At 64.5% G+C, this 56,763-nt stretch carries 54 protein-coding genes (1 of these 54 only partly in view); 13 read left to right on the top strand and 41 right to left on the bottom strand.

Annotated elements, in window-relative coordinates; translation table 11 throughout:
* The 6 genes from F8S13_24200 to F8S13_24175 all read right to left on the bottom strand — a co-directional run.
* Nucleotides 1-25 carry the 5' end (the start) of a hypothetical protein gene (locus tag F8S13_24200; GenBank protein ID KAB8140337.1) on the bottom strand. The gene continues 491 nt to the left of window position 1, outside the view, so the window shows 25 of its 516 coding nt (coding positions 1-25); the start codon lies at nt 23-25; its stop codon lies off the left edge, out of view.
* A gap of 81 nt (nt 26-106) precedes the next feature.
* Nucleotides 107-634, bottom strand: a complete 528-nt coding sequence (locus F8S13_24195; protein ID KAB8140336.1) for a hypothetical protein — start codon at nt 632-634, stop codon at nt 107-109.
* A 136-nt stretch (nt 635-770) separates the two neighbouring features.
* Entirely contained in the window at nt 771-1,523 is a 753-nt protein-coding gene (locus F8S13_24190) for a hypothetical protein (protein KAB8140335.1), read from the bottom strand.
* A gap of 264 nt (nt 1,524-1,787) precedes the next feature.
* A complete protein-coding gene (locus F8S13_24185; protein ID KAB8140334.1) occupies nt 1,788-2,186 on the bottom strand; it encodes a DUF1428 domain-containing protein in 399 nt (132 codons plus the stop codon).
* A gap of 46 nt (nt 2,187-2,232) precedes the next feature.
* Entirely contained in the window at nt 2,233-3,072 is an 840-nt protein-coding gene (locus F8S13_24180; protein ID KAB8140333.1) for an SDR family NAD(P)-dependent oxidoreductase, read from the bottom strand.
* Between the two features lie 78 nt (nt 3,073-3,150).
* A complete protein-coding gene (locus F8S13_24175; protein ID KAB8140332.1) occupies nt 3,151-3,558 on the bottom strand; it encodes a nuclear transport factor 2 family protein in 408 nt (135 codons plus the stop codon).
* Between the two features lie 17 nt (nt 3,559-3,575).
* On the opposite strand from F8S13_24175, the gene F8S13_24170 reads away from it, so the two are divergent.
* Nucleotides 3,576-5,201, top strand: a complete 1,626-nt coding sequence (locus tag F8S13_24170; protein ID KAB8140331.1) for a hypothetical protein — start codon at nt 3,576-3,578, stop codon at nt 5,199-5,201.
* A 105-nt stretch (nt 5,202-5,306) separates the two neighbouring features.
* On the opposite strand, the gene F8S13_24165 is transcribed toward F8S13_24170, so the two are convergent.
* The 3 genes from F8S13_24165 to F8S13_24155 all read right to left on the bottom strand — a co-directional run bounded on the left by F8S13_24165 (nt 5,307) and on the right by F8S13_24155 (nt 7,643).
* Nucleotides 5,307-5,867 (bottom strand): deaminase, encoded by a 561-nt coding sequence (locus F8S13_24165; GenBank protein KAB8140330.1) that lies wholly within the window; start codon nt 5,865-5,867, stop codon nt 5,307-5,309.
* 93 nt (nt 5,868-5,960) lie between these two features.
* A complete protein-coding gene (locus F8S13_24160; protein KAB8140329.1) occupies nt 5,961-6,359 on the bottom strand; it encodes a hypothetical protein in 399 nt (132 codons plus the stop codon).
* A 183-nt stretch (nt 6,360-6,542) separates the two neighbouring features.
* Complete coding sequence (locus tag F8S13_24155; GenBank protein KAB8140328.1) at nt 6,543-7,643, bottom strand: MarR family transcriptional regulator; 1,101 nt, start codon at nt 7,641-7,643, stop codon at nt 6,543-6,545.
* 140 nt (nt 7,644-7,783) lie between these two features.
* On the opposite strand from F8S13_24155, the gene F8S13_24150 reads away from it, so the two are divergent.
* Nucleotides 7,784-9,025 (top strand): beta-lactamase family protein, encoded by a 1,242-nt coding sequence (locus tag F8S13_24150; GenBank protein KAB8140327.1) that lies wholly within the window; start codon nt 7,784-7,786, stop codon nt 9,023-9,025.
* 17 nt (nt 9,026-9,042) lie between these two features.
* Here the strand turns inward: F8S13_24150 and F8S13_24145 are convergent, their stop codons facing one another.
* A complete protein-coding gene (locus F8S13_24145; GenBank protein ID KAB8140326.1) occupies nt 9,043-9,666 on the bottom strand; it encodes a chloramphenicol phosphotransferase in 624 nt (207 codons plus the stop codon).
* 375 nt (nt 9,667-10,041) lie between these two features.
* On the opposite strand from F8S13_24145, the gene F8S13_24140 reads away from it, so the two are divergent.
* The gene (locus tag F8S13_24140; protein KAB8140325.1) at nt 10,042-11,151 is read left to right on the top strand and encodes an IS200/IS605 family element transposase accessory protein TnpB; all 1,110 of its coding nucleotides are present in this window, start codon (nt 10,042-10,044) and stop codon (nt 11,149-11,151) included.
* On the opposite strand, the gene F8S13_24135 is transcribed toward F8S13_24140, so the two are convergent.
* The 23 genes from F8S13_24135 to F8S13_24025 form a co-directional block, all read right to left on the bottom strand.
* Nucleotides 11,135-11,782: a hypothetical protein gene (locus tag F8S13_24135; protein ID KAB8140324.1), complete on the bottom strand. Its 648-nt coding sequence runs from the start codon at nt 11,780-11,782 to the stop codon at nt 11,135-11,137. The genes F8S13_24140 and F8S13_24135 overlap by 17 nt on opposite strands.
* Before the next feature lie 84 nt (nt 11,783-11,866).
* Entirely contained in the window at nt 11,867-12,379 is a 513-nt protein-coding gene (locus F8S13_24130) for a GNAT family N-acetyltransferase (GenBank protein KAB8140323.1), read from the bottom strand.
* A 15-nt stretch (nt 12,380-12,394) separates the two neighbouring features.
* Nucleotides 12,395-12,973, bottom strand: a complete 579-nt coding sequence (locus F8S13_24125) for a hypothetical protein (protein ID KAB8140322.1) — start codon at nt 12,971-12,973, stop codon at nt 12,395-12,397.
* A 76-nt stretch (nt 12,974-13,049) separates the two neighbouring features.
* Nucleotides 13,050-14,306: a glycosyltransferase family 1 protein gene (locus F8S13_24120; GenBank protein KAB8140321.1), complete on the bottom strand. Its 1,257-nt coding sequence runs from the start codon at nt 14,304-14,306 to the stop codon at nt 13,050-13,052.
* Nucleotides 14,307-14,544: 238 nt separating this feature from the next.
* A complete protein-coding gene (locus F8S13_24115; GenBank protein ID KAB8140320.1) occupies nt 14,545-15,123 on the bottom strand; it encodes a DUF1993 domain-containing protein in 579 nt (192 codons plus the stop codon).
* A 120-nt stretch (nt 15,124-15,243) separates the two neighbouring features.
* Nucleotides 15,244-15,756 (bottom strand): GNAT family N-acetyltransferase, encoded by a 513-nt coding sequence (locus F8S13_24110; protein KAB8140319.1) that lies wholly within the window; start codon nt 15,754-15,756, stop codon nt 15,244-15,246.
* A gap of 89 nt (nt 15,757-15,845) precedes the next feature.
* Nucleotides 15,846-16,253, bottom strand: a complete 408-nt coding sequence (locus tag F8S13_24105) for a GNAT family N-acetyltransferase (GenBank protein ID KAB8140318.1) — start codon at nt 16,251-16,253, stop codon at nt 15,846-15,848.
* Between the two features lie 158 nt (nt 16,254-16,411).
* Nucleotides 16,412-16,909 carry an AAA family ATPase gene (locus F8S13_24100; GenBank protein ID KAB8140317.1) on the bottom strand — a complete coding sequence of 166 codons (498 nt, stop codon included), beginning with the start codon at nt 16,907-16,909 and terminating at the stop codon, nt 16,412-16,414.
* Between the two features lie 111 nt (nt 16,910-17,020).
* Nucleotides 17,021-17,896: a fructosamine kinase family protein gene (locus F8S13_24095; protein KAB8140316.1), complete on the bottom strand. Its 876-nt coding sequence runs from the start codon at nt 17,894-17,896 to the stop codon at nt 17,021-17,023.
* A 273-nt stretch (nt 17,897-18,169) separates the two neighbouring features.
* Nucleotides 18,170-18,796 (bottom strand): Appr-1-p processing protein, encoded by a 627-nt coding sequence (locus F8S13_24090; protein KAB8140315.1) that lies wholly within the window; start codon nt 18,794-18,796, stop codon nt 18,170-18,172.
* Between the two features lie 153 nt (nt 18,797-18,949).
* Nucleotides 18,950-19,336 (bottom strand): hypothetical protein, encoded by a 387-nt coding sequence (locus F8S13_24085; GenBank protein ID KAB8140314.1) that lies wholly within the window; start codon nt 19,334-19,336, stop codon nt 18,950-18,952.
* A 422-nt stretch (nt 19,337-19,758) separates the two neighbouring features.
* Nucleotides 19,759-19,998: a hypothetical protein gene (locus F8S13_24080; protein ID KAB8140313.1), complete on the bottom strand. Its 240-nt coding sequence runs from the start codon at nt 19,996-19,998 to the stop codon at nt 19,759-19,761.
* The gene (locus F8S13_24075; protein KAB8140312.1) at nt 19,998-20,426 is read right to left on the bottom strand and encodes an SRPBCC domain-containing protein; all 429 of its coding nucleotides are present in this window, start codon (nt 20,424-20,426) and stop codon (nt 19,998-20,000) included. The genes F8S13_24080 and F8S13_24075 overlap by 1 nt, the downstream gene beginning before the upstream one ends.
* 831 nt (nt 20,427-21,257) lie before the next feature.
* On the bottom strand, nt 21,258-21,872 hold the full coding sequence (locus F8S13_24070) for a hypothetical protein (GenBank protein ID KAB8140311.1): 615 nt from the start codon (nt 21,870-21,872) through the stop codon (nt 21,258-21,260).
* 12 nt (nt 21,873-21,884) lie between these two features.
* The gene (locus tag F8S13_24065) at nt 21,885-22,490 is read right to left on the bottom strand and encodes a hypothetical protein (protein ID KAB8140310.1); all 606 of its coding nucleotides are present in this window, start codon (nt 22,488-22,490) and stop codon (nt 21,885-21,887) included.
* Between the two features lie 359 nt (nt 22,491-22,849).
* Nucleotides 22,850-23,569, bottom strand: coding sequence for a cysteine hydrolase (locus F8S13_24060; protein ID KAB8140309.1), 720 nt, complete (start codon nt 23,567-23,569; stop codon nt 22,850-22,852).
* A gap of 113 nt (nt 23,570-23,682) precedes the next feature.
* Nucleotides 23,683-24,351: a DUF3427 domain-containing protein gene (locus tag F8S13_24055; protein KAB8140308.1), complete on the bottom strand. Its 669-nt coding sequence runs from the start codon at nt 24,349-24,351 to the stop codon at nt 23,683-23,685.
* 180 nt (nt 24,352-24,531) lie between these two features.
* The gene (locus F8S13_24050; protein ID KAB8140307.1) at nt 24,532-24,858 is read right to left on the bottom strand and encodes a hypothetical protein; all 327 of its coding nucleotides are present in this window, start codon (nt 24,856-24,858) and stop codon (nt 24,532-24,534) included.
* An 81-nt stretch (nt 24,859-24,939) separates the two neighbouring features.
* Nucleotides 24,940-26,286 carry an AAA family ATPase gene (locus F8S13_24045; protein KAB8140306.1) on the bottom strand — a complete coding sequence of 449 codons (1,347 nt, stop codon included), beginning with the start codon at nt 26,284-26,286 and terminating at the stop codon, nt 24,940-24,942.
* A 344-nt stretch (nt 26,287-26,630) separates the two neighbouring features.
* Nucleotides 26,631-27,419: a lipoate--protein ligase family protein gene (locus F8S13_24040; protein KAB8140305.1), complete on the bottom strand. Its 789-nt coding sequence runs from the start codon at nt 27,417-27,419 to the stop codon at nt 26,631-26,633.
* Entirely contained in the window at nt 27,416-27,700 is a 285-nt protein-coding gene (locus tag F8S13_24035) for a biotin--protein ligase (GenBank protein KAB8140304.1), read from the bottom strand. The genes F8S13_24040 and F8S13_24035 overlap by 4 nt, the downstream gene beginning before the upstream one ends.
* Before the next feature lie 2 nt (nt 27,701-27,702).
* Complete coding sequence (locus F8S13_24030; protein ID KAB8140303.1) at nt 27,703-29,178, bottom strand: DUF2029 domain-containing protein; 1,476 nt, start codon at nt 29,176-29,178, stop codon at nt 27,703-27,705.
* 1 nt (nt 29,179) lies between these two features.
* Nucleotides 29,180-30,739: a hypothetical protein gene (locus F8S13_24025; GenBank protein KAB8140302.1), complete on the bottom strand. Its 1,560-nt coding sequence runs from the start codon at nt 30,737-30,739 to the stop codon at nt 29,180-29,182.
* An 883-nt stretch (nt 30,740-31,622) separates the two neighbouring features.
* On the opposite strand from F8S13_24025, the gene F8S13_24020 reads away from it, so the two are divergent.
* Complete coding sequence (locus F8S13_24020; protein ID KAB8140301.1) at nt 31,623-33,452, top strand: DUF1080 domain-containing protein; 1,830 nt, start codon at nt 31,623-31,625, stop codon at nt 33,450-33,452.
* A gap of 75 nt (nt 33,453-33,527) precedes the next feature.
* Here F8S13_24020 and F8S13_24015 read toward each other — a convergent pair whose 3' ends face one another.
* From F8S13_24015 to F8S13_23990, 6 genes are all read right to left on the bottom strand, one after another.
* Nucleotides 33,528-34,415 (bottom strand): VOC family protein, encoded by an 888-nt coding sequence (locus tag F8S13_24015; protein ID KAB8140300.1) that lies wholly within the window; start codon nt 34,413-34,415, stop codon nt 33,528-33,530.
* A gap of 216 nt (nt 34,416-34,631) precedes the next feature.
* Complete coding sequence (locus F8S13_24010; GenBank protein KAB8140299.1) at nt 34,632-35,084, bottom strand: response regulator; 453 nt, start codon at nt 35,082-35,084, stop codon at nt 34,632-34,634.
* Between the two features lie 107 nt (nt 35,085-35,191).
* Nucleotides 35,192-36,109 (bottom strand): undecaprenyl-diphosphate phosphatase, encoded by a 918-nt coding sequence (locus F8S13_24005; GenBank protein ID KAB8140298.1) that lies wholly within the window; start codon nt 36,107-36,109, stop codon nt 35,192-35,194.
* Nucleotides 36,110-36,281: 172 nt separating this feature from the next.
* Nucleotides 36,282-36,890 (bottom strand): disulfide bond formation protein B, encoded by a 609-nt coding sequence (locus tag F8S13_24000; GenBank protein KAB8140297.1) that lies wholly within the window; start codon nt 36,888-36,890, stop codon nt 36,282-36,284.
* 264 nt (nt 36,891-37,154) lie between these two features.
* Entirely contained in the window at nt 37,155-37,793 is a 639-nt protein-coding gene (locus tag F8S13_23995) for a response regulator transcription factor (protein KAB8140296.1), read from the bottom strand.
* A 38-nt stretch (nt 37,794-37,831) separates the two neighbouring features.
* Nucleotides 37,832-39,643 (bottom strand): GAF domain-containing sensor histidine kinase, encoded by a 1,812-nt coding sequence (locus tag F8S13_23990; protein ID KAB8140295.1) that lies wholly within the window; start codon nt 39,641-39,643, stop codon nt 37,832-37,834.
* Between the two features lie 255 nt (nt 39,644-39,898).
* Between F8S13_23990 and F8S13_23985 the strand changes: the two genes are divergently transcribed.
* From F8S13_23985 to F8S13_23970, 4 genes are read left to right on the top strand one after another with little or no spacing between them, the layout of a single operon-like run.
* Nucleotides 39,899-42,433 (top strand): hypothetical protein, encoded by a 2,535-nt coding sequence (locus F8S13_23985; GenBank protein ID KAB8140294.1) that lies wholly within the window; start codon nt 39,899-39,901, stop codon nt 42,431-42,433.
* A gap of 15 nt (nt 42,434-42,448) precedes the next feature.
* Nucleotides 42,449-43,381 (top strand): PrsW family intramembrane metalloprotease, encoded by a 933-nt coding sequence (locus F8S13_23980; protein KAB8140293.1) that lies wholly within the window; start codon nt 42,449-42,451, stop codon nt 43,379-43,381.
* 18 nt (nt 43,382-43,399) lie between these two features.
* The gene (locus F8S13_23975) at nt 43,400-43,996 is read left to right on the top strand and encodes a hypothetical protein (GenBank protein KAB8140292.1); all 597 of its coding nucleotides are present in this window, start codon (nt 43,400-43,402) and stop codon (nt 43,994-43,996) included.
* Between the two features lie 26 nt (nt 43,997-44,022).
* Nucleotides 44,023-44,475, top strand: coding sequence for a hypothetical protein (locus F8S13_23970; GenBank protein ID KAB8140291.1), 453 nt, complete (start codon nt 44,023-44,025; stop codon nt 44,473-44,475).
* Here F8S13_23970 and F8S13_23965 read toward each other — a convergent pair.
* Nucleotides 44,472-44,945 carry a hypothetical protein gene (locus F8S13_23965; protein ID KAB8140290.1) on the bottom strand — a complete coding sequence of 158 codons (474 nt, stop codon included), beginning with the start codon at nt 44,943-44,945 and terminating at the stop codon, nt 44,472-44,474. The genes F8S13_23970 and F8S13_23965 overlap by 4 nt on opposite strands.
* A gap of 222 nt (nt 44,946-45,167) precedes the next feature.
* Between F8S13_23965 and F8S13_23960 the strand changes: the two genes are divergently transcribed.
* The 4 genes from F8S13_23960 to F8S13_23945 all read left to right on the top strand — a co-directional run bounded on the left by F8S13_23960 (nt 45,168) and on the right by F8S13_23945 (nt 54,675).
* Complete coding sequence (locus F8S13_23960; GenBank protein ID KAB8140289.1) at nt 45,168-45,875, top strand: hypothetical protein; 708 nt, start codon at nt 45,168-45,170, stop codon at nt 45,873-45,875.
* 246 nt (nt 45,876-46,121) lie between these two features.
* A complete protein-coding gene (locus tag F8S13_23955) occupies nt 46,122-46,856 on the top strand; it encodes a sulfite exporter TauE/SafE family protein (GenBank protein KAB8140288.1) in 735 nt (244 codons plus the stop codon).
* 250 nt (nt 46,857-47,106) lie between these two features.
* On the top strand, nt 47,107-52,986 hold the full coding sequence (locus tag F8S13_23950; GenBank protein KAB8140287.1) for a hypothetical protein: 5,880 nt from the start codon (nt 47,107-47,109) through the stop codon (nt 52,984-52,986).
* Between the two features lie 141 nt (nt 52,987-53,127).
* Nucleotides 53,128-54,675 carry a hypothetical protein gene (locus F8S13_23945; protein ID KAB8140286.1) on the top strand — a complete coding sequence of 516 codons (1,548 nt, stop codon included), beginning with the start codon at nt 53,128-53,130 and terminating at the stop codon, nt 54,673-54,675.
* Here the strand turns inward: F8S13_23945 and F8S13_23940 are convergent.
* Nucleotides 54,672-55,661: an HNH endonuclease gene (locus tag F8S13_23940; GenBank protein KAB8140285.1), complete on the bottom strand. Its 990-nt coding sequence runs from the start codon at nt 55,659-55,661 to the stop codon at nt 54,672-54,674. The two genes, F8S13_23945 and F8S13_23940, sit on opposite strands and share 4 nt — an antisense overlap.
* Before the next feature lie 572 nt (nt 55,662-56,233).
* On the opposite strand from F8S13_23940, the gene F8S13_23935 reads away from it, so the two are divergent.
* Nucleotides 56,234-56,545, top strand: coding sequence for a hypothetical protein (locus F8S13_23935; GenBank protein ID KAB8140284.1), 312 nt, complete (start codon nt 56,234-56,236; stop codon nt 56,543-56,545).
* Nucleotides 56,546-56,763 lie beyond the last annotated feature (218 nt).

Genomic DNA, 56,763 nt, shown 5'->3' with positions numbered 1-56,763 from the left:
TAGCGCTGTAGTGAGGAGATGTCATGGGCATATTCCTGATGGCGGCCTTGAGAACATGGAGCGCCTTTGTCATAGCGCGCGGGGTCAGAGGCCCGCACATCTGCACCTACGCCCCGCGCCGCCATGCCAGCACAAAGCGGCGCTGCTCCTCGGTCTCGGGCGAGGCGAACCCCGCGTCGGGGGAGCCGCGCCGCAGGTACGCCAGCGCACGCAGCGCAGGCTCGCCCGCCATCGCGTGGCGGGCCAGGTAGCAGCCCACCACCGTTCCGGTGCGCCCGATCCAGGCGAGGCAGTGGACATAGACGCCCCGGCCCGCCGCGAGGCTGGCATCGATCACATCCAGGATGGCAACCATGTGCTCGGCGGTCGGGGTGTGGCGGTCGGGGATGGGGTGGCGGCAGTGCGCCAGCGGGTAGGGGAACCGGGCGGCCTCCTGGCGCAGGATGCCCGCGTAGCTGGTGTGCTCGCCAGCCTCGGTGAGGTCGATGAAGGTGGCGATGCCGCCCTGGAGCAGCGCGCGGATAGCCTCCTCGGCGTACTGCGGGCTGGGGGAGCCGGGGTGCTTGCCAGCGCAGAGGCGCCCCGGCCCGACCCAGTAGCTATGCGGGATGGGTGGGGGTAATTGGTTAGGCATGGTGTTGTTTGTGTTTCACAAAAGCCGATCATGGGCATGAGAGCGAGTCGGACTGGACCACCTGCTGCTGATCGGGCGCAAGCGGGGAGAACGTTACCCAAAAGGTCTGATTTCCCCCTTAGTATATGCTATTGTTCTATCTGCTCTCTACTATTTCTGCTACTCTTTGAGCAAGCATTTGTTTGAATTCGGTGCTTACTCCAAATGAGGACTGGATATTGATAGTCCATCCAATAATGGTTATATCTTGAAACCCTGTCCCTACAAAAATCTGTGTTTTTGCCGATCGATGGCGGAGCATTTCTGGTAACTCGCGTAGTTTGATCTTTTGAGTTTGAGAAAAAGCGTTAATAACACTCTTGCCATTTAGAAGTAGCACGCGTATTTTCTCAGATTGAAGTTGCTGCCGTAGAAATGCTGCATCTGATTGAATAAGCTGTTCACGAATAATCTGGGTAGGGATTTTTGCCCATACCGGGTCAGTTGCCCACTGTACAAGATCAAGATGACATGCGCTACCATCTTTGTAGGAAGTGTTTAGCGCATTCAAGATGATTTCAAGCTGACCGAACCATGTCCAATATGGATTATGGGTGAAATACATATTACAACGTTCAAAGATTTTTGATATATGATCATCAGATGCATCTATAAGTGAAGTTATATCAAGCGAGGATAGTGTCTCTAGGCGCTGCCTATTATTACTTAAGAGGTTTCCTTGACGATCTTGAAACTCGCTCCTACTTGGATTAAGTCCCAAAGTAGCAATAGTTGCTTTGCGTACGTCTCCGAATGCAACAACTGGCGTTGATGAGGAGACAACATGATGATGTAATGGTGTCGCTTGTCGTATTCGGTTTTTGATATATGCGGGGATATTTTGATCCATTGTTTATCGTTCCCTTTGTGTAAAGTACGTTTAGTACGTTTATCTAACTTGTCCCTATAGAAAGGCGGTGCTAAATGACTGATTATTGGATTTACAGATGTGGGCTAGTCCTCCTCCGCAATCCATAGCATGCCGATCTGCGCTTGGTCGATCCAGAGCAAGCCAGCGCCGAAGGTGTGCCCGGAGACATCCTGAAACGGTGGCCACTGGCGCGGCGCAAGGCCAGCATCGGGTGCGGGGCGCAGCTCCGCATGCACGGTAGCGCTACGCCCCGCCCAGCATGGGCGTAAACCCGCCAGCGATCAGCCGTCTTCCGTCGAAGGCTGGCGGCTGATCGGCAAACTGCATGCGCGGGTCGCTGGTCATCTTCGCCATGCCGCTGTCTCTTGTAGCCTTGTCTGGCCACTCTACAAACGAGATCACCACGGTCTCGCCCTCGCGTGCGCCTGCGGCCTGGGCGAAGGTCGCGTACTGGGCCGATTCCAGCCTGGCGTCACTGCCATGGTACGACGCGGCCTCGGGGCCGGTGCGATCGAGCCAGCACTCGGTGACGCGCACCGCGCCGCACTCGCGCAGCACCTGCTCGGAGATGCGCGCCAGCTGCTCGTAGGCGGCTCTGTTCTCGATCGGGACGGGTACAAGGTAGCAGTCGATGTAGGCCATGTGGTTTCTCCTTTGTGCTGTGGCGCGACCGATCGCGGCGGCTGTATCAGCTCTCGGCCACGGTGAGCGGGCGGGGCTGCTTGCCATCGATGTCGGTGAAGCCATACTCTAGGGCCAGCTGGGCGGCTACCAGCACCTGCCCGGTCTTCTCGATGGCCCTGGCGTCTGCTGCAAGCGCCGCCACCGCGCGCCCCAGGAACTGCGGCGACTCCGAGTTGCTCAGGTCGAAGAACGCCGCCGCCTTCATCACCCCCTCCGTCCGCACCAGGCCGGGGTACAGGCTCACGACCGCCACATGGTGCTCGCGCAGCTCGTGGGCCATGCAGGCTGCCATACGGTCATCCGCCGCCTTGGCCACGCCGTAGATCACCCCCCGGTCATCGCGCTGGGCGGCGAAGAAGGACACGTTGACAATCAGCCCTGAGCCTTGGGCGATCATCAGCGGCGCCGCCAGCGCGGAGGCCACATAGTGGGCGCGCACGCCTGCCTGGAACGACTTGTCCCAGCGCGAGAGCGGCACGGTCCAGAAGCCCTTTTCGTTCCAGAACTCGGTACCATCGTTGAACTGCTCGTAGCCGCCCCAGACATTGTTGACCAGGATGTCCAGTCGGCCCTGCTCATTCTGGATGCGCTGGACAACCTGCTCGACCTCCTCGTCGCGCGTATGGTCGCACGGGGCCGCGATGCCCACCCCGCCCAGCCTCGTGACCTCCTCGGCGGTCTGCTGGATCGTCCCCGGCAGATCGACGGCTGCGCGGCCCTCCTCGGTGGTGCGCCCGGTCACATAGACGGTTGCGCCAGCCTCGCCTAGCCCCTGTGCGATTCCCTTGCCAACCCCTCGGCTGGCCCCGGTCACGAGCGCAACCTTGCCTGTCAAAGCTCCCATAGCCTGTGACCCCCATTGCTATTAGCTGCTGCAGTGTGATACCCCAACGACCTTGTGTGTCTGCTTGGTGCAACGCCGCTACATAAAAGGGTCGAAGCAGTCGTAGTTGTGCTGGCGCGCGATCTTGCCGTCGCGGAACTGCAGGAACACGCCGAAGTTTGCGCGCATCTCGCCGCCCGCCGGGATGGTGCCGACCGGCACCTTCACCGCCGCGATCCAGGTCACCTCCAGGGCCACCCAATCCCCGCTCGCCACCGCGTTGCGCACCTCGTAGCGCTGCGAGGCGACCACCTGCCGCCCGCGCTCGCCTGCCTCGCGCAGCTGTTCTAGCCCGCGCTCGGCTCCCCTCGGCACAAGCTGATTGGGGTACTCGCGCTGCACCACATCCGGGGTGTAGAAGCCCGCCAGCGTGTCGAAGTCGGCTCCCTGCTCGATCGCCCGCAGGTAGCGTTTTGCTGTCTCGATGTTGTCGTCAGCCGTCGCCATCGTTCCCTCCTCGCTGAATGAAGATCTGCGCCAGCCGCCTATGGGCGAGCACCCCAGTCGCGCTGGATGCGCGGCGGCACCCGCTGCAGGCGTGTGTTGGGCATAACGTCGTTCAAGGTCGTGGGTTCCACCTATGCTTGTACCATCCGTGGCCGAAAACGTCAAATCTTCGGCTCGCTGTCACAAACGCCGCGCGTGTGGTGTTTTCCTGTCGAGCGAGCGACTCCACGCGCTCCAGCTCGGGGGCTACCCTGGGCCGACCCAATGCCGACAAAGAAGGATCGACCATGCGCTTGTTTGAATGGCTCTTCTGCCTGTCATTTATTCCGATAATCGCGCTCCCATATCTGCCGCAGCCCTGGCGGCAGCGCGGCCTGTTCCCCGCGGCGCTGGCGCCTGCCCTGGCGCTGGCGATCCATCTTGCCGCAGAAGGCTGGCGGGCGCAGCTGATCCCGCTGTATCTGCTTGCGGCGCTGGTGGCGGCGGGCGGCATGTGGGCTACGCCGCGCCGCAGGCAAGCGCCAGCCCGCAGGCGTGGTCGGCTGGCCAGCGCCGCCATCGCGCTAGCGCTGGTGCTCGGCAGCACGCTCGCGGGCTGGGCGCTGCCAGTGTTTACGCTTCCCGCGCCCACCGGCCCCTACCCGGTCGGCCTGGTGAACCGTGCGCTGGTCGACCCCGCCCGCGGGCGGCGGCTGATGGTCTCGGTCTGGTACCCGGCGGCCTCGGGCGGCGCGCCCGCCCCGCTCACGCACGACCCCGATCAGGTGGCGACCGGGCTTGCCAACCTCACCGGCCTGCCCGCGCTGGTGTTCCAGCACCTGCGCTATGTTCAGCTGGCCGCCAGCGAAGATGTGGCCGCGCAGGCGGACGGCGTGCCGTTCCCCGTGCTGGTGTTCTCGCACGGGATGGTGGGCCTGCGCCTGCAGAACAGCTCGACTTTTCAGGATCTAGCCAGCTGGGGGTATGTGGTGGTGGCGATCGACCACACCGACGCCGCCGCTGTGACCGTCTTCCCGGATGGCGAGACGCGCTACTACAGCATGGAGCGCTTCGGCATCCCTGCTGGCGTAGAGCCCGACGCGGCGCTGGTCACCGAGCGGGTGTTTCCGGTGTGGGTCGCCGACCAGCGCTTTGTCTATGACACGCTTGAGGCCTGGGCGCGCGAGGATCCGCTGCTGGCGGGTCGGCTTGATCTGGCCCGCATCGGCTCGTTTGGGCACTCCTTCGGCGGCGCGACCGCGCTGGAGGTATGCCGCGTCGACAGCCGCTGCCGGGCCGCCGTAGACATGGACGGCGGGCTGTATGGCGGCAGCGCGGCCATGCCCGCCGTGCGCCCGCTGCTGCTGATGAGCTCCGCCGACAGCAACCGCTACCCCAGCGCGATAGCGGACTGGACGCGGCTGATCGCAAATGCCCGAGCCGATGCCTACTGGCTGGAGCTGCCCAACAGCGGACATCTCTCGTTTACCTTTAGCCCGCTGCTCTCGCCGCTGCTCGCGCCGCAGGGCCTCGACCCGCGCGGCGGGCTGCGCACTGTGGACAAATACCTGCGCGGCTTCTTCGACCGCTACCTGCGCGACACGCCGGCCCAGCCGCTCGGCCCAGCATCGCCCGATGCGGATGTGCGCTGGCGCACCCAGTAGCCTGCGCGCTTGCCCCCAACGGTGGTGCGCAGCTACTGCCGCCCTTGTGGTGGGCGGGCACCATCGTTGGGCGGTCTATCGCCGAGCTGTTGCATGGGCTTGCCGCTACCGGCTCGGCACATACTGCATCGCCACCGCCCCCGAGCTGAACGGGATCTGGCCCACAAGCCTTAGATCGACATGCTGGGACAGCCCCGCGAACAAGGTCGGCCCGTGGCCCGCAACCTTGGGGTGCACGATAAACTCGTACTCGTCGATCAGCCCCAGCTCGGCCAGGGCCAGCGGCAGCCGCACACCGCCCACGTACAGGCCGCGCCCTGGCTCCTGCTTGAGCTGCCGGACCGCCTGCCCCAGATCCCCGCGCAGCAGCTCCGCGTTCCAGTCGACCTGATCTAGGGTGCTCGACACCACATACTTCTTGGTCGCATCGATCGTCTGGGCGAACGGCAGCATCCACTCGTCCATCCAATCAGGCCTTGCTCCGGTCTGCGCTGGCTCGCGCCAGGCTATTTCCATCATCTCGTAGGTCACCCGGCCAAACAGCAGGGCGTCGGCCCGCGCGATAGTCTCGGCCGCGTGGCGGTGCAGCTCTTCGTCCGGCGATATCGACTGGTGGTCGCAGCAGCCATCCAGCGTGATGTTGATTGAGTAGCGCAGTGGTCGCATGAGGTCGGCCTCCTTCGGTTCGGCGGTCCTGCCCATGGGATTCATGCCGTCTCAGCGCATGATATCTTGTGCAGATCCTATCGTTGCTCTTGGCTATTTTATAGCATCTGATGGCGCGATGATGGTTATGTGGCCTTGCTCACCCACCACAAGCCAGTGCAGCTGTATTTGTGATCGAACCCATGGGCTCACCAGCTTATATTGATTGAGAAAGGTTGGGATATTTGGGAACGCTAGCCCGTATTTCAGCTCGCTGCCGTGCATTCGCTGTACAAGCTGTCCAAGGCCTGTGCGAAAGTCGAGGCCCACTTCTTTCGTCTTTCCCTTTGCTTCAATCAGCCACTCTTCGTTTGTATCAGGATGCCTACAAGCAAAATCAGCGTGACCGCGAGGAATGGCGATAAAGCCTTGTCGAAGAAAAAACTGCTCAACAGCGGCTTGTACAAACCCCTCATGGGGAAAGGTTGAGCCAAGCTGAAAGCCTGTGGGCATGATACCTCCTCTCGCTCAAATCCCCGGCGCAGGTGCGAGCGAAGCTGTATTGCGCTTGCCGACCGTTATTTTGCTGATGCCATCCGCCAGCGGCCGTTCTCCTGGTGCTTTTGCTACGGCGCGCTCCAGAAAGGGCTAGAGGTCACGCCGCTTGTAGGCCGATAACCCTGGCGCACCCACCTCTCAGCTCGCCGTGACGGTAACCATGCTGCCGCTGCCGGACATCTCAATCTCGTAGCGCTGGGCCGCGCCTTCGTAGCCGGGGCTTTGCTGCTGCGCCTCGCTGCCGCCCATGTTGCTGGCCGTCTGGCCGTCGACGCTGACGCCAGCCGCCCAGCCTTTCACCAGGACGCGGGCGGCGACGCCCGCTGGCCGCCGGATGTTGAACTGAGAGCCGCTGCCGCCCAGGCGGATGGGGACCGGGCCAGCGGGCGCAGGCAGCGCAATCTGGAACATGCCCCCCGCCCCAGTGGCCTCCAGCTCGCGTAGGTCCAGCCCGCCGAGCTCGGCGGTTATCTGCCCGCCGCCGCCCGTGAGCGCGATCTCCCAAGGGATGCTGGCGTTGAGCGTGATCGCTGCGCTGCGCAGCTCCTTGCGTGATTCCCACAGACGCCGTGGGTAGCGGATCGTCACCACGCCATCTTTGGCCTTGGTCTCTGGCGCTGGCCCCTCGAAGCGGGCCTGGTAGAGCGTGTCGGCAAGATCCCCGGCCCGCAGGCTCAGCTGGATGCCCTCTAGCTGCAGCACAAGCCGGGCGCGCTTCAGCCCGGCCAGCGGCGCGGAGAAGCTTTCGCTATCGCCCGTCGGCCCCTCGCGCAGGCGCGCGATCTCCTGCTTGGCCAGCGTGTTGCTGCGCTGAAGAAAGCTGAGCAGAAATTCCTTCTGCTCGTCGTCGTACTGCGCCGCCAGCTCCTCCCAGGCGTTGCCCAGCGCGGCAAAGAGCGGGTTGATCGGCTGCTTGCCATCCGCGCCTTGGGCGAGCCTCACGATCACGCGGCGGCCATCGTTGGGGTCGCGCTCTCGGCGCACCAGGCCCGCCGCCTCCAGGCGATTGAGAATGGCCGTGAAGGTTCCGGTTGTGAGCCCCATGCGATGCGCCAGCTGGCCAGCGGTTGCCGCGCCGCCGCTCTCTAGCAGATCGACGAGCTGCATGTCGGTATCAGTCATCTCGATCTGCGCCGCCGCCGCCCGGAAGAAGGCCGCGCCTAGCCCATAGCACTGTCGCAGCTCGTGCACAAGCTTCCCGCCGATTTCCGCCTGTTTGTCCCGCGACCCTCTTGACATTCGCGCTTGCTCCGTATAGAATATAAATATCTTGAAAATCAAGATAATTTAGAAAAGTAAGATCGAATATCTAGTTAATAGCTTTGCTCTTTTGCTGGATATTCAAGCCGAATGTATTGTAGCATAGAAAGGCCGAGATCGTGACAAAAACAAGCGGAACACAGGTACAGGGCTATGTCGAGGACGGCTGGGGCAAGGTCGCCGATGTCTTCCGTGCGAACTTCGACGGCAACCCCGGCGAGGTCGGCGCGGCGTGCTGCGTCTACGTTGGCGGTCGCCCGGTTGTCGACCTGTGGGGCGGCCTCGCCGACCGCGAGGCAAACCGACCGTGGGCACAGAACAGCATCAGCGCCGTCGCATCCACCACCAAAGGCGCTGCCGCGATCTGCGCGCACATGCTGGTGCAGCGCGGCCTGCTCGATCTGGATGCCCCGGTGGTCAAATACTGGCCAGAGTTCGGCGCTGCTGGCAAGCAGGGCATCCTGGTGCGCTGGCTGCTCTCGCACCAGGCGGGCCTGCCCGCCGTCGACGGCCCGCTGACCTTCGAGCAGGCATGCGCCTGGCAGCCAGTGATCGCGGCGCTTGAGGCCCAGCGGCCCGAGTGGACGCCAGGCACCGAGCACGTCTACCACGCCATCACCTTCGGCTTCTTGGTCGGGGAGCTGGTGCGCCGGATCACCGGCAAGTCGCTCGGCCGCTTCTTCGCCGAGGAGGTTGCCGCCCCGCTCGGCCTGAGCGCCTGGATCGGGCTGCCCGAGGAGCAGGAGCCGAATGTGGCCACGGTGCACTACGCCGCCCCGTTCACGCTGGAGGAGATGACCGCCGGGATGATCGAGACCACCGGCCTCGGCAGGGACACCGTCATCGCCTGGATGAACGCACTGTGGGGCCCGAACTCGGTGCAGGCGCGCGCCGGCGTGCTGGGCGGTGCCATGGACCCATCCACTGGCTATATGAACACGCGGGCCTGGCGCGCTGCGGAGTTCCCCTGCTGCAACATGTTTGCCGACGCGCGCTCGCTGGCGCGCATGTACGCGGCAACCGTGAGCGAGGTCGATGGGGTGCGGCTGCTCGACCCGGCGACGGTCCAGAATATGATCGCCGTGCAGACCGATAAGACCAAGCTGAACGGGCTGCCGCCGGGGCTGGTGATTCCGGCCAACCGCTCCTTCTACATGTCGCTCGGCTTCTGGCGGTCCTGCCCGATCATGCCGTGGGTCGGCCCTGGGTCGTTTGGCCACCCTGGCTCCGGCGGGTCGGTCGCGTTCGGCGATCTGGACTCGGGCGTCGGCTTCGGCTACGTCACCAACCTGTGGTCGTTCCGGATCGGCGAGCCACGGGCGCAGAACCTGGCCGATGCGGTCGCTGCATGCCTCCGGTGATGGGCGCTACCACGGGCTTAGGGCGCACCTAGGGCCGCGAGCTGCGCCAGCGCCGACGGCCCCGGGCCTTTCTCTAGGCGCTGCATAATCAAGTCTGCGCAGCCGTCCGGGCTCAGCTTGGATGTGTCGACTTCTATGTCGTAGATGCCAGGCGTGTGAACAGCCTCTTGCCATAAACTCACTGGTCGGGGTATCGATCCATCTTCAGGAACCGGCCAGCCAGTATCGCGCCGCCGCTGCATAATCACCTCAACTGGGCAATGGACGCCAACATACAGGGCTGGCAGCCCCGTGAGCCGACGGGCGCACGCAGAGCTTACCCCTCTCGGCTGGCTGTATGCATCGTGGTGGCCCACATCGGCCACCACATTCAGGCCGAGGCGGCTGTGTGCCGAGATCGACTCATACAGTGCCTCATATAGGGCTGCGATAATGGGTTCTAGATCCGGCCTTTCACCACCTGGGCGCAGCCCTATCCCTGGCAGATATGCGTTCGGCGTCATGCGCATGAAGCCATCAACGCCTAGGTTCATCCATACGCCTGCGAATCGGCTCTGTATCGCGGCGGCAATGCTTGATTTCCCTGACCGCGGTGCGCCGTTTAAAATGATGATCTGCCCCAGCGAATGCGCTTGCGCCATAGCTTGGATCTTTGTGCCTACGCAGCCCCACTGGCCAACCGTTATCGGCCAGAGGCTGCGTAGCGACGATAGCCGAAGACGATGTTTAAAAGTGCGGTGATTTGGAGTAAGGAGTTCTTTCGATTATGCGCGAATATCATCCCTGTCATTCACCAAATCATAGTGGTTTTGGAACTCTGGCACAAGCGTGGCAAGATCAACGAGCTGTACTGCCCCTGTCGATAGTTATAGTAATCGCTTACGGATGCTTGTCTTTAGTCGTTTCATCCCACCAGCTTCAGCGGTGGGATGAAACGCTCCGCTTGAGCGGCTTTCGCCCACGGTCGGTATAGCACATATGTTGCATTTTACGTAGTGGTGTGCTATGCTTAACGTATGCAGAAAACCTACAAATACCGCATCTATCTCACCAAAGGTCAGCGCCGATTGCTTGAGCAGCAATTGGAACTGTGCCGTTGGGTCTATAACGAGACGCTTGCCGAACGCAAACGCGCGTATGAAGAACGCGGCGAGCGGTTGCGGTTGTACGATACCCAGGCCCTGCTTCCGATGTGGAAGATGGCAAAACCTGCATTGAAAGGCGTTCACTCGCAAGTTCTGCAAAACGTCTCGGTGCGGGTTGATTTGGCGTATCACGCCTTTTTCCAACGCGTCAAACGTGGCGCTGAACAAGCAGGCTTTCCCCGGTTCAAAGGCAAAGGACGATACGACAGCATCACCTACCCGCAGTACGGGAACGGCGTGCGGCTGGAGGGCAACCGGTTGCTCCTCTCGAAAGTCGGCGCGGTCCAAGTGGTCTTGCATCGTCCCGTGGAGGGAACGCCCAAAACCGTGACGATACGTCGTTCTCGGAGTGGCAAGTGGTTTGTCTCGTTTTCCTCCGAGATGGAAGCGAATGAACAACGCCCCACGGGCGAGGTGGTGGGCGTGGATATGGGGCTGGCGTCGTTCGCGACGTTCTCCGATGGCGAGCAGATCCCTAATCCGCGTTTCTACCGCCGCGATGAAGCAGACCTGGGGCGCGTCCAGCGGCGGAAGGACGCCGCCAAGCAAGCAGCAAACTGGGCCGAACACGCCAAACAAACGGTGATCCTTGCCAAGATCCACGAGCGCATTGCCAACCGACGCAGCGATTTTGCGCATCAGGCAAGCCGCGCGCTCGTCAATCGCTTTCAGGTCATCGTGTTTGAAGCCCTTGCCCCACAAGCCATAGGCAAGAGCAGCGGGATGCGCAAGAGCATTATGGACGTGGCGTGGTCGCAATTTATCGCGATGACCGTCAGCAAAGCGGCAGAAGCTGGCAGGCGGGTCATGCTGGTCGACCCCCGCAATACGTCTAAGATGTGTTCCCGCTGCGGCACATTGGTCGATAAGACCTTGTCTGACCGCGTGCATAGGTGCCCGACGTGTGGGCTGGTGATGGATCGTGATGTGAATGCGGCGATCAACATCCTCCAACGCGGCCTCGCTACCCTTCGTACCTGACATGGTGGAGTGGGGCGGCACTCCCTTGAAGCCCACGCGCGTTAGCCGTGGGAGCCGTCACAACTTTGAATTGCGCCCCATATTGTTCCTGAAAATCGGCCCATAATGTAGTACTGCGGCTCAAGACGCTACGTAGTGCGCGGCGACCGCGCAGAAATCTCATGGGTATTGCCTCACCGACGAAGTACAGGAAGCGTTCCTTTGGCGTATCGTACTCGGCCAGCAGGTAGAAATCTTTAAAGAGCTGGTTTTGACGAACGGCCTCTGGCCCACCCTTCCAATCGGTAAACTTAAATTCGGCAACGCGCATATTCGTTTCAAGATCAAATGGCCGCCCTGTGTTTCCTGCCGCCAGAGACACATATTCAATCATTTCGCCTTCACGGAGAAGATATGGCAGAGAGAGTATGATACCAAGCGCATGCACTACTTCATTGATTTGGCTTGATGCCTTTTTGAGAAAAAGCGCTGCGATCAAGAGCGATGTGTCAATCTGCTGTGCGGAGTAAAAATGTTGGCACGACCGCTGATCTACGCCCTGAAGCTCTGCTTCGAGGTCGGCAATACGCTTGCGGAAGGAGGTACCCTTAAACTGTTCTACCTGCTTATATGCATGTTCGATGTTGGTCATAGAGAGCAGCCTTATTAGTGGCCTACGACTCAGGCGCGAGATGATCAGGGCCTCTAGCTGATGATCGAGCAAGGCCAGCGATAGCTAGCGCACATTCGGCGCGCTCCAGGCGTAAATATCTGTTATCGAGCCATCCGCCTCTGCGTAGCTCGACTCGTGCACTAGGCCGGATTTGGTTAGCACGCGCTGCGACGCCCTGTGCTCTGCGGCCACGGTCGCGATGATCCTGGCGAGGCCATGCGCTGCGGCACCGTAGCCCAGCATCGCGCGCACGATCTCGGTGGCGAACCCCTGGCCCCACTGCGACCGAGCGAAGGCGTATTTGATCTCGGCGTCTGTCTGCCCGCCGGGGTGGACCAGCCCGCAGAATCCCACGACCGCGCCCGTTGCTCGATCGAGAACGGTGAACATGCCATACCCGCGGCTGGCATAGTTGCGCTCGGTGATGCTGAACCACGCCTCACACTCGCTCCTCGTGATGGGCTGGCCATCACCAACCCAGCGCATGGCCTCGGCATCGGAGTAGATCGCGTACAGCGCACCCATGTCTTGCGGCAGCCAGCGTCGGCAGATAAGGCGATCGGTTTCAAAAAGCATAGAGTGATCTCCGGGCTAGGCTGGCTCTTGATATGCTGCCAGCAGGGTGATAAAGCGCTCCACCGGGCCTCTTGCCGCCTCCGATGTGTTCTCCCGCACCGCCTGCGCGATCGTCCGCGCTGTTTGCCCACGTGTGTTCTCAAGGCGGGGGTCTGCGCCATGCTCCAGAAGGTAGCGCGCAGCTTCATAATCGACCTGGTAGGCAGCCCGTATCAGGCGGGTCTCGCCCGCCCGATTGCGGCTGTTCACATCTGCCCCATGCGCGATCAGCAGCGGGATGTAGGCGGCCTCCGCAAGCACAAGCGGCTGATTGAGGTTCACATCCGCCCCGTGCTCGATCAAGGCCTGCGCAACATTCAGGCCTTTATCGGGTGCCTGCACCGCGCACATGAGCGGGGTAAGCCCCCAGCTGTTTTGGGCGTTGACATGAGCGCCGCTCTGGAGCAGAAGAACCGTTTTTGCCAACCCTTCGGCAAGCATCAGTGGTGTAAAGCCATGCTGATCGCGCTCATTGACGGTATTTGGCGTAAGTACGGCGCGCAGATCTGCAAGCGTGCCATACCGCACGATATGAAAGATGTCCATAGCTACCATGATGTCACCTCAGTGCATGATACACGCCCCGCGCCTGAGCGAGTAGCCCCCAACGAGCAATGCCCTGGTGCGCAGGTTAGCGATGGATCGCCTGATCAATAAGCGCGATCGCCTGGGCTGTGCCGTTCTCGGCCTGGATGCGTGCGCCGAGCTGTGCGGCGCGCTCGCGCATCTGGGCATCGTGTACGGCTTGCTCGATCGCATCGGCTAGGTTGCGCACGGTGAGCTTGGCGCGCGGGATGGGCTGCGGCCCCACGCCCAACGATGCCACGCGCTGGCCCCAGAACGGCTGGTCGAAGCTGAACGGCACCACGATCGATGGCACCCCGCCGCGCAGCGCCGCCCCGGTGGTGCCCGCCCCGCCGTGGTGCACGATCGCCGCCATGTGCGGGAAGAGCCAGTGGTGCGGTATGCTGTCGACTAGGAATAGGTGCGCGGTGGGCTGCGCACCTTCGCCGAGCGCCCCCCAGCCCCCGGCGAGCACCCCGCGCTGGCCGCTGCGTGCCAGGGCCTCGGTCACCAGCGCGGTGGTTTTCTTTGGGTCTTTGCCCAGCATGCTGCCAAAGCCAATGTAGACGGGCGGCGGCCCCGCGTCTAGGAACGCAGCCAGCTCGGGCGGGGGCTGCCAGCCCGCAGGCGGGGGCAGAAACCAATAGCCGGTGACGTGATGATGCGCTGGCCAATCATCCGGGCGCGGCACCACGTGCGGGCTATAGGCGTAGAGCCGCAGCAGGCCGTGCTCGCGTAGGTGCCGAACCGGGTTGCGCATCGCGAACGGCGGCAGCCCGAGCACCTGGGTGCGCTGGCGGTTGGTGCTGGCGCGGAACAGCTGCCAGAAGAACTGCTCGAACAGCACGTGGGTCAGCCGGTTGATCGTGCCGCCGCCCTGCAGCCACGGCGGCACCACCGGCGATGGGAAGGCCCGCGTGGGCGTGACCGGCTGCATGGCCACCTCGATGAAGGGCACGCCGAGCTTCTCGGCCACGCTGTAGCTCGCCGGGCCGACCCCGATGATCAGCTCGCTCCCTTGGCAGGCCTCCCAGGTGTCGCGCGCCACGTCATCCATGATCGAGCGCAGCTCGTTGCGCAGCACGCGCAGGTTGCGGATCGACTTGCCCGACTGGGCTAGCACCCGGCTGCGCTCCTTCAGGTGTTCCTGCACGTTCACCCCCACCGGGAAGAAGTTGAGCGGATAGTCCTGGGCGAGCGCTGCGAAGTCTGGCGGGGCGACGAGCCGGATGTGATGGCCACCTGCCTGGTGGAGGGCCAGCGCCAGCGCCACATACGGCTGCACATCGCCTCGGGAGCCATAGCTGAGGAGTGTGATGTCCATGGTCGTTATCCTCGTTGATTGAGCGGCGGGCGGAAAGCGTGGGTGTGGTGTGTTGCTTGTTACATTTATCACAAGCTCAAGAGGATGTCAAGTGGGAATTTTCACAAACCCTCGCCAGACAGCCGGTGGCGCAGCAGGTTGTGTTATGGCCGCAGCCCCATGCGCAGCAGCGCGAGTGGCCGCTGCGCACTATGCTCGCTGAAGGCTTACCCGAGCGCCAACAGGCGCCGCGCTCTGGTCATTTGGGGGCGTCGCCGCTTAGCTCGGCCTGCACCCAGTTGCCCAGGAAGTCGCCCATGGTGAGCGGCACGCCCTGGTTGCGCAAAATGCCGTAGGCGCTGGCCATGTGGTAGAAGAAGTGGGGGATGGCGAGCGCGACCAGAAACTGACTGCCGCTAGCGCGCATCGAGCCACGGGGGCGCTCGACCACCACGGTCCGATCGAGGCTGCCTTCTAGATCGTCTGGCGCAGCTGCTCGGAGGTACGCGATCGTGGCGTCGAGCCGCTGGTGCAGCTCCGCAAAGCTGGTTGCATCACTGGTGTTCGGCACCGCTGGCTCGCCCAGCAGCAGCGCGATCGCCATCCTAGCTCCCTCTGCTGCCCAGTGGACCTGGGCGGCAAGCGTGTACATGTGCAGATCCATCGGCGAGGCATGCGCCGCACCGCCCTCGTCGGCGGCGAGCCGCGCGCCCAACAGCGCCGCCTCGCTGCTGCCGCTGGCGACGGCATGCGCTTCGGCCTTGGTCAGCTGCATCTTCAGGTTGTCCAGCCCACGTATGAAGAGGCCAGCAGACAGATCATAGGTGTTCAATGCCATGGGTACCCTTTCCTTTGGCCGCAAACGCGGCAGATAACGATACCACCATACTTCGGCCCAGCTGTGCTCGCACAGGTCTGGTCGAAGCTGATGCCTCAGGTTAACAGAGCGCTTTCGGGGCTAGGTCGGGCGATAGGCGGGGTTCCAGATAGATTCCCATGGCTGTGCCTGTGGGTTGAGCGCTTGCCACATCAGCATCTCTCCGGCTTCATCTGCCCCAAGCTCAGCGAACCCGCAGGATGTGTACAGCCGCTGCGCCGCCTGATTGCCGATGTGGTAGCCTACCGCGACCTCTTTCGCCTGGGGGTGGGCGCGGAAGAGGGCCAGCAGCTGATCGAGGGCGGCGCGGCCATAGCCATGGCCTTGATGCCCGTGGTCGATCATCAATCGCATGATGTAGAAGTGCTCGAAGGCTGGATCCACGTTATACAGCGCAAAGCCGATAGGTGTGGAGCCAAGCGCTATGGCGAGCGGGACAAGCCTGAGGTGGGCAAGCTCGCCAGCGAAGCCATAGTTGGCTTCGAGAAGGGAGAGGGAATTGGGGGCCACCCAGGCCTGCTGCTCGGGGGCCACCGCCAGCGCGGCAATGGCCTGCCAATTCGCCGCCGTGACGGCCTGAAGGGTGATAGACATGGATCTCCTCTCGGGTGCTGATCTAGCTGAACGGCAGCCAGACGCCGATCTCGTATTCGGCGATGGCAGGTGCCGCAGAGCTTGTGCTGTTAGGCCGCGATCTCTTTCATGAACACTATCTCAAGCGGTTCATTTGGCAGAAGTAGGCCACCAATATCTTTGTATCCGATTTTTCTGTAAAAATGCTGCGCTGTTTCGTTTGATTGTGTTGATGTCATCACGCTATGATAGCCTTTGGCGCTCATCTCTGCTTCCCAGTGGATTACCATCGATAAGCCAAGGCCCTTTCTCTGAAATGCTGATCTGATATAGAGCATATTCATAAAGGGAGTATTATCCCAGAACAAAGAGTACCGTAGCACCCCGATGACCGTACTATTTTCACGAGCTACATAGACCTCGCTGTTGCGAATTTTGTGTTCTAGTATGCTTTTCGCAATATGTTTATCTAATTCTAGTATGCCAACAATATCTTCTATTTTTGCATAGCTGATCATATGTTTATATCCTCAAACGATTTGATTCCCCACAGGATTTTTGTAAAAAAGATGTGTGCGACTATGGTTGAGATGATGCCGCGCGTGCGCAGCGCTGCTGGTTCATGCCGACTCGGTCGGGCTTGCTAGATCTATACTCGTAGGTTTTGCCGCAGCCCCTAGCGGGCATGGGCAAGAATGGCATCCACTACGCTGGCGAGCGGTGCCGTGGCGTCGATGATGATCGCACCCTTGGGCAGGCCCTGTTTGGTGGCGTGCTGCAGCCGCGCGAAGGCCTCGCCCTCGCTTGCCGTGCCGCCCCACTCGTCCTTGGGGCGGGCGGCTAGGCGGCGGTTTAGCGTGTCCAGATCGATCTCAAGCACAAACACGCCGTCGAACAGATCGATGAAGCGGTCGGAGTTCCGCGAGCCGCCGCAGAAGAACGTGGCCGCGTGGCTGTGGTCGGCCACCAAAGCCCGGACCTGCTCAACATCCCAGATCCAGCTGCGCCGCGCGTCGGCGCTATCATTCACAGGTGCCCCCGTCTCGGCATCGCCCCAGTAGGCCAGCTCTCGGTCGCCGTGGATGACGTGGTGGCCGCGCCGCTGCAGCTCGGTGCAGACCGTGGTCTTCCCGGCGCAGGAGACGCCGTCGATGAGGTAGTTTCTCACGCCCATGTGCGCTTTCCCCATACGCAATTCAGTCGAGATGCTACCGATTCAGCACGCCGTTGTGCGGCGCGTCGCTTCTGCCGATGAGATGCGCTGACACAATCGTTGGGCGGCGCATCACCGCGTGCGGAATGGCGCGACCAGGGCGCGCACGGCCTCGGTGGAGCCCCAGTCGTGATCGTACATGGCCATCAGCGCCATGTGCTGGCGCAGGTGGATGAGCGGCAGGCGGTCGAGCCAGCCCGGCTCTCGGCCCGTCAGCTGGCCGTACACGTCGAAGAGGCGGCGCGCCTCGGCGGGGTGCGGCGAGCACCACAGGTGGCTGAGGTCGACATCCGCCCACATGTAGGACACCGCCGGGTCGATCAGAGCTGGCTCGCCGTCGGCGGTGGCCAGGATGTTCTGCGCCCAGCAGTCGCCGTGGGTCAGGCAGGCGGGCTGCGGCGGCAGCAGCTCGGGCAGGCGCTGGCAGAGCCGCTCCAGCGCGCGGCGCTCGTCGGCGGCCAGCTTGGCCTGCACGCGCGGCTCCTCCAGCCAGCGCAGCACGCGCTTCTCGGCGAAGAACCGGAAGCCGTCGTCGTCCCAGCCGTTGCGCTGGGGCTTGCTGCCCAGCCAGTTGTCGTGGTGCCAGCCGTAGCGCTGCGAGATGGTGCCCATGTGTAGCTGCGCCAGGGTGTGGGCCGTGCGCTCCCAGAAGGCCTCGGTCGCTGGGCGCGGCTGCAGGGCCGAGAGCACCAGCGCGTCGCGGCCAGCGTGCACCACCTCGGGCGTGGCCACGCCGCCGAGCTGGCGCAGCGCCCGCAGGCCCTCGGCCTCGCGGGCGAAGAGGTCGTCGCCCTGCGGTGTCGCGAAGGTCTTGACGAATACCTGGCCGCCCGCGCGACGCGTGGCGATGCCCGCCACGGCGGCCATGCCCTCGGCGGAAGGCGCGATCGCGAGGATATCATCGATGCCTGCGGCGTGAAGCCGCTGTAGTAGCAGGTCGGTGGTCATAGCCCTCCGATTGGTCGGCACGCCGCACCCAAACGGTGCAGGGCAATCTTCTCTGATTATAGAGCGCCCTGCAGGATAGGTTCAATACTCCGTGGGACGTGGTTTTTCTGAGGGCGATGCGTTCTCGTTCGACAGAACGTTTTTACATCGTGGACATGGGCTCGACGCAATTATTGACGTAGGGGCGGGTCGCGTGCCCGCCCACACCGCGTTGCATCGCATGGATCACACCCATGGCGGCTCGGCAGCGGGATGCGCTGCTGGGCATCAGGCTCACTCGTACTGCAGATCGCGAGTGGAGGAAGCGTAAAGCTGCTGATGGCGAGTCTGCGCATCGTGCCAAGAGGAGGGGAAGGCAGCATGGCCAGACAGCACCTCATCAATGGCCGTGCGGATCTGATAGGCGCAGGTACGAGGGCTAACGCGACCAACCCCCGTGCCGAGACCAGGGATCGCGACTGACTGAACCACAGCGGCGACAGCGGTTCCATCGGGCAAGGTGCCGTATTTGGCGAGCAACAGCGCCGCGCGGCAGGCGAGATAGGGGTTGACGGAATCGCGCAGGATCATGGGAACGCGCATCGTTGGGGCCGCGATCAGATAGGGAATACGATCATGGTCTGTTGGGACGATCTCGGCGGTGCCAACCACAAGCTCGCCATAGTGCCGGGTCTGAATCAGCTGCTGGAGACGATATTGAACGTGCCAGCCAAAGAAACGGCTGTAGAGCATGTCAATACCGCCATCCATGAAGCCAAAGCTGTTGGCCGGGCTGACCACCGCGTCAACCGCTAGGTCGAGGATCGAACCTCGGTGGATGGTGACGTCGGCGATCCCAGCGCAGAAGTGTTCAAAGGCGTCGGCTAGGTCTGCCTCAACGGCAGCGAGAATAATGTTCATGTGAAAATTGCCCTGTTGATACGGTGATGGCTACGGTTGAAAAAGCCGAACGATCAGCACATGTCGCCACGCCACCATCTCGTGGCACGGCGACATGTGCTGTTGTCGGGCGCGATGAGCGCTTTTGCGAAGGCTTTGGGTGACGCTTCGCTATCAGTCAATTTCGAGATTGACCTCGAAGCCATATCCAAGAAGGTCGTTGAGCGTTAGCTCAACAATCTGATCATCTGGTAGATGCGAAGCAATCGCGGCTAGGCGATAGAGCTCTTGCTCAAGCTCGAAAATGCGCTGGCAGAGCTGGGAAATCTCTTCCTTCTCCTCGCTTGAGATATCATCTTGGCTGTAGAGGGTTGCTGCGCGAGACCCATGGCCATAGGTCGGCTGCGAGTTTCGCACAAGATAGGAGCGCACTTTTTTTGTCTGGGCCAGAAATTGGTCGAGAGTTTGATTACGCTTCTCCAGTCGCTGAAGGAGCTGCTCACGCCGACGAGAGAGCGCGGTTTTGATCTCTTTGCCACTTTTTTTGAACACAAGCTCCATAGAGGTGTTCCTTTCTTACGCATTGCCCCAACCTGTGTTTCGATGAGGGTTCGATGGCGGGCTAATTCCCAATGGATGCACACGCTATGCCCATAGCGCTTGATAGGTGATCCGCGGCCTATCTCTGGAGTTTTTTGTTTGTTGGCTAAGGGCATTATATACAATGTTGCTGCTGCTGTCAGATAAGATTCGAGCTACATGCTGACCCAAGCTCGTGCTTTGACTGCGTAGCTAGCACGCCCAGCGGCAAACGTACTCCATCGGGGCAATAGCAATGTCATGTTTTCCTCGCGGGCGTGCGCAAGGATGGTGTCCACCTAGCAGGCCAGATCCGCCGTGGATGGCGTGGTGGCCGCGCCGCTGCAGCCCGGCGCAGACGGTCGTCTGGCCAGCGCAGAAGATGCCCTCAATGCGGTGGTTTTTCACGCCCATGGGTGCCTTCCAAACGCCGTTGGGCGGCGTGCTCCCAGAAGGCGGCGGTCGGCGGCCCCGGCTGCAGGGCCGAGAGCACCAGCGCGTTGCGGCCTGGGCGTGGCCACGCCGCCCCGCTGGCACAGCGCCCGCAGGCCCTCGGCTGCCAGGGTGATCTCAAGCGCGTTGTCGACGCCCGCCGCACGAAGCCGCCGCAGCAGCAGGTCGGCTATGGTGGTGTTCTGCTCCATCAGCCCTGCTCAGCCAGCGCTTTCAGGGCCTGCAAGATCGGGCTGCCCGCCTCATCCTCGTCGCCCGCATCGCCCGCAGCCTGCTCGCGCGGGTCGTCTTGCACGATCGTCAGGTCGGTCGACCCGGCGCGCTCCTCAAGCCGGTAGGTCATCACAAAGCGGTTCTCCGGGCGATCTTCCAGCCCTGGCCGGGGCGCGAACAGCGAGTATCGCAGCAGGCGCGGCGCGTCGACCTCTAGGACCGTCCCGCTCTGGGTGAACAGCTGGCCGTTCCACTCGTTGCGGAACGCAATCGGGCTGCCCGCACCCCAGTCCGTCGCCAGATCGGTGCCGTACTGCCACTGCTTGACCAGCGTCGGCTGCGTCAGCGCATCCCAGACGCGTTCAGCCGGTGCCTGGATGGTGATCCGCGAGGTGGTTGTCTTCATCGATCTGCTCCTTGTGGCTTGGCGGCATCTGCGTGCGCATCGCCCTGCTCGGCGGCCTGGCTATGCGCGCCAGGGGTATGAGACGCGCTGGTCCCGGTCCGGTCGATCTGTCGCCGTTGGGCGATGGTGCGGGTTGGCGGGCGTGTGCCCTACATCGTTTTTGCGTCGCTCCAACCATAGGCAATGCGTGCAGCGTTGCGCGGGCGGGCCGACCTTCTGCGGCCTCGATGATGATGGTTCCTCTTTTCTGTTTGGTGTGTGCCCTGCGCGGGCGGCGGCTAGGGGCCAGCCCCTAGCGACCCCGCGAGGGGGCGATGCCCCCTTCGATCCCCCAATTTTGAGCGTTCCTATGCTGAAAACTAGCAGCTGGTGTTCGTGCATATGGCCAGTTTGCACGCGTAGCGCCTTCGCCGCATGGGCAAGGTGGGATGGTGCGCCGCAATCATGATTTTCATGCGAGCTGAGCGTATCGTTCACACCCGCGAGGGGGCGATGCCCCCTTCGATCCCCCAATTTTGGGCGTTCCCGTGCTGCTCCCTGGCTGCTGGTGTTCGTGCATATGGCCAGCGTGCACGCGTAGCACCTTCGCCGCATGGGCAAGGTGGGATGGTGCGCCGCAATCATGATTTTCATGCGAGCTGAGCGTATCGTTCACATGCAGCGCTACTGGCGGACTCAATGTTGCGCGCATGGTCTGGCACACCAGAGCGCACTATCTACCGCTTATCGCTCGACCCATGGCGTTGAACGATAGTATACCATCGCTGGCAAGCTCTCTCCCGTGATCTGCTGCATCTGGACGGCATGCGCAAAGAGGAGGGGTTGTGGCCGCTACGCATAGTAGGGGTCGTAGCTGCGCAGCAGGCCCTGGCACGCGCTGGCGAGGTCGTCGCGCGCGTCGCCCCATGTTTGCGCGATGGTGTCGCGATAGAATAGCTCGGGGGTGGCCACACCCTCTTCCTGCCAGATCTCAAAGATCACAGCGATGCCCCAGAAGACCCTAAAGTCTGGGTCATTCGAATAATCTTCGAAGAATTGGTAGCCCATAGTCCAGATAGCTGCGGCCCCTTCATACAGCGGGGTGCGGTTCTGCTGGAGGTCGTGGATGCTGCGCACCAGCTCGGCTCGCCGGAAGCGCGGCTCGTTATCCTGTGTGGTCGGCAGGTCGCGGATGATTGTCATAATCAGCTGGCGCAGGCGCTGATCCGCATCGGGGACGTGGAAGGGGAAGGCCAGCAGCTCGTCCTCCCAGAGCGCGCCGACGTACGCCGCGCGCGTGTCGGCCTGGTAGATGAAGCGCCCTAGCTCTTGGGCTGTCACATGCCCGAACAGGAAGCGGTAGAAGATGTCTGGCGGCTGTGGCGGCTGGTAGGTGTACCTAGCCCTGCGTGTCTCTTTGCGGCTGCCAATTTCCTGGGCGGGTAGCTCCTGGCGCTGTTCGCCCACCCTCGTGGCGCTCTAGGCTTGGTAGATGATGGTCCCAAATTTCTCCATTGGCACGCCCTCTTTCTGCAGGCCGCTGGCTACCTCCTTCATCGTGTCCCACCATGCTTTCCCAACGTAGGTTGTGGCGGGCGGCGTGGGTATCCCCAGCAGATCCTGGATGATCTGCTGGCGGCGGGCCGCGAAGTAGCTGGTGAAGCTGGAGAGCGCCTCGGCGCGCAGGTCATCGGGGGCGGAGCGCAGAAAGTGCAGCCGGATGCCCTTCTCTTGCGATACCGATAGCAGAAAGCTCAGGCCTGCCGCCGAGCGCATGGGCAGGATAGCGGTCTCGTCGGGGAGCGTGACGCGCATGACATCGCGCTCAATGCCGCCGAAGCAGCCCAGGATCTCCGCGAGGGCAAAGGTCTCGATGCTGTCCATGGACTCGTAGACGCGGTCGATGACGCCGAGCGCGTGCGCTAGGGATGCGGGCGTTTCCTCGGCGGAGGGGAACCACATGGCGTAGCTGCCCGAGACCGCGCCGCCGCTGTCGGCGGAGAAGTGATCGGAGAAGCGCGGCCCTTGGCGGTCCGGCGCGGGGGGCTGGGCGGGGCTGCGGCGCTTTTTGAGCCAGGAGAACATGGTGTGCCTCTCGAATATCGCATGCCAGCGCGCCACCGCGTCGGCGCTGGGTTTGGGTCGGCGTGATCTGTCTGTAGTAGGTAAAGTCGGCGTGATGGCGCTCGCGGTGGAAGCGATGGATCTCGTCGCTCATCTCTTTTCCTCTGCGCGACCTGATCGGCGCTGTCGCCCCGCAGCGGGATCACGAAGTGGGCCTGCGGGAAGGCTCGCGGTGCGTGCGATGGCATGGGCGCAGGGTGCGCAGGGGCAGCTGACCGCGAGGACGTGCGCACCCACAATCGACCAGGGCGGCCTTGTGCATTGGGCTGCCTTGGCCGCCCTGGTCGATTGAGCGCGGTGGTGGTTGCGGCGACCCTGGCCTACTCCACGCCGTCTTTCTGGCGGAGGATGTCGCCCAGCTCCGCGACGGTGGTGAAGAAGGCATCCCCCATAAAGCGCAGGCTGGCCATGGCGCGGTCGCCCGCCTCCTCATGGCCAGCACCGCAGGCGTCGGTGACAACAATAGGGATGTACCCTAGGTCCGCGCCGTGGCGAACCGTCGGCTCGATGCCGATCTCGGTGGCGACCCCAACGATGGCGAAGGCCTGGATGCCGCAGTCCCGCAGGGCGATGTTGAGCGGCGTCCCTTCAAAGGCCGAGAAGGTGATCTTGTCAAAGATCGCCTCGGTGGGCAGCGGCGTCAGCTCGGGGGCGAGCGCGAACCCAGGTGTGTCGCGGAGGAACCACGGCTGCACATCGGCCACGGAGTCGGCGCGCTGCCACGCCATAGCCTGGCGCAGCTGGAAGACGCCGGCCAGGTTGTTCGGCAAGGACATATGGCGCATGAAGAAGATCCGCACGCCCGCCTCGCGCGCCATCTGCACGACCTCGGCCACCTTGGCGGTGATCGCAGGGCCATTTTTAAGCTGGTGCAGGATGCCGACCTGCATGTCGTAGACGATCAGGGCCATTCGCTGCGGGCTGCAAGCCTCCTCGATGCGCTGTGGGATTTCGAGGCCAAACGCTTTCTGCACAGAACGCTCCTTGATTTCATTCGATCTGCCGCGCTGGGGCGGCACATCTCTCTTCTGCGGGGCCATGTGAGAGCCGCGCCTCTGCCCATCGCTCTGCGCTGAAGGGGGCACCGCCCTGGCATGCGTGCGACGGCGGCCCCCAGCGGATCTTGGATGGGCGCATCGGCGGCGGGGTGCTGCTATGACCCTAACGCAAACACAAAGCGGCTCGGCTGATCGGCATATTGCTGGGCCTGGGTCGGCGTGATCTGGCCATAGTAGGTGAAGTCGGCGTGATGGCGCTCGCGGTAGAAGCGATGGATCTCGTCGCTATTCTTGGGTGCGCCTACGATGCGATCCTCGGCGAAGTGATCGTTTGGGCCTTCCCAGAAGAGCTGGCTGCCCTCGATATGATCTTGGTACTGCGTCGCGCTCGCCTGCTTCTCTTTTGTGACAAAGAGGATGATCTTGTGGTCATTCTTCGGCGTGACGACGCCGCGAGCGAGCGCCTGGGGTGCCGCATAGCCCCAGATGCGCACGAGATCATTGCGCGAGTAGGTCTGGCCGACGGCGATCGCTTCAAAGGAGACGGGCACAGCGATAGCTCCTTCCTCCGTGGGTCTCTCGGTGTGGGATGACGCCGCTAAGTATAGCATAGGCGCGGATGGGGTAGCTGAATAGCTGTGGGTGTGCCTTGGGGCTGTGCGCGGGGGGCTTGTGGGGCTGCGGGCGGGGCGTGGAGGCTGTATCAGCGCGGGCGGTGGCTTGGGGAGGGGTGGGTAGCGCTGATGCCCGCTGTGGGCGCTGCCCGGTGTCGCTGGGCGCGTCGCCAGGCATGGCGGAGGGATCATTAGGCATGGCGAATGCATTATGATTTTGCCTGACTCGCCCCATCGGGCATTTGTTGGGTGAGCATTGATCCGTACTGAGGTTGGAGGAATAGATGATTACATAAGATAGTTCATGACAAGCTATTTTATGTGGTTATCCGATGATAATAAGCTATGGTTTGTTGATGGGATTTTGTTAGTCGTAGAGTCACGATAGAGTTATTCTTGCTCGAAATCAACCACTTGTTCCACTTCATGAGAACCAACGAGAATAGACATGCCTCGTACAACGCCCCTATTAGGAGTACAGATATGGTATAGTGATCGCATAGCTTCGTAGAGAATCACTATGACAGGTTCACCTTCTACTGTGTCGTTCTTTCCTACTTCGGCGTAGTAAGATTTTCCATTATGATGATATCGTAGACTGAAGATCTTTCTATCAGCGAACTCAGCGCCTAGTTGTTCAGAGAGAAATCTTTTTGTACTGTCGTAAACGTTCTGTTCTTGTTCTTTATCTTTAGCGTATGGGATGAAAAATTTCATACAAACCTTTCATATTTATTGGTTGGGGTTTTTGATAAATTAATGCTATATTTGATAGAGTTATTTAAATTGTGTTTAATTCTATGTGTTTTTCTTATTTTGAAAATCAATAGCAAGTTGTAGAAAATCGATAAGCGTCTTGCTGGGTTTAGACGGGGTGAGTGAATTTATTATATTGAGTATATTTATTTCGATGTTACTGGTTGGATGTTTTTCTTTTGCAAAGAGCGACATTGCAAAAGCTCTATATATAGGGTCATTGAACGAATATTTTCCTGAAGCTGTATTGTATCTAATCAATGACCCTCGCTCTGATGACTGAAGCTTATTAAGGTATATAGTTAGATTACCAGACGGGTAGTCTGCCTGATCCTTTCTGATAATTGTTAAAAGTTCTCCATGGGTAGCACCATCTTGTCCAGACTTTGCCAGAGCACGTAAAATAAGCCTATTGTTATCAAAACGCCCAGCTTTTGTTTTTCGAAATGCTTTTTCAAAAGCACTTTTAAGAGTATCTGAGGCGTTTTCTAAATACATTTCAAGTGCTTGTGCTAATTCTTGATGGGTTATAATTTGTTTATCATGGATTTTTGTTTCCATAATATCTGCTGCAAAACATATATTAAGAAGAAGTTGGTGACAGACAGAAGCGACTCCATTAGAGTAGTTAGTGATTCCGGATTTAACTTGATCGTCGACGAGAAAATTTAGTAAATCTTCGCCTTTGGTTATAATTTGTCTAATTTCATATTCGCTCATAAGCGGAACATATATTTCAGAAACACGATTTCTCATTTCTGGATCATATTCTATAACTTGTCTTGCAGTATCTACTGCACCAATAGCTATGATCTTAAGTGTAGGATATTCATCGGACATATCCATAAATAACTTCATAACCTGGGAAAGATTTTTCTTTTGAATAGAATTAATCTTATGAAAGTCTTCTAATACCCAACAACACTTAGATTTTCCTAGGAGTTTGGCAAGTGTCTGTGGCGTAAGTTGAGGAGGTAAGATTCGTTGCTGCTTTGTTTGAGTTTGTTCATCTATTTGTGATCCAATTTGTGATCTTATCACAAAGTACTCGGCTTGGATTGAAGAAGATATTTGTGCGGATTTGGATTTAACTTGCTCGGTTTCAAAAAATGTATTAAGTTGATCAAATGCATTTATTATCATCTGATCAAATGTCATATCGGAAATACACCTAGTAGTTATATGATTCTCGTAAAGTTGATGTAATTTATTGACAAGTAGAGTAGTCTTGCCTGATCCAGAATGACCATATACAACGATTTGCTTGCCTGGGGTTTGAAGTGCGCTAACTAGTTTGTCATTAATTACATCACGCTCAACAAATGTTGCACGTGCAGGACGTGTTGGTGTAAAAACATCGGTTACGTGATATATTTCTGGTTTGGTCATATTATTTATCTTTGATTATATACTTAGGTGTAAATATATAAAATGTGAAAGAAAAAATATTGATAGAAAAATATTAAACTATATTTTGATATTTTATGTGTAACATGTTGTTCCTGAAAGTCTTGTGTTATTATTATGTGAATATGATAAAATTTTAGGAATTTGCTTAATCAGCTATTAAGTTATTTGTTCGAAGATAATATATCATATCGTAAACACTTTTGCCCCTTCATTATACACCCTTGTCAAGCCCCTGTCAGGGTGCTCTCCGCCCCGCCCCGGCGCACAAAACAGCGCGGCCCCCCTTCCGGCGGGCCGCGCTGCGGGGTGGATGCTATGCGGGGCTAGGGGACGATGAAGCGCCAGGCGTCGGTGTCGAACTTCTCGCGGACGCGGCGCTCGGCCTCGGCCTGCTCGGCGGGGGTGAGGCTGGAGTCGGCGAGGCCGTACTTGGCGCGGAAGGTGGCGACGAGCTGGGCGATGATCGCCTCGCGGGGCAGGCCGGTCTGGCTGCGCACGGGGTCGACGCGCTTGGCGGCGCTGGCGGTGCCCTTGTCGCTCAGCTTCTCGCGCCCGATGCGCAGCACCTCCAGCATCTTGGCGCTGTCGATGTCGTAGGCCATGGTCACGTGGTGCAGCACCGCGCCGGGGTGGCGCTTCTGGGCCGCGCCGCCGATCTTGCCGCCCGCCGAGGTGATGTCGTTGATCGGCTGGTACCAGGCCTTCACGCCCACCTCGGCGAAGGCGTCGATCACCCACTGGTCGAGGAAGGCGTAGGAGTCGACGGTGGGCATGCCCGCCACCAGCGCCTGGGGCGCGTAGATCGAGTAGGTGATGGTGTTGCCCGGCTCGATGAACATCGCGCCGCCGCCGCTGATGCGGCGCACCACGTGGACATCGTGGCGGGCCGCGCCATCCAGGTCCACCTCGTTGCGCACCGACTGGAAGCGCCCGATCACCACCGCGTTGCTGGCCCACTCCCAGATGCGCAGCGTGGGCGGCCTGCGGCCTGCGGCCACCTCCTCCAGCAGCACCTCGTCGAGGGCCATGTGCCAGGCGGGCTGGAGCGCCGCGCCGTGGATGAGCTGCCACGGGTATGATCGCCACGCGGCGTCGCGGTTCGGTGTGCTCATCGCGCGCCCCCCTCGACCGCGCGGCGCACCGCCACGGCCACACCCTCGGGCGTGATGCCGATCAGCTCGGCGTCGCCCGCGGCCTCGCGCACCGCCTGGGCGATGCTGGCCTCGTCGGCCTGGGCGGGCAGCCCGGCCACGGCGGCGGCCATGCGGCCCAGCGCCTCATCCGGCTCCAGGAAGAAATCCCCGCTCAGCTCTATATCGCAGAGCCGCCCGTCGCGCACATCCAGGTCGACCACGACCAGCTTGCCGCCGGGCACCTTGTACTCACCGTGCATTGCTACTTCTCCATAGAAACGGCCCTTGGCCCCATTATACGAATAAATACGTTCGGCGCGGCGTATGCGATCTCGGCGGCGGTGATGGCGAGCGGCGGCACCAACATGATCAGCGTGCCGACCACCTGGGTGCGGGTGTAGCCCGGCTGCCACCACGCCTCGACCCAGATGAAGAAGGCGTAGGTGGCCAGCGCAGCCATGGCCCAGGCGTGGCAGCGCCAGCGCGGCCACTGGCCGGGCAGCGCGGCGGCCAGCCCCACCAGCCAGATCAGGTACCAGCCGCGCGCGCTGGCCAGCGCCAGGATCAGCACGAACAGCGTCTCGAAGCAGGCGCGGGGCAGGCGCTGCGGGCTGCGGCGCAGGCGGGCCATCTGCCACAGCACGGTGAGGCCGAGCGCCGCAGCCCCCACCAGCGTGGCCCAGTGCTCCACCTGGCGCGGGGCGTGGGGCGGGGCCAGCAGCGCCAGCGCCAGCGAGGTGGGCGAGGTGTAGGGCAGGGCCTGCTGATCGGCCAGGGCGCGGGGGATGGCGGCCAGATCGTAGAAGGGGAACAGCGCCAGGGCGACCGCCGCCGCGCACAGGGCGGCGCTGGCCAGGGCCGCGCGGGGCCGCTGGCGGGGCGGCAGCCGGAACCACACCGCCACGGCGGCCAGCGGCAGCAGCGGCAGCGCCACATACTTCAGCAGCGTGGCCAGCACCAGCAGCGGCAGCACCAGCGTATCGCGCCGGGCCTCCCAGGCCCACAGCGCCAGCAGGATCAGCAGGATGACCAGCGTATCGTTATGCGCGTTGCCCACGCCCTCCCACAGCACCAGCGGGTTCCACATGAAAAAGAGCGCGGCGCTGCTGGCGCGCTGGCCGTGCCGCCCGCGATGGGCGGTGCGCATGGCCACATAGCCCGCCGCCAGCACGCACAGCGCCGAGAGCAGCTTGAAGCCCAGCAGGGCCAGCGGCATGTCAGCCCCGCTCGCGGCGGTGATCGGCGCGCCCACCAGATTCCACAGCGGCCCGTAGGGCGAGACCCGCGCGGCCCAGTACTGCGTGGCGAAGGGCATCCAGGCGTCGCCGGGGTGCGCGGCGAACGGGATGGCGATGGGGTTCTCGCCATAGGCTGTGAGCAGGCGCGAGCGCACCGCGTAGAGGAACACGTCGATGGCGCTCACCGGGTAGAGCCACACGAAGGCGAAGGCCAGCGCCGCGCCCCAGCCGAAGGCCGCCGCGACTACGTGGCGCGCGGCCAGCCGCCTGCTCTCGCGCAGGGCGGCGAAGTACAGCAGCCAGAGCGCCGCCATGCCGCCCAGGTAGCCCGCGAACTCGGCGGGCTGATACTTCGCCAGCTTCCCAATGTCGGCCAGGGCGTGGGCGTTGGGGATGAGCGGGTAGCGCCACACGAAGGCGCTGGCCACCAGCAGCATTCCTGCGCCGTAGAGCCACAGCAGCAGCGGGCCGCGCGCTGGCTGCGGGGGGTAGGCGGCCATGCTAGGCGGCCCCCTGTCGCGCCGCGCGCGGCTGGGCCGAGGCCCGCGACCAGCGCGGCGCGGCCCAGCCCCAGGCCAGCACCAGCAGCGGCGGCCCGTAGACCAGCGCCGAGAGCAGCACGTGCCACAGCGACTCGGTCTCGCGCAGGCCCCAGCGCGGCAGCACGAAGGTGGTGGCCATGTAGGTGAGCGTGCCGGTCATACACATCAGCGCCACCGCCCAGGCCGTGTGGCGCAGCCCCGGCACCAGCGCCACCAGCGCCAGCGCCCACAGCGCGTACCAGGGCTGGAACCACGGGTTGGCCACGAAGAAGAACCACAGCGTCAGCCAGATCATGTGGCGCGCCAGCTGCTCGGGGGCGCGGAAGCTGAGCCAGGTGGCCCAGAGCACGCCCAGCACCAGCAGCACCATGCCAGCGCCCGACGCCACATCCTTGGCCCCCTCCTCGCCGAAGGGCGCGATCAGCAGCGGGCGCACGGCGGCCAGCCAGGTGGCGTTGTACAGGCTCTTGCGGTTGGCGAAGTTGATGAAGGTGTCGGCACCGGCCCAGTAGGGTGCGTAGGCCAGCACGATCAGCGCCAGGCAGGCCAGCCCGCCCAGCACCAGCAGGTGCGCGCGCCGCCGCCACGTGGGCATGCGCCGCAGCGAGCTGACCAGCACCAGCGGCGCGTAGAGCAGCGCCAGGTATTTGATCAGCGCGCCCAGCGTGAGCGCGACCATGGCCCACCAGGGCCGCGCAAGCCCCACCTGCTCGCGCGGCGCGCGGGCGCTGGGCGCGGCCAGCCACACCGCCAGCACGATCGGCAGGATGAGCCACACGTCGTTATGGCCCACCGCCACGGTCTCCCACAGCGCCATGGGGTTCCACAGCCAGATGTAGAGGCCGGTGCGGCGGTGCTGCGGGGCGATGCGCCCGAGCGCCAGCCAGATCGCCGCGCCGCACAGGGCGTAGCCCAGCACCGCCAGCAGCTTGTAGGCGAAGATCAGGCTGAGCAGCTGGGCCTGGGCCACATCCGGCGCGCCGGGCCGCTCGCCCGCCAGCCAGGCGGCCAAGTGGCTCATGGCCACCCACAGCGGCCCGTAGGCGGTGACGGCGTTGCGCCACACCACGTAGAGGTAGAGGCTGTCGCCGCTGTACTGGTTGGGCGGCACCACGAAGGTGTTGGCCCCGTAGCGCGCGGCCATGCGCCCACTGAACAGGTAGTCGTACAGGTCGGTGGAGGTGATCGGCTGGGTCGCGAGCAGGAGGCCGACCGCCAGCGCGGGGAAGAGCAGCAGCAGCGCCAGCGCGCCGCGCCCGCCGGGCTGCCGTGTGCGCAGGGCGTACCAGCCCAGTGCGTACAGCGCGAACAGCGCCACCACCACCGCCGCCATGGCCGCCCCGGTGGCCGGGTTGGACTGGGTGTAGTTCTTGAGCACGAAGCGCTGCTTGGTGTACAGATCCAGCAGCGGGTAGCACCGCCAGATCAGGGCGTACAGCGCCGTGGAGAGCGCGCCGATGGCCAGCAGCCACGGCACGGCGGACCGCGTCTCGCGGCCCTGGGGGAATCTGTGGGTCATGCAGTTGCCCTATCGTACAGCTCTAAAAGAACAGAAGTCCAGGCCTCGCCTGAACTTCTGTCACGCCATTGGACATATGCGGGCCGCTACTGGGGTGCCATGCATCTGGCATGCCAGCGGCGGCGGTTTTGCGCGGCCCTGCGGGCGCTTTTGTGGCGCTCATCATAGCATAAAAGCGCCCGCCGCCAACGGCTTTACCACCAAGACATCAAGGCACCAAGGAACACGAGAACGAATACCACGAAGGCACGAAGGCACGAAGGGAATGAATGGGAATAGGGGATTGCCCGCTACCGCATCCCACCTGGTCCATGCGGCGAAGGTGCCGCTGATGTTTTGATGGCCATATGCACGAACGCCAGCTGCCAGAAAACAGCATTGGAACGCCTTAAATTGGGGGTTCCAAGGGGCGACTCCCTCTGGCGGGGTTCCGAGGGGCTGGCCCCTCGGCGCCGCCCGCGCAGGGCATGCACCCACCACACAAGCGGGACCGATTAACCACGAAGGAGAACGGCTTTACCACCAAGACACCAAGACTCTGAGGGGACGAATACCGCGAGGGGGAACCGCTTTACTACCAAAATACCAAGGCCCGAAAGGACTGCCTAAACTATGGACGAGCATCCGAAAAATAGCACATAGCGTCCGAAAAATGCACCATTGCCGGAAACATACCGCTTGTCCGAAAAATCATTTTACACCCCATACGCTATTATTTACCGCGATTACTCAACCGTGGCGGTAGAAATAAAACGTAGCGCGGTATTCTCCACATAGATCACGCCAGAATCCTTAACGCATTTTTTATACTAGGGCAACCGCGATGTTCAAATAAGGGCGAGAACACGCATGAAACACACTGGTGTGTGAAGGAGAGATCTCAATGACGATCGCACGCAAAGCCCGGCACGTATTCCTGGTTGGCATCATCGGGGCCTTGGCCCTGGCCACCCAGGCCCTGCCGCTCCAGGCGCAGTCATCGACGCTGCTGAGCGACACCTTTGAGGATGGCAACGCGGATGGGTGGGCGACCACCGGCGGCAGCTGGTCGGTGGTGACGGATGGCTCGAAGGTCTACCAGCAGAGCACCGTCAGCGGGCAGTCGCGCTCGCTCGCTGGCTCGTCCTGGGCCGACCAGACCGTCGAGGCTAAGGTCAAGCCGCTCTCGTTCAGCGGCGGCAGCGAGTATGTGGGCGTGATCGCCCGCGCCCAGAGCGCGACCAGCTTCTACACGCTGATCATCCGCAACGCCAACAAGATCGAGCTGCGCCGCATCTCCTCGGGGTCGACCAACACGCTCACCTCGGTCTCGTTCACGGTGGATACCAACACATGGTACACGCTCAGGCTGCAGGTGCAGGGCAGCACGCTCACCGGCTACGTGAACGGCACCAAATATGTGACCGCCACCGACAGCCAGTACGCCTCTGGCCAGGTGGGCCTGGTGACCTATAACGGCACCGCCTCGTTCGACGACGTGAGCGTGACCGGCGCTGGCGGCACCACGCCGACCACCGTGCCCACCAGCACGCCCACCAAGACATCCACGCCGGTGCCCGGCACCGCCACGCCCACTAGGACGGCCACACCCGTGACGCCGACCACCGTGGCGACGGCCACGGCTATCCCGGCCACGCCGGTGCCTGGCTCGGCCATCTACGCCGCGCCCAACGGCAGCGACAGCGCGGCGGGCACAATCTCGGCCCCCACCACGCTCACCTCCGCGATCACGCGGGTGGCGGCGGGCGGCATCATCTACCTGCGCGGCGGCACCTACAGCTACGCCACGCCGGTGATGATCGAGCGCGGCAACAATGGCACATCCAGCGCCCGCAAGCAGCTGTTCGCCTACCCCGGCGAGACGCCGATCCTCGACTTCTCGGCCATGGCCGAGCTTTCCACCAACCGTGGTCTGAGCGTCAACGGCTCGTACTGGCACGTGAAGGGCCTGATCGTGCAGCGCGCCGGTGACAACGGCGTGTTCGTGGGCGGCAACAACAACATCATCGAGCGCGTGGTGACGCGCTACAACCGCGACACCGGCCTGCAGCTTGGCCGCTACGTCTCCACCGCCGCCTACGCCGACTGGCCGGCCAACAACCTGATCGTCAGCTGCGAGTCGCACGACAACGCCGACTCGGATGGCGAGGATGCGGACGGCTTCGCGGCCAAGCTGACCGTCGGCCCGGGCAACATCTTCCGCTACGATGTCTCGCACAACAACATCGACGACGGCTGGGATCTGTACACCAAGAGCGACACCGGCGCGATCGGCGCGGTGACGATCGAGAACTCGATCGCCTATAACAACGGCACGCTGAGCGATGGCTCGACGGCTGGCAATGGCGACCGCAACGGCTTCAAGCTGGGCGGCGAGGACATCGGCGTCAACCACATCATCCGCAACAACTTGGCCTACCACAACGGCAAGCATGGCTTCACCTGGAACCGCAACACCGGCAGCATCCAGATGACCAGCAACGTGGCGGTGGACAGCGGCGAGCGCAACTTCACCTTCGAGGGCGGCTCGTCGGTGTTCAAGGGCAACCTGTCGTGCCGCACCTCCAGCGGCTCGAACGACAAGATCGTGGGCACCGACGCTGGCTCGAACGCGTGGTGGATGGGCTCGAACGCCTCGGCCTGCTCGTCGTACACCGGCAGCTTCTCGTGGTCGTTCAACAGCGACGGCAGCCTGAGCTACTCGTTCAAATAGCCTAAAGTTAGGCACATAGCAAGAGCAGCGCTCACCCCAGAAGGGTGAGCGCTGCTCTTGCTATGTGCTGTGGGCCTACCCAGCGCGCAGCAGGATGTGGTTGTGCGAGGGGTCGCGGGTCAGCCAGCCGTCGGCGCGGCGCTCCAGCGGGGCCTGGGCGGCGCGGATGCGCTCCAGGGTGGCATCCAGCGCCGCCGCGTCGGGCAGCACCAGCTCGTACTCGATCAGGCGGGCCGCGCCCTCGGGCGGCGCACCCACGCCCACGCCCGCCCAGGTGTTCATGCCCAGGTGGTGGTGGTAGCCGCCCGCGCTCACAAAGCTGGCCTGGGGCAGCGCAGCCATGCGATCCATGCCCAGCACGCCCAGGTAGAACGACTCGGCCTCGGGGATGCGCGCGACCTGCAGGTGCACATGGCCCATGGTGGTGCCCTGGGGCAGGCCGCCCCATGCGGGCGGGTTCTCGCCCAGCTCGCCCAGGATGTCGTAGATATCGAGCGCCACCGTGGTCATCAGGAAGCTGCCCTTGGCGTCGTACCAGCGCTCGCGCGGGCGGTCGCGGTAGATCTCGATCCCGTGGCCGTCGGGGTCGGAGAGGTAGAGCGCCTCGCTCACGATATGGTCGGAGGCCCCGCCGATCGGCGTCTGGGCCTCGGCGAAGTGCTTGATGATCAGGGCTAGGTCGCGGCGGCTGGGCAGCAGCAGGGCGAAGTGGTAGAGGCCGGTGGCGCGGCGCACCACGCGCGCGCCGGGCTGCTGGCGCAGGTGCAGCAGCGGCAGGCCCGCCACGCCAAACGTGGCGCTGGTGGCGTCGCGGCCCAGCTCGGCCAGGCCGATGTGCTCCTGGTAGTAGGCGCTGGAGCGGGCGAGGTCGGCCACGCTCAGCGTGACCGCGCCCACCGATGTGCGCGGGTCGATAGGCGATGCGGTTGCGGCGGCGGGCGCTGCTACGGTAGGTGTTGTCATATGTGTTCCCCGAGGCGGTAGGTTGATACGGCTGCTATGGTGGATATGATAGGGTATGCGGGTCCCTCGGGGTGTCCCTGGCGGTGTCCTCGGGCGGCGGGGTGCGCCAGCCCGCCAGGATGCGGCGGGACGGTGTGGGTGCCTGGGCAGGCTCGTTACCCAATGGCGAGGCCGCGCGGCCTGGCATCGCCAGACCACACGGCGGCGCGCCAGCACCTAGCGGCGCAGGCGCAGGCTTTGGCTGATGAGGGTCAGCAGCTCGTCGATGTCGAAGGGTTTGGCCAGGGTCGCCGTGGCCCCCTCGTTCAAGAACCGCTGCGGGTGCATGCCCGCCGTGGCCATGATCACCGGCAGGGTGCGGAACCGGCCTGCGCGCAGGCGGCGCAGCACCTCATCGCCCGTCATCACAGGCATAGCCACATCGAGGATCACGAGGTCGGGCTGGTAGGACTCGATGGCCAGCAGCGCGCTCGCGCCGTCGTGGACGATTCGAACACTGTAGCCCTCGTCAACCAGCACCTCGCGGACAAACTCGGTGATCGGCTGCTCGTCGTCGGCGATCAGAATTGTAGCGGGCATATTCATGATGTTGTGTACAATGGCGGATCTTTCAGAGCTCGCTGAGGACCATACGCTCATTGGCGAGCGTCTGTCGACCGCAGCTTCCATAGCATGGCAGCAATAATCGTTCCGTTAGTGTAGCATATCATCGCTTTTCTGCCACGGCTATAGCCAGTTGTGTGATGATTTACTCAGGTGCAGGTGGCTGCGAGCGCCTAGCGAAGCGCGCCAGCGGCCACCAGGCCGAGGATGAGCAGCCCGGCCAGGATGCGGTAGATGCCAAACGAGACCCAGCTGTGGCGGGCGATATAGCGCAGCAGCCAGCCAATGCTGAACCATGCAGTGATCATAGCCACCACGGTGCCCACGATCAGGCGCGGCACATCGGCTGATGTCACCATGTCCAGGCTACCCAGCAGATCCACCACGGTGGCCGCGCCCAGCACGGGCATGGCCATGTAGAACGAGAACGTGGTGGCCGTCGGGCGATCCAGCCCGGCCAGCATGCCGCCCACCACCGAGGATGCCGAGCGCGAGACGCCGGGGATGAGCGAGAACACCTGGGCCACGCCGATACCCAGCGCCTGACGGAAGCTGGTCTTCTGTACGTCGGTGGTGGTCACCCGCAGGGTCAGCCGCTCGACCAGCAGCAGGATGATGCCGCCGACGATCAGCGCGATCGCGATGGTGGTAGGCGACTCGAACAGCACGGCCTTGATCCACTTGCGCAGCAGCAGCCCTAGCAGACCCGCCGGGATGCACGCTATCACGATGCTGGCCCAGAAGTGGCGCACCTGCGCGCTGCTGGGCAGGGCGCGGGCCTGCTGGATGAGGTCGCGGGCGTAGTAGGCCACCACAGCCAGGATCGCGCCGAGCTGGATGAAGATCTCGAAGGTACCGCCGATATTCTCTTGGAAGTTGAGCAGCTTGCCCACCACCAGCAGGTGTCCGGTGGATGAGATCGGCAGCCACTCGGTGATGCCCTCGACCACGCCGAGCGTCACCACGTTCCACCATGTGCGCACCTCGCCTGTGGCGAGCAGGTTGCCAGCAACCAAGATCGCCGCGAGCGCCGCGAGCACGAGCCATGTGGTGGCCTGGCCGCGCCCGCGCGCGCCGGATGTCTTCTGCATAGGTTCACGAGCCTTTCTCTAGCTGTGCGCCGCCACGCTGGCGACAGACAAAATGGCCCCCTGCGCACTGTACGATCGCAGGGGGCCGCACCGCTTGGGCTATTATAGATCTGCTTTGCCGCGCCAGGCTTCAGGTTTTGTCATCTGGCCGTGAGGTTTTTGTTATGCCGCGCTAGCCCATGATCCGGCCCGCCACCGCGAACCACAGCACCACGATGCCGATGATCGCCACCACCAGGATGTTCTCCATCGAGAGCAGCGGGCGCTGCACCGGCTCGCCATCTTCATCCAGCTCCTCGTCGAAGGGCTGCCGCATGGAGATGAACATCATGGCGGCGATGATGATGAAGGCGGTGAGCGCCATGAACGGGATGTTGATGAACCCAAACCAGTCGATGTAGTCGACGGTGCAGGGCACGCTCACCGAGCACGCGGGCGGCGGGAAGATCGTGGTCTTGATCAGCAGGTAGTGGTAGAGCGAGACAAACATGCCGATCAGCGGGAAGGGCAGGGCGTAGAGGTGCAGCTTGCTGTCGCGGCGCAAGATGCCGACCGGCAAAATGATCGCCAGCGGATACATGAGGATGCGCTGATACCAGCACATGAGGCACGGCTGCCAGCCTAGCACCTCGCTGAAGAACAAGCTGCCGCATGTGGCGACCCAGGCTGTCAGCAGCGCGATATAGCGCGAGTAGAGACCGAGCGAGCTGGTGAAGGCGCTGCCCCCCTGCTCTTCGGGGGCGTCGGCCTCGGCGGACGCGGAGATCTCGGGGTTGCTCATAAGATATGCTCTCAAACAGTTGATGGCTTCTGCCAGGATTATAGCAGAAAACATCTGCCGCCTGCGCTGGGCACGGGGCGACGGCGCTTCCCTTTTAAAAGGGGGTGATCGCCGATCTGCACCATCGGCACGGGCTATCTGGGGCCGGGGCGGGCCAGCGGCGGCGTAGGGCAGTCTCATCAACTCTTTAGTGGGGCCAGGGCAGCGCCGCCGAGCGGCTGGGAGCGGGGTGAGGGGCGCAGCGCTTGCCCGCGCCCCCGCTGGCTACTGGAGCTGGTCCATGGGGATCAGGCCGCGCTGGAGCGCGGTGGCCACGGCCTCGGCGCGGCTCTGCACGCCCAGCTTGCTGAAGATATGGCTCATATGCGACTTGACGGTGTTCTCGGAGAGGTAGAGCTGGGCCGCGATGATCTTGTTGCTGGCCCCGCCCACCAGCAGCCGCAGCACCGCCAGCTCGCGCGCCGACAGCTCCTCGCCGCGCCCGCTCTCGGCCACGCGGCCCAGCAGGCGGGCGGCCACCCCTGGCTCCAGGGTCACGCCGCCCTGGATGGCGGTGTGCACCGCCTTCACCAGGTCGTCGGGCGTGGCATCCTTCAGCAGGTAGCCCTGCGCGCCCGCCGCCAGCGCCGGGGCGATGTAGGCGTCGGTGTCGTAGGTGGTGAGCACTAGGAAGCGCACGCCGGGCTTCTGGGCGTGCACCTCGCGCATCACCTCGATGCCGCTGCGGGTAGGCAGCCGCAGGTCGAGCAGCACCACATCGGGCGAGCGCGCCAGGATGCCGTCGATAGCGTCCTGGCCGTCGGCGGCCTCGCCCACCACCTCGATATCGGCCTCGTAGCGCAGAATAGCGACGATCCCGTGGCGCACCACCGGGTGATCGTCAACAACAAATAGGCGGACCATAGGAAAGCTCCCTCTATGTTGGTGTGGATTGCCCACAGCTAGATGTCGCGATTTGCCTCGTGCAGCAGGTTGGGCTGCGATGGCTGGGCGCGCTCGCGCGGGATGGTGGCGCGCACCTGCGCCCCCGCGCTATTGGTGATATCGAGCCTGCCGCCCAGCGCCCGCAGGCGCTCGCGCATGCCCATCAGGCCGAAGCCGCCGCGCACCCCTGGGGTGGGCGCGGTGTCGACCTTGTCGATATTCTGGAAGCCGATGCCGTTGTCGCAGATAAGCAGGCAGATCGCGTCGGGCGTGTAGTCGAGCTGGATCTGCACCTTGGTGGCCTTGGCGTGCTTGCTGGTGTTCACCAGCGCCTCCTGGCTCACCCGCAGCAGCGCCGACTCGGCGGCGGTCTCCAGCGGGTAGGGTGCGCCGCGCACATCCAGATCGACCTGTAGGCCGGGCTGGGCCGGGTGGGCGGCCAGGTTGCCCAGCGCGTCGGCGATGTTGCCGCGCTCAAGGGCGGGCGAGCGCATGTTCCAGACCGAGCGGCGGGCCTCGGCCAGCGACTCGCGGGCCATGCGCTGGGCCAGATCGAGGTGCACCTCGGCCTCGCCGGGGGCGTGGGCCAGGGCGCGCTGCACCGCGCCCAGCTGCATCACGATGCCGGTGAGGCCCTGGGCCAGCGTGTCGTGGATGTCGCGGGCCAGCCGCGTGCGCTCCTCCAGCGTGGCGGCCTCGCGGGCCTGCTCCAGGAACTGGGTGTTGGCGATGGCGATCGCGGCCTGGTCGGCTAGGCCCTGCGCCAGGTGCAGGTCGTCGCTGGAGCGGGTGGCCGCGCCCCGGCTGTCCATCAGCATCAGGATACCCTCGACATTGGTACCGTAGCGCAGCGGCAGGGCCAGCGCCGAGGTCTTCTCGCCCGCAGCCCCGGCCCCCAGCGCGATGATCTGCGGCTCGTTGGAGTGCAGCACGTGGCGGAGCGCGGGCTGGAGCGTGGCGAGGATGAAGGTGTTGATCGCCGCGTGCGAGGCCCCCTCCACCACAAACTCGCCGGTCTCGCTGTCGGTGAGCAGCACCAGCGCGCCCTCGAAGCCCAGCAGGTGGGCGGCCTGCTCGCCGATCATGTTCAGCACCGACAGCAGATCGAGCGTGCTGGCCAGGGCGCGGCTCACATCGTAGAGCGCCTCGGCGCGGTTGGCGCGGCGGGCCAGCTCTAGCGTCTGCTCGGCCACACGCTGCTCAAGCTGCTCGCTCAGCTGGCTGAAGGCCAGGGCCTGGTCGTGGCTCTCGCGCAGCGCCCGCTGGATGGTGTTCGAGAGGATCCAGGTGAGCCCGGCGATCGTCCAGAATAGCGCGGTCCAGAATATGGCGTGCCCATACTGGGGCTGGAACTGGATGCGATTATCGAGGAACAGGATGGGGGCATCCTGCTTGAACCAGGCGATCGTCCAGACCAGCGCACTGGAGATCAGGGCGATCGAGATGCTGGCCTGGCCATTGATCAGCAGCCCGGCGATGATGATCGGGATGACCAGCAGCGCCGCGACGTTGTCGTTGATGCTGCCATTGACCAGCGTGATGATGATTGCGGTGAGCCAGATCCCGACCAGCAGGATGGCCGAGAGCGTCGGCTTGCCGAGCCGCACCAGCACGACCATGGCCACGATGATCAGGAACAGCGTGATCACATTGCCAATCATGTCCGGGTGGTTAGGGATTGGGATCTGAGGGTAGAAGGTACGTATGATCAGCGAGAGCAGCAGGGGGATCAAGATAAAGGGGAGCAGCAGCACCATCAGCGTTCCATAGAACAGTTTGCTTCGGCGCTTGATCTCTTCTTTTGAAAAGTGGTCGTCAATCTCTTTCATAGCACATACACTGGTTGGGCGTTTCCCATATTTTGGTAGCTTTGTTTTTTCTGTAGTGTAGCATGTGTTGCTTGCCAATGCCCCGCATCGTTGTGGTGAGAGGGCATCACCTAAATGGGTGAGCGCGGGCTGGCGGCGCGAGAATTGCTGCTTGTAACGCGATACGCTTTGTTGTAGGATCTCTCCGATGGCTTCCGCCTTGAGACAGGATGAACTGCCTTGATACCACGCCCCCTCCCCAAGTGGCGCGCGCCTATGGCGCGGGCTGCTGGCATGCTGGCGCTGATCGTGGCGCTCGGCACCCCGGCCCAGGCGGCCCCCCGCGCCAGCGCCGCGCCCGACCCGCACGAGGCGTTCCGCGCGCTCCAGCGCAGGGCTGGCGCTCCCCTACAGGTGCGGTGGGATGCCGATCTGCCCTCGGCCACCTTCCTGAGCGCCCAGGGCCAGGGGCGGCTGCCATCGGCGGCCCCCACGGCCAGCGCGGCCACCCCAGAGGCGGCGGCCCGCGCGTTCCTCGACCAGAATCGCCAGATCTTCGGTATCGCCGATGTGGCCAGCGAGCTGGATCTGCTGCGGATCGAGCCGGACCCGCATCTGGGCTGGTACCACCTGCGCTTCGACCAGCGCTACCACGGCCTGCCGGTGTTTGGGCGCCAGCTGGTGGTGCACCTGGATGCGCAGCTGCGCCCGGTGACGGTGAACGGCCATGTCTTCCCCGGCCTGGATGTGCCTACCGAGTCGGCGATCACGGCGGCGGATGCGGCGGCGACGGCGCTGCGCGACCTGCGCGAGGTGCAGCTGAAGCCCGCCGAGCAGCTGGGCATGCGCGCCACCGTGCTCGATGACAAGACCGAGCTGATGGTCTATGTCGATCAGAACAACAAGCCGCGCCTGGCATGGTCGGTGCGCATCCTCACCGAGCAGCCGCTGGGCGAGTGGCAGTACTTTGTGGGTGCGAGCCGCCCGTGGGTCATCCACGCCTTCGACCGGCTGAACCAGGGCAAGCGCCGCGTGACCTACACGGCGGGCAACAGCACGCGCCTGCCAGGCCGCAAGCTGATCGACGAGGGCGAGCGATCAAAAGATGCGATCGCCCAGGCCGCCCACGACAACGCGGGCAAGACCTACGACTACTACTTTAACACCTTCAAGCGCGACAGCATCGACGGCCAGGGCATGGCGATCGTCTCGACGGTGCACTACGGCCGATCATCCGAGGACTCGGAGAACGCGGCCTGGGTCAGCGAGCTGCGCCAGATGATCTACGGCGACGGCGGCGAGATCTTCAAGCCGCTGGCCTACGGGCTGGATGTGGTGGCCCACGAGCTGACCCACGGCGTCACCGACGCCACCGCCCAGCTGGTCTACGAGGGCCAGTCGGGCGCGCTGAACGAGTCGTACTCGGATGTGATGGCCACCATGATCGACTCGGCCAACTGGACGCTGGGCGAGCAGGTGGTGAACTCGCCGCCCTACCCGGCGGCGGTGCTGCGCGACCTGGAGGATCCTACGCTGGGCGGCCAGTACGACCCGCGCGACCCGCTGAGCGCGGTGGGCCAGCCCGCCACGCTCGATGACTACGCCAACCTGCCGCTGAACCGCTCGTATGACAACGGCGGCGTGCATGTGAACAGCGGCATCCCCAACCACGCCGCCTTCCTAGTGGCCCAGGCGCTGGGCCGCGACAAGGCCGGCGCGATCTACTATCGCACGCTCACCGAGTACCTCACGCCCTCATCCGACTTTAGCGACCACGCCACCGCCACGGTGCGCGCCGCGCAGGATCTGTACGGTGAGGCCGACGCTCAGGCGGTGGCGCAGGCCTTCGCGCAGGTGGGCATCGACACTGGCGGCGGCGAGCAGCTGCCCGCGCCCCCCGCCGACACCAGCACCGTGCCCAACATCCCCGCGCAGCCCGACCAGGAGGAGCCGATCCCCCAGGGCTGCACCGAGGGCCTGGTGAACGGCGGCTTTGAGAGCAACGAGGCCTGGGTGGAGGCGACCGCAGGCGACTTCTCGCTGATCGACCCCGAGCTGCCCCGCAGCGGCGAGCGCAGCGTGTGGCTGGGCGGCACCGATCAGGAGCCGCTGCAGCTGATCTACCAGGAGCTGAGCATCCCGCCCAACGCCAGCTCGGTGCAGCTGAGCTACTGGCGGCTGATCCACCAGGAGTACAGCGGGCTGGGCGGGCTGCTCTCGAACGATTCGGTGTTCTCGGCGGTGGTGCTCAACAGCGGCGGCGATGTGCTGGGCGCGATCGAGCAGCAGCCATCATCCGAGGGCGACGACGAGTGGAAGCAGGCCCAGTTCGACCTGAGCGCGTTTGCGGGCAAGACCATCCGGCTCACCTTCACCGTGGAGAACACGCGCGGCAACCTGAGCAGCTTCTTTGTGGATGATGTGTCGCTGGCGGTGTGCACGGCGGGCACCGGCGGGTCGGCCCCGGCCCCCAGCAGCGCAGACGAGGTGTTTATCGAGGGCAATGTGCAGAACGCCGACACCGGGCGCGCGGTGAGCGGCGCCCAGGTGTTCATCATCCGCCCCGAGCTGAGCGCCAGCCAGGTGGCCGACGACGGCGAGGTGTCGGATGACGAGGTGCTGACATCCGCCGTGAGCGACGATGACGGCTACTTCCGCACCGATAGCTCGGTGCCGCGTGGTAAGACCTACAGCGTGATCGTGCTGGCGGGCGGCTACCGCTCGATTGTCTCGGATGATGGCGTGGAGATCACAAGCGATGACCCGAACCCGGTGCAGATCGATATCGCCATGCGGCGCGGGCGGGGGTAGAGATTGAGAGCAGACATGACACAACAACCGGGGTGCTGCGTGTGCGGCAGGCCGCTCGCGCCGCCCTTCCACACCATCAATGGGCGGGCCTACTGCGATGAGCATTTCGCCGCGGTCAACCGCCCGAACGGCGGCGCGTGGCTGGCTGGCCTGGCCCAGATCGCGGGCGTGGCGCTGGTGTGCGGCGCGCTGGCCTGGCTGGCCGGGATGCTGCCGCCGCTGCACGGCGCGGCGCTGGTGGCGGTGGGCGTGGCGGTGGCGCTGCTGCCCAGCCTGCTGTGGCTGGTCTTCTTCTACGCCCAAGATCGGCTGGAGCCGGAGCCGAAGGGCAATATCGCCCTGGTGTTCATCACCGCGCTGCTGCTGACCGATGTGGTGGGCGTGCGGCTGGTGCGCGACTGGTTCCGCGTAGGCGACTGGGCACCCCAGAGCACGCTCACCTCGCTGCTGGCCTCCACGCTGATCGTGGGCTTCACCTACCAGGCGATCGCCTACTTGGCGGTGCGGGCCACGGTCTACACCACCCCCGAGTTCGACGAGCGCATGGATGGGATCGTGTATGGCACGGTGGCCGGTCTGGGCTGCGCCACGCTGCTCAACCTGCGCTTCATCCTAGAGAACGGCGGGGTGGCGCTCGGCCCCGGCAGCATCCGCGTGGCCACCACCGCGCTGGCCATGGCCTCGTTCAGCGGCCTGATGGGCTACTTCATGGCGGCGGCCAAGTTCGAGCGGCGGCCCGCATGGTGGGTGGCGCTGGGCGTGGCGCTGGCGGCGGCCTGCAATGGCCTGTTTAGCTGGCTGATTAGCGAGGTGAGCGCCAGCGGCCTGGGCGTGGCGCCGTGGCGCTCGCTGCTGCTGGGGCTGGGTGTGGCGCTGGTGGTGTTCGCCATCCTGATCGGGCTGATGCGGCGGGTGACGACGGTGAAGATCGGGCGGATCGGGATCTAGCCAAGAGCGGAGCAAACCATGACGACAGATAGCGCGGCGTATCGTTCGATGCCGTTCCTGCGGGCGGATCTGGCGGTGGCGCTGGTGGTGGCGCTGGCGCTGGCCGCAGGCGCGGTGCTGCGCACCCAGAGCGAGGGCCGCACCAGCGCGTTCCAGTCGGCGGATGCGCCCATCCAGTTTCAGTATCCGGCGGGCTGGCGCGAGGTGGGCACGCTGCAGGGCGCGCTGCTGAGCCTGGAAGACCCCTACGTCGAGTCGGCCTTCAAGACCCGCCTGACGGTGGACGTGCGCGACCTTGACCCGGCGGCGGCGCCCACGCTTGAGCAGCAGGTGAACCGCGCGATTGCGGAGCGCAGCACCCAGCAGGGCTACCACTTCCTCGCCGCCGATGAGGCGCTAGTGGGCGGCATCACGGCGCGGCAGATCCGCTACGCCTATGTGGCCCAGCCGATCGACGAGCCGCGCCGCCCCTCGCTGCCGGTGGTGGTGGTGGCCCGCGAGTATGTGGTGGTGGCAGGCGACCGCACCTACTACCTGACCCTGGCCGCGCCCGAGGCGGAGTACGATCGGGCCAGCCAGCTGTTTGATCGGCTGATCGCCTCGGTGCGGCTGTAGCCCGCCGGTATGTTTGAGGAGGCCCCATGGCTGAGAAACCGCGTGTGCTAGGCGTGATCGGGGATGAGGTGGAGAGCGCGGGGCTGGTGGCGCGCTTCCCGCCGGGGGGCTGGCTGCGGCTGCGGTCGGCGGGCGGGCTGGTGTTCCGCCGCAGCGAGCTGCTGGTGTATGCCAGCGGGCGGCTGACCTACCGCCGCAGCCCCAGCCGCGTCGAAGGCGCGGTGGCGGTGGAGCGCACGCTGAGCGCGGCGCAGATGGAGGCGCTGGTGGGCACCGTGGGCGCGCTGCTGGCCGCTGGCCCCGCCGCGCCCCCCGCCGACGATGGCCGCGACACCGTGAGCTACGAGCTGGCGGTGCGCCAGGGGCGGCGCACCGCCGTGTGGCGGTCGGCGCAGGGCCTGGTGCCCGCGCCCCTGGCCGATGTGCTGGCGGCGCTGGGCCAGCTGGCCCGCGTCACCCCCGACGAGCTTGGCGGCTAGGCCAGCCCGAGCGCCCTGCGCAGATCGCGCAGGGCGCTTGGCTCGGCCAGCGCGGTGGCCCCGCCGCGCTCGCGCGTGCTGCCCTGCTGCGCTGTGTCGGCCACCAGCTGGCCGATGCTGATCAGCCAGCGCTTGAAGCTGGCCGACTCGCTGGGCAGCCGACTGTCGACCAGGCTGGCGGCTGCCCGGATGTGCTCAAGCGCCTTGGCGTGGGCGTCGCCCAGCGATGTGCTGGGCGCGATCTTCTCGTAGCGCTCGCGCTGCTTGATCGCCTCGACGATCTCGCCGATGAGCTCGCTGCTGTGGACGCGCTGGTCGGTCTTGATGATGGCGTGGCTGACGGCAAACATTTCCTGCACCGCCTGCACCGGCGCACTCCGTTTGGCGGTGATCATCACTAGCCCCGCAAATACTGGTGCCTCGTAGATCTGCCGCCATTCCTGATCGGAAAAGTGTGCGCGTATCCCCATCATCTTGCTCCTTTGTGTCATAGCGTTCTACATTATTGCGGGCATCCCATCGGGTGCGCTGCGCGCCCTGGCCCTGCCATGCCCATGTGCGATGCTGCTTCGTAGCGAGGGCATGCGCAGGGGCTTGTGGCGTTGGGCGCGCCTTGACAATCGCCTCAGGGATTGCTAGGATAGAAACGAACGAATGTTCGACACTGTGTTCCCGAGGGTGCTGTGCAGCGAATGGCTCGTCCCAACTTCTCCGGCTTCCCCACCCCGGCGCGCACGCTGGCCCTGATCGCGGCGCGGCGTGACCCCGAGCGGCAATTTCTTGGCACGCTGGCGGCGGCCATCCAGTACGACGATGCTGGCCTGGTCGATCAGGTGATCGCCGCCGCGCTCTCGTGGCCCGAGACCACAGGGCAGCTGAAGGATCGTAAGGCGACCCTGCTGTTTGCGCTGACCGGGCTGCTGGCCCGTGGCCACTTTGCCATGCGGGCGCTGCAGCTTGCGCCCACCATCCCCCTGGCCCAGGGCATGAAGCAGATCTTGGTGTTTACCGTGGCCGAGCTACGCCAGACCTTCTGCTGGCGGGTGACGCCCGCCTACGCCCTGGTGACGGGCCGCATGGCCCGCCCGCTGCCGGTCGAGCCGCTGGTCGAGCCGTTCCAGCAGGGCCAGGTGGACATCAATATGCCCTACGTGCGCCACGTGCTGGTGCCGAAAGGCATCCAGCATCCGCCGATTGTGCTGCTGCCGCACGCCCATGGGCTGGTGCACCTAGATGGCGGCCAGTATGTGATTCTGGATGGAAATCACCGGGTGGTAAGCGCCTACGAGCGCCGCCGCCGCGCGATCCCGAGCTATATTCTTACCGAGCAAGAGGCGGCGGCAGTGTTGATCAGCCATAGTCGGTTCCCCCCCTACGAGGCTCCGGGCATCGCGTCGTAGGCTATTGTATACCAGAATGCCTAATTGTCATACCCCATTGTGTGAGTAGCTTCTCAATATACATCCCTCTCTGATGCTGTAAACCGATACCGCCTTGATCCTATCGTTATGAATCGCCCATGGCCAGCCGTCGCTTTTCGGCAGGTCGGTGCGATTTGACGGTGTGGGCGTTGGCTGCTACGCTCAGCGGTATATGATGCTTCTGGCTGCGAAGAATAGGTAGGTAGGCAGCCTGGGAAGGAATAGATGGCTATGGAGCTATGGCAGTGGGCGCTGGCGGCCCTGGCGGCGTTTATCGTGGGCATGTCGAAGACGGGGGTGACGGGTCTGGGGATTCTGGCGGTGGCGCTGTTTGCCAGCATCATCCCCGCGCGTGAGTCGGTGGGGGTGATGCTGATCGTGCTGATCGCGGGGGATGTGGTGGCGGTGGCGGCCTACCGGCGCGAGGCCGACTGGCCGCAGCTGCTGCGGCTGTTCCCGTGGGCAGCGGCGGGCGTGGTGATCGGGGCCGTGGCCCTGGGCCGGATCGACGACACGCTGATGAAGCGCCTGATCGGGGTGACGCTGGTGACGCTGGTGGGCATGGTGCTGCTGCGCCGCCGCAGCCCCGCCGCGCCGGATGCCCCGCCGCGCCGCTGGGTGGGGCCGCTGGCCGGGCTGTTCGGCGGGATCACCACCATGATCGCGAACGCGGCGGGGCCGATCATGGCGATCTACCTGCTGGCGATGCGCCTGCCCAAGATGGTGTTTATCGGCACCACCGCGTGGTTTTTTCTGGTGCTGAACCTGTTCAAGGTGCCGTTTAGCGTGGGGCTGGGCATGGTGAACATGGGCAGCCTGCAGGTGAGCCTGGCGCTCGCGCCCTTTGCGGTGGCGGGGGCGCTGGTGGGGCGCTGGCTGATCCGCTTTATCAACCAGGAGCTGTTCGAGAATCTGGCGCTGGGCCTGGCGGTACTGGCGGGCGTGCGGATGCTGCTCTAGCGATCTGGAGATATGTTGACATAAAATTGCAGCTTTGCCCATCCAGCGAAGGTGCGGTGATGCTGGTACTGGCCATGATCTCGACCGTAGCGAGCAGGCCCTGCCGATGAGGCGGGGCTTTTTTCTTTTCTGCATTGCAGCGCAGTTTTTGCCGGGCCGATACAGAAGCTGGCAGTACTTTCCCTGGTTTGTACAGCTGCTGGTGGCGTAGTCTGGGCCCAGATTGGCAACAGAAAAGGAGCCACGGCGTATGTATGAACTTATCGGCTGTTTCTGCTTCCTGGTGCTGGTGATGCTGGTGCTCGGTCTGATCTTTGTCAGCATCCGCCAGTCCAGCGCGCCAGCGGTGCCGCCGGATGTGCTGTATGGCGAGATGGAGCGCCTGATCCACACCTGGGTGCAAGCGGGCTATCTGACGGCGGATGAGGCCGCGCCGGTGCGGCGGCTGGTGCTGTCGCGCGGCGTCCCGCGCCCCTGGCCCGCCGCGCCGCCCGAGGCGCAGCCCGCCCCTGCGCCGCCCGAGGCGCAGCCCGCACCCGAGCAGGCGATCCCCGCCTGGCTGCTAGAGGCCCAGGCGCAGGTAGTGGCTGCGCCAACCGATGATGCGATCCCAACGGCGGTGCCAGCCGAGGCACTGACCGCGCCTGCGCCGCTGCCAGAATGGCTATCCAACGCGGTAGAGGCGGCGGATGCAGCAGCGGTGCCGCTGCCGACAGCGGAGGCAGCGGCACCGCTGCCGACAGCGGAGGAACGGGAACCAGTGGCTGAGGCGGCGCAGGTGTCGGCGGCGGCGGAGCGTGAGGCAGCGCCTGCGATAGTACAGGCGTCGGCAGCAGAGAAACAGGAGAATGTGGTTCAGACGCCGCCTACGCCGCCCACCCCATCGCTGCTGGAGCGGGCTTGGGCCGGCGCGCTGGCGCTGCGCACGCGCCAGGTGATGCTGTACCTAGGCATGTTCCTGATGCTGGTCTCGTCGGTGGTGCTGGTGGTGTTCAACTGGGCCAGCTTCCCGCGCATGCTGCAGTGCGTGCTGATGGCCGTGGTGACTGGCTCGTTCTGGGCGGCGGGCGATAGGATCGAGCGCCGCTGGCAGCTGCCGAGCGCGGGCGCGGGGCTGCGCTCGGTGAGCGGCGCGCTGGCCCCTATCTGCATGGCCGCGATCACGCTGACCATGGGCGTGGGGAACCAGGCCGCGTGGCTGCTGGCCTCGCTGGCGTGTGTGCCGCTCTACACCTGGGCGGTGCGCCGCACTGGCCAGCGCTTCTTTGTGGTGAATGCGGGGCTGGCTGGCGCAAGCCTGGCGGCGGCGGCGGCCAGCTTCATCTCCTGGCAGGCGGTGCCGCCCGCGCTGGTGGCCGCGATGGCGGGGTATATCGCGCTGGCGTGGCGGCTTGAGCGCGGCGGGCGGGCCGAGTTCGCCCCGCAGCTCACATGGGTCGCGCATCTGCTTGGATTGGCGGGGCTGCTGGTGGCGGTGCCGCTCTGGCTGGGCGGGCTGCTCGACCCGTGGATGCTCTCCCTCACGTTTGGGGCGGGCACGGCGCTCTATCTGCTGGCCGCCACGCTGGGCCGCAACCCGATCTGGGCATGGGCCGCAAGCCTGCTCGCGCCGCTGGCGATGGCCGCCGCCGGTCTGGCGGTAGCGCCGGGGCGACCGGATGTGTGGATGGCGCTGGTGATCGCGCTTGAGGCGCTGCTGGTGGGCGGGCGGGCGGCGCTGCGCGGCCAGCAGGAGATCGCAGCGATCCTCTGGAAGGCGGCGCATGTGATCGTGCCCTTCGCGCTGCTGGTGGGCGTGGGGCTGGGCGTCGCGCACGCCACCATGGCCATGGCGGCCTGGGCCGCGCTGGGCTTCTACCTGATCGTGCTGCGCGAGAAGCCGGTTGAGATCTGGGGCCTGGTGGCGGCGACGCTGCTGCCGCTGGCGATCGTGCTGCAGGATCTCTCGCTTGACTTCCGCGTCGCCGCTGCCACGTGGTACGCCCTGCTGCTGCTGGCCGCGCTCTACCGCGTGCTGGCGCACCGCTGGTGGCAGCAGCACCCGGCCACGTTTGGTCCGCTGGTGGTGGCCTACCTCATTCCGCCGCTGGTGCTGCTGCTGCACATCGGGCTGACGTGGGAGCTGTCGTGGCTGCTGTGGATGGCGGCTGGGTTCTACGCGCTGTGCTCGGCGCTGTCGCGGCGCGTGCGCTGGCTGTGGGCTGCGCTGGCGCTGCTGGCGGCTGCGGCGGGCACGGATCTGCTGCTGCTGCAAGTGGATGCGGCGCTGCGCGCGGCCCTGTTCGCGCTGCTGGCGCTGGGCTACCTGGCCAGCGGCGCGCTGGGCGAGCCACGCTGGGGGCGGTTCGCCGCGCCGCTCTACGGCCTGGGGGCGGTAATTGCCGCGCTGGCCTGCGCCGATGCGGTGCTCGCGGGAGGGCCTGCGCTGCGTGTGGCGCTGCCGATCCTGCTGCTTTTCTGCGCGCTGGCGGCCACCGCTGCGCACCGCGGGCGGATGGCGATGCTGGGCAGGATGCTGCGCGAGCAGGCCGCCGCCAGCGCCATGGCCGCGCTGGTGGTGCTGGGCGCGCTGTGGGGCTGGGCCATGCTCGATCTCGCGGCGCTCTCCGCCGCCGAGCGGGCGGTGGCGCTGCTGCCGCTTGCGGCGGCGGCGTGTGTGGCGGCGCGGCACTGGCCCGGCGCGCTGCGGCCTCGCTACGACGACGCGCTTCAGGCGGCTGCGGCGCTCCTAGCGATTACGCTGACGCTGATCAGCTTTAGCAGCGCGGGCCTGCATATTGTTGGCATGGGCCTGCTGACGCTGACGCTAGTGGCGCAGGCGCTGCTGCGCCGCCGCCGTGTGTGGGGCGAGTCTGCGGTGGCGGCGGGATCGGTGACGGCGGCGCTGTCGCTGGGGCACTTCCACGCCGAAATGGCCTACTGGCTGGGCTTTGGGCTGCTGATCGTGGCCTGCTACATGCTGGCCGAGGCCCTGATCGACCGCCAGCGCCGCTGGATGTGGGTATCGTGCGTGAGCGCGCCCGGATCGCTGCTGGCCTTCACCAGCCTGGCCGTGCCGGGGCCGCGTGCGCTGTGGCTGCTGCCCTGCGTGGCGCTGGCCGGGCTGATGCTGCTGGGCGCGCAGCTGCTGCGGCGCTGGCGGCCCTCGCTGGTGCGCCCGCCGTACCTGGTGGCGCACGCGCTGGTGCCGGTGGTGCTGGCGGTGGGCGTGCCGCTGGGGCTGGGCGGCGCGGCCCCAGCGCTGCTGCTGTTTGCGGCCTGCGCCTTCTATGTGCTGGCCCTGGTGATGGAGCCGAGGTCGATGTGGGCGCTGCTGGCCGCGCTGGCGCTGCCTATCGGCCTTGCGATGCTTGATTTCTCGCCCGATCTGGCGCTCTCGCTACCCATGTCGGGCCTGCTGATGGCATTTGGCTTCGCCTACCTGCTGGCGGGTCGCTGGCTGGCGCGGAACGATGTGCTCGGGCTGGGGCTGCGCACTGCCGCCCACGTACTGCTGCCGCTGGCCCTGGCCAGCCAGCTGGGGGCGGGCTGGGGCGTGGCCGGGCTGCGCTGGGCCGCAGTGGGCTTCTATGCGCTGGCCTACCGGCTGCAGCGCCGCGAGCGCTGGCTGTGGGTGTCGCTGGCGCTCGCGCCGCTGGCGCTGGCCAGCACGCTGGTGGCGCTGGCGGCAGGTGTGGATGTGGCGCTGCTGGGCTTTGCGCTGCTAGCCCTGGCCTATGTGGCGGCGGGCGTAGCCAGCGAGCCGCACCGCGTGCGGGTCGCCTCCCCGCTCTACGGCTTTGGGCTGCTGATCGCATCGCAGGTGGGGGTGCTGGCGTGTACGCTGGGGCCAGCGCCGCAGCGTTTGGCGCTGCCTGTGCTGGTGGCGCTGGCTGCGCTGGTGGCGGCCAGCACCCACCGTGGGCGCTTCGCCGCGTTTGGGCGGCGCGGGCAGGAGGGGCTGGCGACGCTGGCGCTGGCGCTGGTGCCGCCGCTGGCGGCGCTGTGGGGCTGGGCCATGCTCGATCTGGCGGCGATGGATGGCGCGCATCGCGCGCTGGCGCTGCTGCCGCTGGGCGCGGCCGCCTGCGTGGCCGCGCGCTACTGGCCTGGCTCGCTGCGGCGCGGCTACGCGCTGGTGCTGCAGGCGGCGGGCGTGGGCCTGGCGCTGGTGTTCACTGCGCTATCGTTTGGCACCTATGGCGCGCACCTACCGGGCCTGGGCATGCTGGCCCTGGTGTGGCTGGCCCAGCTGCTGATGTGGCGGCAGGCGCGCTGGGCCTGGCTGCTGATGCTTACCGCGCAGGCCTGGGCCATGCTGTCGCTGAACTTCTTCCATGCGTCGCCTGGCGAGAACCTGGCCGCGCTGCTGGCGCTGGCGGCGTGCTATACGCTGGCGGCGGGGCTGGCACGCACCACCTCGTGGCGCATAGTCAGCGCGCCAGGTCAGGTGTTTGCCCTGATCTCGGCCTCGCAGGCGCTGCTGCTGGCGCTGGTGGGCTACCCGCAGCTGTTCCAGCCCTACCAGGCGGGCGCGGTGCTCGCGCTGGTGGGCGTGGCGGGCCTGGCCTGCTACCTGTGGCGCGCGCCCGATCTGGGCTATCTGGTGGGCGGGCTGCTGGGGCTGCTGGCCCTGATGCTGGCCGACGTGGCGCTGGTGCTATGGGGGGCCTTCCCGGCCTCGCTGGCCTACATCCCGCTGCTGCTCACCCTGGCGCTGCTGGCCGAGGCGCTGCGCCCCGCCGCGCCCGCCTACGCGCGGCCCTACCGAGTGATAGCTGGCGGCTTGCTGTTGCTCGCGCCGCTGGCAATGGCCTTTAGCCCCTCTGCCTATCGCATAACCTTTGCACCTACGTTGTGGAGCGACAGCGAGCAGATGCTGCGCTTCAGCTTGATCTGGCTGGCCACGGCGCTGGGGTGGGGCTGGCTGCTCGGGCGGGAGAAAAAGAGCTGGATGGCCTTCTTCGCGCTGGTGTCGCTCGATCTGGCTCTGGTATTTGGGCAGTCCTGGGCGATGGGCAGCTCGCTAGATAGTATGACCCTGTGGCTGTTGGCGCTGCTGGCCTGGGCACAGGCCTTGTTGGCCCTGGGTGTGCGGCAAACGGCCCCCACGCTGCGCACGCCGATCTACCTTACGGTGGTGCTCTCCGCTGGGGCTGTGGCATCATGTGGCATGCTTATCCTGGCCATATCGAGCGTGATGGGCGCGGCCTCCTGGGATGCGCTCTGGCAGGTGGTCTGTATAGCCGCCCTGGCCGCTGTGCTGGCCAGCGCCGAGCGGAAGGTGGCGCTGGCCGTCCTCTCGCTGGTGCTGCTGGAGGCTGCGCTGCTGCTGCTGCGCCTGGACGATATGCCGATGATCTGGGTGTGCGCCTACGCTATGGCCGACATGGTGGTGCTGGCCGCCCTGGGCTGGCTGGTCGCGTGGGTGGGTGGCCGCTTCCAGCGCGCCTCCGCCGCCTGCGCGGTGTGGCTGCACCCGCTGCGCGCGGGGCCGCTGTTCGTTGGGCTTGGGCTGGCGGCGCTGATCGGCCTGGTCGCCCCGCTGGTGGGCCAGCTCTTCGCGCTGATCTTCACGCTGGTGATGCTGGCGCTGCTGCTCTCCACCGCCGCCGTGCGCTACCGTGTGGTGATGCTGGTGTATGCCGCCGCCGCCGCGCTGGTGGCCGCGCTGCTGCTGCAGCTGTGGGTCTGGGGCCGGGTCGAGCCGGAATGGTACGTCGCGCCCACCGCGCTCTACCTGCTGGCCCTGGCCGATGGCCTGCGGCGCTTCCAGGGCCAGCGCCAGCTCTCGCGGGTGCTGGAGTGCGCCGGGCTGGGCATGCTGCTGGGCCTGGGCGCGACCCGCGCGGTGCTGGCCGATGGCCAGCGGGCGCTGCTGCTGGCGCTCGCGCTGTGCGGCGAGGGCCTGCTCTCCATCGCTTACGGGGTGCTGCGGCGGCTGCAGGTGCCGCTGGTGGCGGGCGTGGCCGCCGTGGTGTTTGGCGCGCTGTGGCTGGGCGTGGACCCCATGCGCGCGGCCAACACCTGGGTGGTGATGGGCGTGGTGGGCATGCTGCTGATCGGCCTGTATGTGCTGTTCGAGCGCCGCCAGGAGCAGCTGCTGCGCCTTGGCCGCAGCCTGATCGCCACGCTCAGCGCCTGGAGCTAGGCGGTGGTCTGGCGGTTTCGTTGGGCTGGCGGTACTCACCGCCAGCCCGCTTTTTTGGGCGGGAAGAATGGCCTTTGCCAATTCCGAGAACCCCGTGTACAATCGCGCTAGCATGCGTATAGAGATGAATGAGGAGAGGCTATGTTCGGCGGCGCTGTGGTGATCTTTGCCGAGCTGGTGGGCTATGCCCTGTTTCTGTGGCTGGGCCTCTACCTGCTGGTGCGCGGTCTGCTGCGCACGCCGCTGATCGCGCTCTCGGTGGCGGCAGCCTTTGGCCAAGCGGCCTACTTCTTCGCCGCCGCGCTCACCGACTCGCTGGCCGACCCAGGGCTGTTTGCGCTGGTCGAGCGCCTCACCTGGTGGAGCTCGGTGTTGCCGCTGGCGATCTGGTTCCACATCAGCTGTGTGATCGCCCTGCCCATTCGCAAGCCCAGCGCGCCGCATATGCTGGTGCCGCGCCGCGTGATTGCGGCCTACCTGGTGGCGCTGCTGGTGGTGGCGGTGGATGCCTGCTCGGCGCTGTTCAACCGCTACGATGCCGCCCCGCTGCAGGTGGCCCCCGGCGCGCTCTACCCCATCTACATGATCTACCAGATGACCATGACGATCGGGGCGCTCTACAATCTGACGCGCGCCCGCGCCGCGCTGGCCCAGCGCCACGACGAGGCCTCGCGGGCTTTGGGCCGCTCGATCGGCGTGCTGCTGGGCGGCGCGGTGCTGTTTATTATCGGCGGGCTGTTTCTGGGCGGGGGCTACCTGCTGGGCAGCTGGTTCAGCCCGCTGGTGGCCTATGTGATGGTGTTCGCTGGCGTGGTGCTGCTGGGCTACAGCGTGGCCCACTACGGCATGCTGCTGGGCGGGCAGAACATCCAGCGCGACTTTATCTACACGCTCACCGGCATTGTGGTGCTGGATGCGCTCTACATCGCGCTGATGCTCATCGTCACGCCGGTGTCGGTCGGCGGCTTGCTGGCCCTGATCAGCCTCGTGACGCTCACCCACACCGCCTTCGACAGCGGGCGCACCCTGCTCGACCGCGTGTTCTTCAGCCAGGCCGAGCGCGATGCCCGCTTCGAGGCCCGCGAGTTCGCCACCGCCCTGGGCACCGAGCCGGTGACCGCGCTGCTGCCGCCCGATGAGGAGGAGCTGCCCGCCGCCGAGGAGGAGCCAGCCGCCCCCAGCGCCGCCGACGCGCCCGATGCCGATGATCTGGCGCGGCTGAAGGCCTTCAAGAACGATGTGCGCAAGGCGCTCACCGCGCTCAAGAACCCGCCCCGCATGGTCAACAGCCCGCTGCTCACCATGCGCCAGCTGGAGCCGTGGCTGGCCGACGCCAGCGCCGCCGACAACCGCCTGGCCCGCGTCTCGGCCCTGCGCGAGCTGCTGATCGCCCAGATCGAGTCGCTGCGCCCCGAGGACAGCGCTGGCCCCAAGGTCGGCGAGGCCTGGCGCTTCTACAATGTGCTCTACTACCCCTATGTGCGCGAGCTGTCGCGCAAGGGCGCGCTGGCCGAGGCCCGCCGCCTGCGCGAGGAGCGCCAGCGCCAGGGCCAGCGCTCGCCCGGCGAGCTAGAGCAGGTGCTGGAGTGGCTGGCCGATGTGGATGAGGATACCTTCTACAAGTGGCAGCGCCGCGCATCCGACAGCATCGCCGAGGTGATGTGGGATGTCGAGCGGCAGCTGGGCTAGTCGAGCGCGCCCCGGGTGCTGTAGCATGTCTGGCAGATCAGCTGCACGTTGGGGGCCGAGCTTGCGCCGCCCTTGGCGGGCGGGATGATGTGGTGGAACTCTAGGTACGACTGCGAGCCGCACTCGGCGCAGCGGCCCTGGTCGCGCTTCCAGACCGCGATCTTCACCTCGCGCGGGATGTGCCCCTGGTCGGCCTGGGCCTGCTGGTCGCGCAGGCCGCCAGCGCGCCGCGCCAGCGTCTCGATGATCGCCGCAACAAATTTCGAGTCCTCCAGCCCGTAGAATCCGCTGCCCAGCCGCTGATCTAGCTGCAGGTAGACCCCGCCAGAGCGCTGCTCGACGCGGCTGATCGCCGCGTAGGCCACCTCGATATCGCCGTTGGGCGAGAAGAAGTAGAGCCGCCTGCTGCTGGCCAGCAGCCGCCCGGCGTCAGCCATGATCTGGTCGTGCGTGACCCGCTGGTAGGTGGCCGCCACCTCCAGGTGGCAGATCTCGTCGGATGCCAGCCGCACGCTGGTCTCGTAGGTGGGCAGCTCGCCGCGCCGGATCTGGGTGATGTGCCGCAGGTAGCGCATCCACTCGATCTGCGGCAGGATCATGTCGCTGGGCACCTGCAGCAGGCCCTGCAGCTGCAGGAAATCGCGCTCCTCCCCATCGGTGAGCATCCCGTCGGCGGCGGCGATCGCCAGGGTGCGCTCAAGCAGCTGGATGGCCTCGCCGCGCACCGACCCCAGCGCCTCCTCTAGCTCTACCCCGTCGCGCTGCACCATCTCCACCAGCTGATCCCACTCGGCTGCGGTCATCATACCGTCGGCGCTGGATGTGAGGAAGGCCTGTCGGAAGTTGGCCAGGGCCTCGCGCACCTCGGCCTCGCAGGTCGAGCAGCGCTTGGTGGCCTTGTTAAATTGGACCTTGTCGAAGAGCTTGATCGCCTTCCCACAGCGGGCGCAGGTTGCGGGCGACAGTGAGTACCCTAGAAGGCTCATGGCTGTTAGCTTTCTGATGCAAGTGACGATCCGGCGCAGGCGGGTCGCGGCCTGCGTGAGACAGAGGAAGACGGCGCGCTCACGGTGTGGGCGCGCCGCCTCGCGATGGGCTCTATCATACTGCGAAGGGGCGGATCTGGTCAATATCTGGTTGGCAGGGCCGAAGGACGATGCGCCCTCGTCCGGCAGCACATTTTTACCACCAAGATGCCAAGACACCAAGGAGAGAAGGGAACGAATACGACGAAGGCGCGAAGGCGCGAAGGGAAGCAGGCGACCGAACACCTCGCGAGCATCCCACGCTGGAAGAAAACGTCGGCACTGCTTCCGGCGTTGCTCGTTCACCCCAGCGCATTGTATGGCAAGAACCCATAGACCCTAAGCAGGGGCTAGGGCCAATGCGTTTTGCAAGATGCGCGAAGGATTTTTACTGTCTCTATGTCTGTGATCGGTTGGTTGCGCTTGCGGCACACGATGCGGGCGGGTACGAGGCCCGCCCCTACGGAGGCGATGTGCTGGTGGCCTATGCGGTGATCACCTAGGGCGGTGATTATAAGAATGACATACCCAACATGGTTCTTGCAGCGCCCGACATGGTTCATGTCAGACTCAACATAGTTCTTGCAGCGCCCGACATGGTTCATGTCAGACTCAACATAGTTCTTGCAGCGCCCGACATGGTTCATGTCAGACTCAACATAGTTCTTGCAGCGCCCGACATGGTTCATGTCAAACTCGACATGGTTCTTGCAGCACCCAACATGGTTCATGTCAAACTCAACATGGTTCTTGCAGCGCCCGACATGGTTCATGGTGAAGTGTACATGCATCATGTTGGCCTTGCCCATCCGGCGAAGGTGCATGGAGAAGATTGCTGGCCATAATCCCAACCGTAGCGGGAAGGCTGCACCAAGCGCAGCCAGGCTGCTTTTTTCTCTACCGGTGAGAAGATCGGCATGCCGCAGGGTGTTGCCGCCTCACATGGTGTCACTTTTGGGAAGTGTCAGAAGTACACTTTCCAGCGAACGGGCATGGATAGACCGAACGCGTGCTGGCGGTTTTGCCACGCGATGGCCAGGGTGAACAAGCTGCACTGCCATTG

Source organism: Chloroflexia bacterium SDU3-3 (assembly GCA_009268125.1).
Taxonomy (GTDB): Bacteria; Chloroflexota; Chloroflexia; order Chloroflexales; family Roseiflexaceae; genus SDU3-3.
Note: the sequence above shows the minus strand (reverse complement) of the source record. Positions and strands in the feature narration are given on the sequence as shown.

Coding starts and splice junctions, on each gene's coding strand:
- F8S13_24195 (KAB8140336.1), bottom strand. CDS start 634: ATGCCTAACCAATTACCCCCACCCATCCCGCATAGCTACTGGGTCGGG.
- F8S13_24190 (KAB8140335.1), bottom strand. CDS start 1,523: ATGGATCAAAATATCCCCGCATATATCAAAAACCGAATACGACAAGCG.
- F8S13_24185 (KAB8140334.1), bottom strand. CDS start 2,186: ATGGCCTACATCGACTGCTACCTTGTACCCGTCCCGATCGAGAACAGA.
- F8S13_24180 (KAB8140333.1), bottom strand. CDS start 3,072: ATGGGAGCTTTGACAGGCAAGGTTGCGCTCGTGACCGGGGCCAGCCGA.
- F8S13_24175 (KAB8140332.1), bottom strand. CDS start 3,558: ATGGCGACGGCTGACGACAACATCGAGACAGCAAAACGCTACCTGCGG.
- F8S13_24170 (KAB8140331.1), top strand. CDS start 3,576: ATGAAGATCTGCGCCAGCCGCCTATGGGCGAGCACCCCAGTCGCGCTG.
- F8S13_24165 (KAB8140330.1), bottom strand. CDS start 5,867: ATGCGACCACTGCGCTACTCAATCAACATCACGCTGGATGGCTGCTGC.
- F8S13_24160 (KAB8140329.1), bottom strand. CDS start 6,359: ATGCCCACAGGCTTTCAGCTTGGCTCAACCTTTCCCCATGAGGGGTTT.
- F8S13_24155 (KAB8140328.1), bottom strand. CDS start 7,643: ATGTCAAGAGGGTCGCGGGACAAACAGGCGGAAATCGGCGGGAAGCTT.
- F8S13_24145 (KAB8140326.1), bottom strand. CDS start 9,666: ATGGCGCAAGCGCATTCGCTGGGGCAGATCATCATTTTAAACGGCGCA.
- F8S13_24140 (KAB8140325.1), top strand. CDS start 10,042: ATGCAGAAAACCTACAAATACCGCATCTATCTCACCAAAGGTCAGCGC.
- F8S13_24135 (KAB8140324.1), bottom strand. CDS start 11,782: ATGACCAACATCGAACATGCATATAAGCAGGTAGAACAGTTTAAGGGT.
- F8S13_24130 (KAB8140323.1), bottom strand. CDS start 12,379: ATGCTTTTTGAAACCGATCGCCTTATCTGCCGACGCTGGCTGCCGCAA.
- F8S13_24125 (KAB8140322.1), bottom strand. CDS start 12,973: ATGGTAGCTATGGACATCTTTCATATCGTGCGGTATGGCACGCTTGCA.
- F8S13_24120 (KAB8140321.1), bottom strand. CDS start 14,306: ATGGACATCACACTCCTCAGCTATGGCTCCCGAGGCGATGTGCAGCCG.
- F8S13_24115 (KAB8140320.1), bottom strand. CDS start 15,123: ATGGCATTGAACACCTATGATCTGTCTGCTGGCCTCTTCATACGTGGG.
- F8S13_24110 (KAB8140319.1), bottom strand. CDS start 15,756: ATGTCTATCACCCTTCAGGCCGTCACGGCGGCGAATTGGCAGGCCATT.
- F8S13_24105 (KAB8140318.1), bottom strand. CDS start 16,253: ATGATCAGCTATGCAAAAATAGAAGATATTGTTGGCATACTAGAATTA.
- F8S13_24100 (KAB8140317.1), bottom strand. CDS start 16,909: ATGGGCGTGAGAAACTACCTCATCGACGGCGTCTCCTGCGCCGGGAAG.
- F8S13_24095 (KAB8140316.1), bottom strand. CDS start 17,896: ATGACCACCGACCTGCTACTACAGCGGCTTCACGCCGCAGGCATCGAT.
- F8S13_24090 (KAB8140315.1), bottom strand. CDS start 18,796: ATGAACATTATTCTCGCTGCCGTTGAGGCAGACCTAGCCGACGCCTTT.
- F8S13_24085 (KAB8140314.1), bottom strand. CDS start 19,336: ATGGAGCTTGTGTTCAAAAAAAGTGGCAAAGAGATCAAAACCGCGCTC.
- F8S13_24080 (KAB8140313.1), bottom strand. CDS start 19,998: ATGGAGCAGAACACCACCATAGCCGACCTGCTGCTGCGGCGGCTTCGT.
- F8S13_24075 (KAB8140312.1), bottom strand. CDS start 20,426: ATGAAGACAACCACCTCGCGGATCACCATCCAGGCACCGGCTGAACGC.
- F8S13_24065 (KAB8140310.1), bottom strand. CDS start 22,490: ATGTTCTCCTGGCTCAAAAAGCGCCGCAGCCCCGCCCAGCCCCCCGCG.
- F8S13_24060 (KAB8140309.1), bottom strand. CDS start 23,569: ATGGCCCCGCAGAAGAGAGATGTGCCGCCCCAGCGCGGCAGATCGAAT.
- F8S13_24055 (KAB8140308.1), bottom strand. CDS start 24,351: ATGCATTCGCCATGCCTAATGATCCCTCCGCCATGCCTGGCGACGCGC.
- F8S13_24050 (KAB8140307.1), bottom strand. CDS start 24,858: ATGAAATTTTTCATCCCATACGCTAAAGATAAAGAACAAGAACAGAAC.
- F8S13_24045 (KAB8140306.1), bottom strand. CDS start 26,286: ATGACCAAACCAGAAATATATCACGTAACCGATGTTTTTACACCAACA.
- F8S13_24040 (KAB8140305.1), bottom strand. CDS start 27,419: ATGAGCACACCGAACCGCGACGCCGCGTGGCGATCATACCCGTGGCAG.
- F8S13_24035 (KAB8140304.1), bottom strand. CDS start 27,700: ATGCACGGTGAGTACAAGGTGCCCGGCGGCAAGCTGGTCGTGGTCGAC.
- F8S13_24030 (KAB8140303.1), bottom strand. CDS start 29,178: ATGGCCGCCTACCCCCCGCAGCCAGCGCGCGGCCCGCTGCTGCTGTGG.
- F8S13_24025 (KAB8140302.1), bottom strand. CDS start 30,739: ATGACCCACAGATTCCCCCAGGGCCGCGAGACGCGGTCCGCCGTGCCG.
- F8S13_24020 (KAB8140301.1), top strand. CDS start 31,623: ATGACGATCGCACGCAAAGCCCGGCACGTATTCCTGGTTGGCATCATC.
- F8S13_24015 (KAB8140300.1), bottom strand. CDS start 34,415: ATGACAACACCTACCGTAGCAGCGCCCGCCGCCGCAACCGCATCGCCT.
- F8S13_24010 (KAB8140299.1), bottom strand. CDS start 35,084: ATGGAAGCTGCGGTCGACAGACGCTCGCCAATGAGCGTATGGTCCTCA.
- F8S13_24005 (KAB8140298.1), bottom strand. CDS start 36,109: ATGCAGAAGACATCCGGCGCGCGCGGGCGCGGCCAGGCCACCACATGG.
- F8S13_24000 (KAB8140297.1), bottom strand. CDS start 36,890: ATGAGCAACCCCGAGATCTCCGCGTCCGCCGAGGCCGACGCCCCCGAA.
- F8S13_23995 (KAB8140296.1), bottom strand. CDS start 37,793: ATGGTCCGCCTATTTGTTGTTGACGATCACCCGGTGGTGCGCCACGGG.
- F8S13_23990 (KAB8140295.1), bottom strand. CDS start 39,643: ATGAAAGAGATTGACGACCACTTTTCAAAAGAAGAGATCAAGCGCCGA.
- F8S13_23985 (KAB8140294.1), top strand. CDS start 39,899: ATGGCGCGGGCTGCTGGCATGCTGGCGCTGATCGTGGCGCTCGGCACC.
- F8S13_23980 (KAB8140293.1), top strand. CDS start 42,449: ATGACACAACAACCGGGGTGCTGCGTGTGCGGCAGGCCGCTCGCGCCG.
- F8S13_23975 (KAB8140292.1), top strand. CDS start 43,400: ATGACGACAGATAGCGCGGCGTATCGTTCGATGCCGTTCCTGCGGGCG.
- F8S13_23970 (KAB8140291.1), top strand. CDS start 44,023: ATGGCTGAGAAACCGCGTGTGCTAGGCGTGATCGGGGATGAGGTGGAG.
- F8S13_23965 (KAB8140290.1), bottom strand. CDS start 44,945: ATGGGGATACGCGCACACTTTTCCGATCAGGAATGGCGGCAGATCTAC.
- F8S13_23960 (KAB8140289.1), top strand. CDS start 45,168: ATGGCTCGTCCCAACTTCTCCGGCTTCCCCACCCCGGCGCGCACGCTG.
- F8S13_23955 (KAB8140288.1), top strand. CDS start 46,122: ATGGCTATGGAGCTATGGCAGTGGGCGCTGGCGGCCCTGGCGGCGTTT.
- F8S13_23950 (KAB8140287.1), top strand. CDS start 47,107: ATGTATGAACTTATCGGCTGTTTCTGCTTCCTGGTGCTGGTGATGCTG.
- F8S13_23945 (KAB8140286.1), top strand. CDS start 53,128: ATGTTCGGCGGCGCTGTGGTGATCTTTGCCGAGCTGGTGGGCTATGCC.
- F8S13_23940 (KAB8140285.1), bottom strand. CDS start 55,661: ATGAGCCTTCTAGGGTACTCACTGTCGCCCGCAACCTGCGCCCGCTGT.
- F8S13_23935 (KAB8140284.1), top strand. CDS start 56,234: ATGGTTCTTGCAGCGCCCGACATGGTTCATGTCAGACTCAACATAGTT.